This window comes from Brucella sp. TWI432 (assembly GCF_039674445.1).
Lineage (GTDB): Bacteria > Pseudomonadota > Alphaproteobacteria > Rhizobiales > Rhizobiaceae > Brucella > Brucella chromiisoli.
In genome coordinates, this window is sequence record NZ_JBDJNL010000001.1 from 684,162 (window position 1) to 740,009 (window position 55,848).

Consider the following 55,848-nt stretch of genomic DNA (forward strand, 5'->3'; position numbering starts at 1 on the left):
GACGCTTGAAACAATCCTGACGGAAGCGTTTGAGAACGACATCATTCAGGATGCCGCCATTGCCGAGAGCGTTGCGCAGGCACAAATGTTCTGGAAAATGCGCGAAGAAATGTCCTGGGCGCAGAAGCCGGAAGGTGGCTCGATCAAGCACGACATTTCGGTTCCTGTCGCGAAAATCCCGGAATTCATTCATGAGGCCAATGCAGCAACGCTCGAAATGATTCCCGGCTCGCGCATCGTTTGCTTTGGACACATCGGCGACGGCAATCTGCACTATAATGTGTCGCAGCCGGTTGGTGCAGACAAGCAGGCTTTCCTTGATCGCTGGCACGACCTTAATCACCGCATTCATACAATTGTTGCTTCTTATACGGGATCGATCTCGGCGGAGCATGGTATCGGCGTGTTGAAGCGCGAAGAACTTGCCTTCTTCAAGCAGGACGTAGCGCTTGAACTGATGCGCCATATTAAGAAATCATTTGACCCGAATGGCATCATGAATCCGGGTAAAGTGCTGTAATTTCAGCAAATATGACGAAATCGAGGCGGGCAGGAAACTGTCCGCCTTTTCATTTATGTAAACGAAAATTAGCAAGCATTACCGAGTTCTTACACCTGGTTGTAAAGCAGTAACCAAATGAAAAAGCAGGGAAAAGTTAACCTAACGCGTTAAGCGCCCCGGTAATATTCATCGCCTATTCTCCAAATCAACAAGAGCGAACATCGCTCATAAAGAGAAGCCGGAATAACTGGCTCTCAAAAAAACAGAGAGATAAGGCAGAGGCGTCGAAAATGATGAGCAGCGGACTTAAGAAGCCGGAATGGGCAGGTCAGGAACTTCGGTTGGATCCGTTTCACTTGCCACAGGTCGTGACTTACCCGGCAGAAGATTGTGACGCAGACGTAACCTTCACCATCAGCGAGCGGGGCGCGGTTGTCCGCCAGGTTTTGCCATCAAGCGGTTTGCCAATGTCGCTTGCACTTCCGATTAACGCTTTCGTCGGCGTGACGGCGCGTGCGGTTGAAGATGAGTTCGGCGAAATCACCGTCACGCTGGAACTGATGCATGAAGATCCGCAGCTCTCCGTGCCGCTGCTGGTTGCACATGATCTGACCGATGTTGCAGCTGATTGGCGCGCATGGGCCGGAACCTTCAATCTGCCAATGATGCTGGTTGAAGAGGATGGCATTGCGCGCCCGCTTTATGAAAGCACTGGCCCTGTTCGCACGTCTGAGCCACAGGCCCGCCGTCAGGGGCAGGAGCCACGCCGCCGTCGTCCGCGTTTTCTGGCACGTCGCAAGACAGGTTCGCTGGGTGTTCGCATGGTGATTGAAGGCCGTGAGATTATCGCTCGAAATTAAGAAAATATCACATTCGCGTGTGAACACGGTCTTGTCGAATTTCTATACTATCTAAAGAATAACGCTTCACTCGGCGGCCGTCTGGAAAGATGAAGGACCTTTTCAGACATTTAAAGCTCCGAAGCTGAGGCAACCAACTTGGCTGACCTCCAACAAAGCCACCCGGATGGTAACTCCATCCGGGTTTTTTTATCGCATTATTTTTTGCGGCTGAGGAAAGCCATCACGGCTTCGCGTGCTTCGTTCGAAGTCAGTCGCTCGGCAAAATGCTTTGCTTCCCGCGCGATCCTCTCTGAAACGGGTTCTGCGGGAAGCCGCATTAGCCTGCGGGCGATCTGCATTGCCTGCGGAGGCTTGGCAGCAATTTCGTCTGCCGCTTTCAGAGCTTCGGTTTCCAGCTCGCTGCTTTCGACAATCTTATAAACGATGCCGGCTTCAAGAGCGGCCTGCGCATCAAAGCCGTGGCCTAATGCCAGAAGCGCAAATGCCTTTTGATGCCCCATAAGCGGCGGTGCCAGCAGGCTGGATGCTGCCTCCGGCACAAGTCCCAGATCAACGAAAGGCGTGCGGAACAATGCGTGGCTGGTTGCAAATGTCAGATCGCAATGAAGGTGGATTGTCGTGCCAATGCCGATGGCCAAGCCATCGACGCCGGAGACAATCGGCTTCTTTGCGCTTGAGAGCGCGCCAAGGAAATCGAGAATTTCTTGGCCAAGACTGCCACCCGATGCAGCTGCCATGAAATCCTGCATGTCATTGCCTGACGAGAATGCGCCCGGCACACCGAGAAACACGTGAACGCGCACGCTTTCATCGGCATCGCCGTCAATCAGTGCTTTGGCCATGGTGGCATACATGGCGCGCGTAATGGCGTTTTTCTTATCGGCCCTGTTAAGCCGGATAATCTGCACTGCGCCTTTGCGCTCGATCAGAATATGCTCACTCATGCTCAGTGCTCCAGCGCAGATTTCGCCGCAGTAAGGCTGCTTGAACCCGTTATCACGGTGTCTTTCAGAGATGATACTTCCGCCAGCATGTTTTCAGCAAAGAAGCGGCAAAGAACGGCATGGCTGCTTTCATCGCTGGTAAGGGCCGCACGTGCCAGATAGGCGCCGCCGGCGGTCAGTGATAAAAGACGCTGATAAGGTGTGGCGCCAGCAAGTGCCTCTTCAGTGCGGCCCTCGCTTGCAGCCTTTTGCAGCCAATCGGTTGCTTCGCGCGCTTGCGCGATGGCAGCAGAAAGGCGCGAACCTGTTTCGCCCAGCTCTCGACGGTTCGAGATCGTGGCTTTGTTGGCATCGTCCTGCAACTCGGCGAAGAATCCTTTGATATGCTCGCCGTTGCCCAAAGGCAGCTTGCGCAGCACGAGATCAATGGCTTGAATGCCGTTGGTGCCTTCATAGATCGGCGTAATGCGCGCATCGCGCAGCAATTGCGCGGCACCTGTTTCCTCAATAAAGCCCATGCCGCCATGGATCTGAATACCAAGTGATGCGACATCCACGCCTGCATCGGTGGCAAAGCTTTTGGCCATCGGTGTGAGAAGTCCAGCGCGATCCGACCAGAATTGCGCTTCTTCCCCTTCCGTTGCATGGCTCATATCAATAGCATGGGCACACGAATAGGTAATTGCGCGTGCAACCTGTGTCAGTGCTTTCATGGTGAGCAGCATACGCTGCACGTCAGGATGCTCGATGATCGGGCTCATACCAGACTTCGGATCGGCACCAAGGGCGCGCCCCTGTTTGCGGTCTTTGGCATAATGAAGGGCTTGCTGATAGGCCGCTTCTGCAACGCCCACGCCCTGAATTCCAACCAGCAAACGGGCATTGTTCATCATGGTGAACATACAGGCGAGGCCGCGATTTTCTTCGCCGATCAGATAACCGACAGCACCCGTTTCCTCGCCTTTCACAAATCCATCGCCATAGATCATGGTACAGGTGGGGGAAGCGTGAATGCCCATCTTGTGTTCAAGGCCCGAGCAGAAAAGATCATTGCGGCGGCCCAGCGAGCCATCCGCATTGACGAGAAATTTCGGCACAAGAAATAATGAAATCCCCTTGGTTCCGGCGGGAGCATCGGGCAGGCGCGCCAGCACGAGATGCACGATATTATCCGTCAGGTCATGTTCGCCATAGGTGATGAAGATCTTCTGTCCAAAGATGCGGTATGAGCCATCGTCACGGCGTTCAGCACGTGCGCGCAATGCCCCGAGGTCGGAGCCTGCTTGCGGCTCGGTCAGATTCATCGTGCCCATCCATTCGCCGGTGATGAGCTTTTCAAGATAAATGTCTTTCAGCTCTTTCGAGGCGTGCTTTTCTAGCGCTTCAACCGCACCCATGGTGAGCGTGGGCGCGATGGCAAAAGCCAGCGAGCCGGAATTCCACATTTCGCTGACTGCCACCGACATCATGGTCGGCAAGCCCTGACCACCATATTCAGGCGTGCCGGTGAGCGAGTTCCAGCCGCCTGCAATCCAATCGGCATAAAGCTCTTTCCAGCCCGGCGCGGTGGTAACAACGCCATCCTTAACGCGCGCACCGTGCTTGTCGCCTGTGATGCGGAGTGGCTCAACGCGTTCAGCAGCAAACTTTCCTGCCTCTTCGAGAATAGCTTCGGCCAAATCGGCGGAAAACTCTGGAAAATGATTACCTTCTAACGCTTTTTCCAGTCCTGCGACCTTCATCAGCATATGGAAAATTTCAGAAACAGGCGCGCGATACATCTTTCCTCCTAAATCGCATCCCGAAAGTGTGAACCGGTTTTCGGACAAGATGCGCGTCAAAAATAAACAATCAGAGCATGATCGAACGCGTTCCTGCTCTGAACCTTTTCCTCAAAAGGCTCCGAATTACCCGTTCAATTGGTGCAATCCGTTCAGCCCGTCGGCTGTCAATGACTAAGAGCTACCGGCTTATTACGTAAACGTCAATATTTACACAACGAAGTTTTTGGCTGTTTGGTCCTGGCTTTACGTTTTACCAGGCTGCGCGCTGAGCCACCGCAAGCACGTCGCCATATGATTGAAGTTTGGACCAGTCTTTCGATAACGCCGCATCTTCTTCTGCGCTCGTTCCAGATAGTGCTTAAACTGTCCGATTGCATTTTCACCGCGCATCAAGGCTAGAATTGATCGCGATCGAAATTGTTCACCAAAATTGTCGCGACTTAACGGTTGAAACAAAAAAAAGGCCGGGAATTACCCGACCTTCGAAGTGCCTCAACAATCAGTGCCAGTACATCCGTGGTCAAAGATTGGAGACAAATTTTAAAGCGCTACCACGCAAACAGAGTTTCGAAAAACTCCGTTCGAATGATTATTAGAGCGCCTGCAGGTTTTCTGCTGCATTCTTGCCCGAACGACGGTCTGCGACCACGTCGAAGCTGACCTTCTGGCCTTCGTTCAGCGAATGCATGCCCGAACGCTCAACAGCCGAAATGTGTACAAACACATCAACGCCGCCGTCATCAGGCTGAATGAAGCCGAAGCCCTTAGTTGAATTGAAGAATTTTACTGTTCCGTTTGCCATATTGAATTCCTTTCAAATCGCACGGTTGAAGTATGATGAGCATAAGCCCATCGCCGAATTTCACGAGTTTGAAAGAAGTACCGGGGGGCGAAATCGCGCCGCAACATTCGAAAACAAAATCGATGTCACATATATATGCGGCATTAAAAGCTTTTACAAGGTGCTTTTCTCAATTTAATAAAAATACTATCGGAACTATAAATTGTTGCGATCAGAATATTGTTGAACAAAATATTGCCGGTTTATTGTTTGATGTCTTATTTATGAAAGACTAAAGCGATGATGCAGGGCGAAAATCAAAACAATCTTGAATCTAACAAACGTCTCTCCGGCTTTTTTCAGAATATGGGAATGTTCGCCGATGCTGATATAAGTCGCTTCTCCCACATTTTCAAACAGCAATCTGGAAGTTGCGACTGATCGGGCTCGCTAAAGCATTTCCTGTTTTCATTGAAACATGGGAAATGCTCTATCTGTTTGTTTTCACGCATGATCGCGCGCTAATCCGCTTCGCACTTATGCTAAAAATGCGCTGGTTATCGACCTGCAACGGCGCTTATATCTTATGAAAGCAGACATATAGCCTGAATTACTTGCCTGAGCGCTCCCGTTCCACAGCCCGCCAGCCGATGTCGGAGCGGTAAAATCCTTGCGGCCAGTCGATCTGTTTTACAGCGTCATAAGCTTTACTTTGCGCCTTCGCAACGGTTTCAGCAATTGCCGTAATGTTGAGTACACGGCCGCCATTGGCGATAATTTGGCCGTCTTTTGCTGCCGTGCCAGCGTGGAAAACCTTGAGGCCTTCAACATCGGTGAGTGTTTCAAGGCCACGGATTCGGCTGCCTTTTTGCGGCGAGGCTGGATAGCCTTCCGCGGCCATAACGATGGTCAGCGCCGGATCATTTTTCCAGTCGAGCGTGACTTTATCGAGCTTGCCATCGACGGCTGCATTGATGATGTCCAGAAGATCGCTTTCAAGGCGCATCATCAGCACCTGACATTCAGGGTCGCCGAAACGGGTATTGTATTCGATAAGCTTTGGGCCATCCTTACCAATCATCAGCCCCGCAAAAAGGATGCCCGAGAACGGCGCACCAATTTCAGCCATGCCGCGCATCGTGGGTTCAATCAATTCCCGCATGGTGCGTTCGACAATTTCCGGCGTCATAACCGGGGCAGGTGCATAAGCCCCCATGCCGCCGGTATTGACGCCCGTATCACCATCGCCGACGCGCTTGTGATCCTGCGCGGAACCAAGCGGCAATGCAGTTTTACCGTCGCAAATGCAGAAGAAACTTGCTTCTTCTCCATCGAGGAATTCTTCGACCACCACTTCGGCACCTGCTGCGCCAAATGCACCCTCAAAGCACATATCGACCGCATCCAGCGCCTCCTCAAGCGTCATGGCGACAATGACGCCTTTTCCGGCGGCAAGTCCATCGGCCTTGACCACGATAGGGGCGCCCATTTCACGGATATAGGCTTTGGCTTTCGGCGCATTGTTGAAGCGGCCATAAGCGCCGGTCGGAATATCAAAGCGCGCGCAGAGATCCTTGGTAAAGCCTTTGGAACCTTCAAGCTGCGCTGCATCTTTTGACGGACCAAAGACGCGGATATTTTCAGCGCGAAGATCGTCGGCAAGACCTGCAACAAGCGGTGCTTCCGGGCCAACGACAACCAGATCAATGGCCTTATCCTTGGCAAAAGCAATGACTGCCTTGTGATCAGTCACGTCGAGTGTCACGCATTCTGCAAATTCGGCGATGCCGGGATTGCCGGGCGCACAATAGAGCTTTGTCAGCTTTTTGGAAGCCGCCAGTTTCCATGCCAATGCGTGCTCGCGGCCACCGGAACCGATCAACAGAACTTTCATGCCTTGCTCCCTGCGCGTGAGATAAGTAAGTGTTTATTGATACGGGTCTGTATTGCCCATCGCGCGCGCGGGCAAGGGCAGTGCCGCAATTTTTGAGTAAAAAGCGGACAGAGCCGTGGCAGTTTCTAGAAAGCAGGCAATCATGCAGCAGTCAAAACCCACCAGCGGACCGAGTTCGGATGTCCAGTCGCGCGAAAACCGCGGGCGTGTCAAAGATGCGCCATCGGGCCATTGGGTTTATCGCGTGCTTCCGTCTTCGCTTTGGCCTTATGCGCAGCTTGCACGCTGGGACCGCCCGATTGGCTGGCAGCTTCTGCTTTGGCCATGCTGGTGGTCGGCGGCACTCGTGGCCGGTGCAGGTGCACTGCCGGGCGATGGTGCATGGTCGATGATGCCTTCTTTCTGGTATTTGCTGCTCTTTCTGATTGGCGCGATTGCCATGCGCGGTGCAGGTTGCACCTATAATGATCTGGTCGATCAGGATATTGATGAAAAGGTTGATCGCACGCGATCACGTCCATTGCCATCAGGCCAGGTGACGCGTAGTCAAGCCAAGATATTTCTCATCCTCCAGGCCTTGCTGGGCCTCGTTGTCGTATTGCAATTCAACTGGTTCACGATTGGCCTTGGCCTTGGCTCGCTTCTGATTGTTGCCGCTTATCCATTCATGAAACGCTTCACAAACTGGCCGCAGCTCGTGCTGGGGCTGGCATTTTCGTGGGGCGCTCTGATGGGGTGGGCTGCGGTACAAGGCTCGCTCGCACTGCCGCCAGTGTTGCTTTACATTGGCGCAATCCTGTGGACGATCGGTTACGACACGATCTATGCGCATCAGGATAAGGAAGACGATGCACTGGTGGGCGTTGGCTCTACTGCGCGCCTGTTTGGCAAACATACAAAGACGGCACTTATGGTGCTCTATGGTGGCGCAATCGGTTTTTTTGCAGCAGCTTTTGCGGTCGCTCAGGTTCCGATGCCGGCACTCGCGGGTCTACTTGCCGCGGGCGCACATTTATATCGGCAGATCACGGTTCTTGATATTGATAATCCGGATCAGTGTCTGAAACTGTTCCGGTCGAATAATTTTGTCGGACTGCTGATTTTCCTCGGCCTTGTGCTTGGGAGCCTGTGGGTGGCGGTGAAGCCGCTGGTTTAAAACGAAAAAGGCCACCGCTTCGGTGGCCTTTTTCGTGAGATATTTACGGATAAAGCCTGTCTTTGTTCCAGTCATCCCCCGGTGCAGATCGTGTAAACAAAACGCGGTCATGCAGGCGGAATGGCCGGTCATGCCAGAATTCGATGGACTGCGGACGAATACGAAAGCCGGACCAATGTTTCGGACGCGGGATCTCGCCAATGGCAAAACGCGCTGTGTATTCGGCAACTGCCTTTTCGAGCGCGAAGCGACTTTCGAGCGGACGTGACTGCTTTGATGCCCATGCGCCGATACGGCTGCCACGCGGCCGTGATGCATAATAGGCATCGGCTTCCGCGTCACTGACCTTTTCAACGGGGCCGCGCACCCGCACCTGACGGCGCAACGACTTCCAGTGAAAGCACATCGCGGCTTTTTCAGCAGAGAGAATTTCCTGCCCCTTGGCGCTTTCGTAATTGGTGTAGAAGACAAACCCTTGCTCATCGAAATCCTTGAGCAGAACCATGCGCACATTTGGCAGGCCGTCCGGGTCTACGGTGGCGAGTGCAACGGCGTTGGGGTCGTTCAGTTCGGTTTTGGTGGCGTCATTGAGCCACGCGCCAAAAAGCCGGAACGGTTCGGAGCTGAGGGTGAAATCGTCGCTTGTGTCTGTCATTTTCCGGCCATTTCAGGTGTTTTTAAAATCTCGGAAGCGAACTTCTTCCATAATGCGCATTTTGTCCATGGCTTTGAACCGTTAAAGATATTCTTGGTAAGATTTTGGGCGTTGTCCTTCGATATCGATTTGTTTACCTTGATCGCAAACCGCTTGTTAACTCAACATCCCCCATATTCATCACATCTTTAGGATGTATTTAAGGGAAGACCTTTGGCCGCTCGATCCGTCCGCCGAAAACTACGTGACGATTCTGCTTTTTCTGGCATGGGAATCATTCGCCATGCGGCTCTCGCTATGGTTGTTTTGTCTTTGGCAGGCTGTGCAATGGGTGGCTTCAGCATCGAAAAAGCCGTTCCCGATTCTTCAACGATCACGGGGTCTATAAAAACACCGCACAAGGATGAAACGGATACTGGCAAACTCTCCGACCAGTCGACAATCAAGGGGATTGTTTCGGCCCTTAATTTTTCACAATGGGGCAAAAAGCCTGTGCCTTGGGTAAATCACGATACCGGCAGTCAGGGCATGATTACGACGGTTGGCGAAACCAAGGTGAATGACACGTTGTGTCGTCAGTTTGAAACCTCTCGCGAGGCTTTCGATGGAGTCTCTATTTATCGCGGAGAGACCTGTATGGAGCGCGGGGGTCAGTGGACCCTGACATCTTTTGCACCATTATAAGCTTTTTGAGAATCGGTACGCTATAGCTCTGGAACTTTTCCGACTTCGTGCGCATATTAAGTGCAACGAGTCTAACGGCTGAATATTCAGTCACTTTTCCTGAATGAGGATTATATATGCGCGATCCCTATAGCGTGTTGGGCGTCGCCAAAACGGCGAAGCCCGAAGAAATAAAATCGGCCTTCCGCAAGCTGGCCAAGAAATACCATCCTGATCAGAATCAGGATGACCCGAAGGCGCAGGAGCGCTTTGCGGAAATTAATCAGGCTTATGAAATTGTCGGCGACAAGGACAAGCGCGGCCAGTTTGACCGTGGTGAAATTGATGCGGAAGGCAAGCAGGCCTTTCAGGGCTTTAGCGGTCAGGGCGGATTTGGTGCGGGCGGCGATCCGTTCGCCGGTTTCCGCCAGCGCGGTGGTGCTGGCAATTTTGATTTCCGTGGTGCCGGCGGTGGAGCGCAGGGTGGTTTCGGCGGTGCAGAAGATATCTTGAACGATCTGTTCGGCGGTGGTTTTGGTGCCGGTCGCGGTGGTGCGCGCCAGCGCGGGCCAGTTAAGGGCAGTGATCTTTCGGCATCCATCCAGATTTCGCTGTCGCAGGCTGTGGGTGCGGAAAAGGTCGAGGCTGTCTTCCCCAATGGCAAACACCTCAAGATCAAGCTGCCGCAATATGTCGAAGACGGACAGACTATCCGGCTCAAAGGGCAAGGTGAGCCCATCATGGGCGGCACCCCCGGTGACGCTCTGGTAACGATTCACTTCAAGCCCAGTTCGCGCTTCAGGCTTGAAGGCCGTGATGTGCATGTAGACCTGCCGGTGGATCTTGCGGATGCCGCCCTTGGTGGCAAGGCGGAAGTGGAAACGCTAAGCGGTCGTATTGCCGTTAAAGTGCCTGCATGGTCGAGTTCCGATAAGGTTCTGCGTCTCAAAGGCAAAGGCCTGCCGTTAAAAGCTGGCGGTCATGGCGATCTTTACGTTCACGTCCGCATCATGCTGCCGGAAGGCGGCGATGCTGCGCTGGAAGAGTTTCTCAAGAAACGTAAGGGCGACTAAAGAACTGTGCCCTCGCTCAACTGTAACCGGATCGCTGCACTGGGCGGCGATCCGCCGCTTGCATTTTATAATACCCGGCTTTTTATGCGCAATTGCTTGAAGCCTGTGCAATGCTGTGCGATAGGGCATCTAGTTGATTATATTCTATGAGGACCCTTAATGACCGCAAAGTCAGGTTTGTTGCAGGGCAAGCGCGGATTGATTCTGGGCGTAGCCAACAACCGTTCCATCGCCTGGGGGATTGCCAAGGCTGCTCGTGAAGCTGGTGCTGAACTCGCATTCACCTATCAGGGTGATGCGCTGAAGAAGCGCGTCGAGCCGCTGGCCGAAGAACTGGACGCTTTTATTGCGGGTCATTGCGATGTCGCTGACGGTGCAAGCATTGATGCTGTTTTTGAAGCGCTGGAACAGAAGTGGGGCAAGATCGATTTCGTTGTTCACGCGATTGGTTTCTCCGATAAGGATGAACTGACTGGTCGTTACGTCGACACGTCAGAGGCCAATTTCCAGAACACCATGTTGATTTCGGTTTATTCGCTGACTGCGATTTCGCGGCGTGCGGAAAAGCTGATGGCCGATGGCGGTTCGATTTTGACACTGACCTATTATGGCGCAGAAAAAGTTATGCCGAACTACAACGTCATGGGCGTTGCAAAGGCAGCTCTTGAAGCAAGTGTCAAATATCTGGCTGTTGATCTTGGACCGCAGAACATTCGCGTCAACGCGATTTCGGCAGGCCCGATCAAGACGCTGGCTGCATCCGGCATTGGTGACTTCCGCTACATTCTCAAGTGGAATGAATATAACGCGCCGCTGCGCCGCACGGTTACGATTGATGAAGTGGGCGATGTTGGCCTCTACTTCCTCTCCGATCTGTCACGTTCGGTTACGGGTGAAGTTCATCACGCCGACAGCGGCTATCATGTGATTGGCATGAAGGCGGTCGATGCGCCGGACATCTCGGTCGTCAAGGACTGAGGCTGAAAATACAAAATCCCGAAAAGTCGACCGACTTTTCGGGATTTTCTTTGTCTTGCCGGTCGCGGTAAGGTTATGCAGAATAAGCTTATGGGTAATTGAGGTAAGGCTTTGGCTCGGGAGATCATCTACTTTTCGCGGCACGGTGAAACCGACTGGAATGTCTCGCAGCGCATTCAGGGGCAGCTTGATATCGACATCAATGCCCATGGTCGCACGCAGGTCGATCGGAACGGCGATATGCTGAAATCACTGATCGGTGATGGCGCTGGTTATGATTTCGTTGCAAGCCCATTGCGCCGAACCCGCGAGACCATGGAGCGCATTCGTTCGCGCATGGACCTCGACCCTTATGATTTCCGGACCGATCCGCAGCTTATGGAAGTCAATTTCGGAGACTGGCAGGGCTTCATGATAGAAGACATTGCCAAAGAGCGCGAAGATCTCGTGCAGGCACGCGCGCGCGACAAGTGGAATTTTATCCCGCCCGGTGAAGCCGCTGAAAGCTATATGCGGCTGTCGCAGCGCATTGGTCGCTGGGTTGAAGCGGTTGAATGGCCAACCGTCTGCGTGACGCATGGCGGTTGCATGCGCACACTGTTTTATCTTTATGGCGATATGGATGGTCACGCCGCTGCCAATCTCTCAATTCCGCAGGACAAAATCCTGAAGTTTGAAAGTGGTAAGCTGGCGTGGATATAAAGACTGGCCTTTTCAGGCCAGTCCGGTACGTGATTCGCTGGATTTTTCTTTTCGCTGAATACCCGCCTGTGCCAATGTGCGGTCAAGCAATTGTTCGTAGATCGGTTTCCCGCCAATCCACTGCGCGATCAGATTGGCCGTAAGACAGGTCGCAATCAACGGCATGGTCATGCCATAAGCGCCGGTCAGTTCAAGGGTCAGTGCAACGCCGACGACAGGCGCGCGCACCGATGCAGTGAACAGACCGCCCATGGCGGCGATGGCAAAGGCCAGCGGCACTGTGCCGCCCTGCGGAATTACAAGATCGATCACACCGGCGAATGCCAGCCCGACACAGGTGGCAAGGGTGAGCATAGGCGCAAAAATTCCGCCCGGCACACCGCTTGAATAGCTGCCAACCATGGTAAAATAGCGAATAAACGCCAATGCCAGCAAAAGCATCAGCCCGGTCTTCTGATGCGCAAGCTCCATGATGATGTGTTCACCGCCTGTTACCGAATAGGGCAGGAGAACAAACAATGCCCCCACACTCAGCCCGATGAGCGCCGGATAAAGATAGGGTACGCGTTTGTGCATTGCGGCTGCAAACTCCACAGCCCACATGATGCCGCCATTCAGCGCCACGCCGACAACGGCCAAGATGCAGCCAAGCGCGACGAAAGCCGGCAGCAACTCCAGCGATGCCTGAACATCCGGCATTGACATGTCTGGTGCCGTGCCGCCGATGATCTGTGTCATGACGGTTGCAAGCAAAGCGGCTGCGATGATGCCCATATAGGTGCGGAATGTGTAGGGAAACTGCTTGTGTGTTTCCTCGACAATGAAAAGGATAGCGGCCAGCGGCGCATTGAAAGCGCAGGCAAGACCGGCTGCGGCACCGGCCGCCAGAATGCCACGTTTTTCTGTTTCACTGACTTTGAAAAAGTCGGTAATCGCCGCACCAAGCGAAGCACCGATATGGATGGTTGGTCCTTCGCGACCAAGCACCAGCCCGGATGAAATCGAGGTAACACCCATCAGAAATTTGACCGGCAAAACGCGCCGCCAGCGCACGTCACGCAGCCCCTCCATCGCGCCTTCTATTTCCTGCACGCCGCTGCCACCTGCTTCAGGTGCGAAACGCCGTGTTATGAAGGCAGCAAAAACCGTGCAGCACATGGTTATCAATGCGGCAATGATCACGAGTGGAGCGCCACTGAAATACACACCGACTTTCTGTGGCCATGTCATCAATGTGTCGATGATCAGATGAAAGTAAGATCCGACGGTGCCAGTGAGTATGCCGGTGATGGCAGCAAAGAAAACATATCGCGCTTGCGCGGATCGATTGCCTGGCCTGTCGAGTGACTTTATCGGATCATCCATCAAAACCCGCTCCGTAACGCAATATTCGGGCCGATCAGAATGATTTTTCCCACGCTGCCCCTGTTTGTCGAAACAACCAGACTCGCCTTTGAATGTCTAGCTTGCGGCGACGAGCCTTGCGATCAATTTGCCATTTGGCATGAGTGTGTTATATTTTTGCCATAAGGAGATTGCGCGATGGAGCTTCACCCAATCAGCATAACGCCTGCGAGTGGGTTTACGGCGACAATAACCGACGAAGAAGCGAGCGCATTGGCCCGCACAACGGTCAATTTGTTCAAGGCTTGGAAGCTCTCGGATAGCGAAGCCTGCACGCTTTTGGGCGATATGTCGCCGCGCACTTGGGCGCGCTGGAAAGAAGGCAGCATAGGTCGCATCGACCGGGATTTGCGGATGCGTATGGCGCATTTGATGGGTATTCATAAGGGCTTGCGCTATCTGTTCCGCGATACTGCGCGCGGTTATGCATGGATCAGAAAATCCAACGCCGCTTTCGGTGGTTTATCGGCGCTTGACTTGATGCTGCGCGGTGAAATTTCTGATTTGGCAACCCTTCGCGAGTGGCTGAATGCGGAGCGTGGCGCATGGTAAGCGGACTGGCTCGGAGACGCCATGTTCATTGGCCGCAAACTTTTCGCATCATCCGCTCCATTCATCCGCCCATTGATTTGTTTGAAGATATCGCTGACCCCCGTGACTGGGAGGCACTTGCCTCCGTTGAGGCAAAAACCAATCCGCGTATTCGTTTTGAGATAGGCGATCTCGGTAAAGTTCCGGCTGACCGGCGCGTTTCGGGTCAGGGTGCAACCTATGTGATGGCACCCTTTGTGCATTGCTCGGCAGACCGTCCGGGGCGTTTTAGTGATGGCAGCTACGGAATTTATTATGCTGCTGATCGTGAAGAGGTGGCGGTCGCTGAGACCATTCATCATCATGAAGAATTCATGCGTGCCACCAATGAAGAACCCGGATGGACATCGGATTTTCGGGTGCTGATTGGCAGTGTCGAGCGGGAACTGGACGATGTGAGCAACGTGCCGGGCGTGCTCGATCCTGTTGATTATACGGCTTCACATGTCGAGGGGAGGGAACTGCGCGCACTTGGAAGTCATGGGCTTTTATGGCCAAGCGTGCGGATGCGTGGTGGCCAATGTATCGGCATTTTCTGGCCGAATGTTATAACAATTCCGGTTCAGGGGCGGCATTACAGCTATCACTGGGATGGAACCCGTGTCGATTTTGTTCGCCAATACGACACGGGAAAAGTGCTTGCCGTAAACTGACGTTTACGGGGCTTCCTGAATATCTGTGATGAAGCGCGTATCGTCCGCTTCATCGTAGAGGATGATAACCTTCATACCTTTGGAAATAACGGAATAATCGAACTCGCCGGGCAATTTATAGATTTTGCCGTCATCAAGCGTGATTGTTTCCTGATCCTTGTTGATGCCGGTGATCTTGCCCTCAACGTCATCCGCCATGGCGACGGTTGAAAAGACCGAGGCAATGATGAAGATCAGTCCCACTAGGTAATGCATGGGTGTCATCCTCCTTAACTGTGTGCCTGCCAGCCGGTGACTGATTCGACACGATTTGCGTTTGCGCGATGGGGAGTTCGCAATGTGTTTCCTGAGGGCAATTTAGCCCATGGAATGTGTCAAAAAGAATGCCTTATAGAGATGATCCGAAGGAAATTTTGCGATCTCGACAGAGGTATTGCGAGCTATAATTTGACGGTGACGGAAAAGGCCAATAAAACCGCCCCATATCTTGCCGGAAAAGGCGCTCCGTAGTCAGGCTCAGCTCATGTCTCATAACAGTTTCGGTCATCTGTTTCGCGTAACAACCTGGGGCGAGAGCCATGGTATCGCACTGGGTTGCGTGGTGGATGGTTGCCCTCCCGGCATTACCTTTACCGAAGCCGAAATTCAGTCCTATCTCGACAAGCGCAAGCCCGGACAGTCAAAATATACGACCCAGCGCCGCGAGCCCGATCAGGTGCGCGTGCTGTCGGGCGTGCTTTTGGGCGATGACGGCGTCACCATGACCACGACCGGTACGCCGATTTCGATGATGATCGAAAACACCGATCAGCGTTCCAAGGATTATGGCGATATTGCTAAACAGTATCGTCCGGGCCACGCCGATTATGCCTATGACGTGAAATATGGCATTCGCGATTATCGCGGTGGTGGCCGTTCTTCGGCACGAGAAACCGCAGCTCGCGTTGCAGCCGGTGCCATTGCGCGCAAAGTCGTTCCGGGCTTGCAGGTGCGTGGTGCTCTGGTCTCAATGGGTGTCCATGACATTGACCGCTCCCGCTGGGACTGGAACGAAGTCGATAACAACCCATTCTTCACGCCTGATGCGGGCTCCGTTGACGTATTCGCAGACTATCTGGATGGCATCCGTAAGAACGGCTCTTCGATCGGCGCGATCATCGAAATCGTCGCAGAAGGCGTTCCAGCGGGTATCGGCGCGCCGATTTACGGCAAACTCGATCAGGATATTGCGAGCTATCTCATGTCGATCAATGCTGTGAAAGGCGTTGAAATTGGCAATGGTTTTGAGGCGGCACGTCTCACCGGCGAAGACAATGCCGACGAAATGCGTATTGGCAATGATGGGCAGCCGGTTTTCCTGTCCAACCATGCCGGTGGTGTGCTGGGTGGCATCGCAACGGGTGCGCCTGTCGTTTCGCGCTTCGCAGTCAAGCCAACATCGTCGATTCTCACACCGCGCAAGTCCATTGATGCTGAGGGCAAGGAAGTGGACGTTATGACCAAGGGCCGTCATGATCCGTGCGTGGGTATTCGTGCTGTGCCGATTGGCGAAGCGATGGTCGCCTGTGCGATTGCCGATCATTATCTGCGACATCGTGGACAGACAGGACGCGTATAACATATTGAAAGTTCAGTTTCAGAAACTGAGGGCCGGTTTTCGACTGAAGCTGTGGTACAACCATTGAGGCTGAAATGAGCTATAATCAGAAACAGGTCGTTGATGCGCTGCGCGCTTTCGAGCGTGGTGAAATCGTTGTGGTCATGGATGATGACGGACGTGAGAACGAGGGCGATCTGATCGTCGCTGCCGTTCACTGTACGCCGGAAAAAATGGCGTTCATCGTGCGCTATACGTCGGGGATCGTCTGCACGCCCATGACGCGCGATGAAGCAAAGCGCCTCAATCTGGCACCAATGGTTGCAGAAAACGAATCCGCCCACACGACCGCTTTCACAGTCACAGTCGATTATCGTCACGGCACCACCACCGGCATTTCTGCCGAAGATCGCACGCTCACTGTGCGCAATCTGGCAAATCCGAATGCCGGTGCTTCCGACTTCGTGCGTCCCGGCCATATTTTCCCGCTGATTGCGCGCGAGGGCGGTGTGTTGATGCGCTCCGGTCATACCGAAGCAGCTGTTGATCTCTGCAAGCTTGCAAACCTGCCCCCAATTGGCGTGATCTGCGAGCTGATCAATGATAATGGCACGGTCATGCGCGGCCCTGACGTGAAGGCTTTTGCCGAACAGCATAATCTGCATCGCGTGACGGTTGCGGACCTTATCGCCTATCGCCAGCGCAAAGAAACGTTGGTGAAGCGTATTGGCGATGCAGCGATCAAAACCTGTGCTGGTCCGGCGCATGCTTATACTTATGAGCTGCCATGGGAGCCGATGCAGCATGTCGCGGTTGTGTTTGGTGATATTCGTGATGGCGAAGACGTGCCGGTGCGTCTGCACCGCGAAGACGTGCTCAATGACGTGTTTGGCAGCAGCGGTAACAATCTTGATGAGATCATGAAGCGCATGGGCAAGGAAGGCCGCGGCGTTCTGGTCTACCTGCGCGAAGGTTCGGTCGGTGTGCGTGCCGATCACCGCGATGCGCGTGCGCGTGAAGCTTTGCTCGGTGAGCACGAGGCGCATGCCGAAGCGGTAGCGCGCGAAGAAGAGTGGCGTCAGATTGGTCTCGGCGCGCAGATTCTCAAGGATCTCGGCATTACATCCATTGTGCTGCTGGCATCGCGTGAGCGTCACTATGTCGGTCTCGAAGGTTTTGGTATCAACATCGCACGAACAGAGATTATCTGACACAGATATGTCGATGAAAGATGCTACAGGGGCGCTATGACAACTCGGCTTTACTGGCATCCGATCTATCTTGAGCATCTTGTGCCGCCCGGACATCCCGAGCGGCCAGACCGTATTCGTGCACTGATGAGCGAGCTGGAGGGCGAAGAATTTTATCGCCTCGATTGTGTGGAAGCGCCAAAAGCACATGAAGATGCCATTCTGCTCGCGCATCCCGAAAGCTATCTGCAAGCCATAAAGTCGCAAATTCCTGAGCCGCTCATTGATGGTGAAGCGGCGCCGCCGATCCATCGTATTGAAGGCGATACCTATGCAAGTCCTCAAAGCTGGGATGCCGCTTTAACTGCAATTGGTGCGGCCACCGCTGCTGTCGATGACGTATTCTTAGGCGACGCCGATAACGTGTTTGTCGCCTCGCGCCCGCCGGGCCATCATGCGGAAACAGCCACCGCGATGGGCTTTTGCCTGTTCAACAATGTGGCAATTGCGGCGCGCCATGCACAGCGCAGACATGGCGCGGAACGGATCGCGATTGTTGACTGGGACGTACATCACGGCAACGGCACGCAGGACATTTTCAAAGACGATCCAAGCGTTTTGTTCTGCTCCACGCATCAATTTCCGCTTTTTCCCGGCACAGGCCGGAAAGATGAAGTGGGTGTGGGCAACATCGTGAATGCGCCACTTTCGCCCAATACCGGTAGTCGCGAGTTTCGCGAGGCATTTAATAGTCGTGTATTGCCCGCTTTGGACAACTTCCGGCCAGATTTGATCCTTATTTCAGCTGGCTTCGACGCGCATTTCCGCGATCCCCTTGCCGAGATCAATCTTGATGAGGCGGATTTCGATTGGGCGACGGGCAAGCTCATGGAACGTGCAGAAAAGTTCTGCAATCACCGACTGGTGAGTGTGCTTGAAGGTGGATATGATCTTGAGGGCTTGTCGCAGTCCGCGTCTTCTCATATTACGCGGCTGTTGAAAGGATAAACCATGGTAATCGAACCGTCCAACACCGACATTGCAGTTATGAGCTTTGAGGATGCCTTGAAGCAGCTAGAGAAGATCGTCGATGCTCTGGAGCGGGGCGATGTGCCGCTGGAAGAGTCTATCCGCATCTACGAGCGCGGTGAGGCGCTGAAAAAGCATTGCGACACGCTGCTCAAATCTGCGGAAGACAAGGTTGAGAAAATTCGCATTGGCCGCGATGGCGAGCCAGCAGGCACCGAGCCGCTCGACGCGGAATAAGATCAACTGCACTTTATCAAAAAAATAGCGGCTCGTTTGAGCCGCTATCTGTTTGTGTCACTACGATCTGACTGGAGGTCTCACGATTGCAGTGACCCCTGTTTTCAAGCCAGTTGGCTTAGAACGAACGCTGGAAGCGAACCATACCCTGAACGGCATCTTTGCCCTTCAGAACGGAGTGATTGTCGTTCCACTTGGTGTACGAGATTTCAGGCGTTACAGTGAAGCCCGGCACGAGCGTGTAGGCGACATTCATAGTACCCGCAAAACGACCAGCTTCTTCGTAAGCCGCCTGAATGTTGAAGGCTGCTTTCTTGTTGATCTTGTACTTTGCGCCACCCCAGACAGCCCAATCGCCGCCCCAAGTGCCGTAGAAGCTGTCGATCTGACGAACGCCTGCAATATAGTGGTCGTCGTTCGACTTGTAAGCGCCCTGTGTCCAGATAGAGAACTGGTCAGTGACGTTGACGTCGAGGCGAACCTTGCCCATCCACTTTTCATTGAGCGCGTCGTAAGCTGCAACACCAGCGATTGAACCCCAATCCTGAGCGAGCTTCAGACCACCAACAACATGTGGCGTGTAGTCGTCGATGGTGACGGAACCATTGGAATCGCCATTGCCGCCCTGTTCAAGCGCAACGATGGCCGAAAAGCCGTTGCCGCCCTTGAAAGTGTAACTGATTGCGTTGGTGCGCGTGCCGCCTGCCAGAATAACGTCGTCGTTGATGACATCGCCAAGATAGCCGGTGAAGGTTACGAATGCCGATTCATCCAGACCCACACGGAGGCCGCCGAGCTGGATGTAGCCGTAACGCAGAGTGCCGGTTGAACCTGCATCAGCGCCATTCTGGTACTGGAAGCGCGTTTCAGCATAGGTCTTCAGTGTTCCCAGTTCGGTTTCCGAAGCGGTCGAGAAGCGGAGCGAGAAACGGCTCAGAATGTCGTAGGTGTCGCGGTCACGACCTGCAATATTCTTGGCATATACGTTGTCGCCGCCCTTGATGTCCATACGCACATAGCCATGGATGCGAAGGCATGTTTCTGTGCCCGGAATGTAGAAGTAGCCCGCGCCGTAAGCGTCGCAAACGCGAACATATTCTACAGCTTCTGGCTCTGGTGCAACAATCGCATCAGCAGCCTGGGCAACGGAAGCGAAAGAAAATACTGCAGCCGAAGCGCAGAGAAAATGCTTAACCCTCATAAGAGTCTCCGTAAGTGAGGTGTGACGGAGCTGCTTATAGAGAGCGTTAAAAAACAAACAATATCAATTAGATGTCAGATCAATGAAGTTTTAATGACGAAGCAACACCTCAATAGAAAAATATAATTTCTAGGGATATTTTTTAGCTGTTGTATTTGAGTAACAGCTTTATTGACAGCATTTCAGGACGTCTATTTTAAGCGGATCAGATCGGTGCTCTAATTCTTTGTTTTAACGTGCATCTTTGTCCGAAAACCGTTTCACACTTTTCGGGATGCGCTCGAACGTATTTTCGCTTTTTCTAAAAAAATAGTTTCTTGAGGTGATGCGCATAAGGGGCCAGAACACCACTGAGCAGATACGGGCCAAGCCCCCAGACGAGTGTCCAGCCCGCAGCGCCTACAACATTTGCGGCAATAAAATGCAGTGGCTTCATCTTCATTGAACCTGCAACAACGCCATTAAGCTGTCTTAGCAGCACAACGAAACGGGCGGTCGCGACCACATAGATGCCCTTAGTGTCGAAAAGTTTCTCGAATTGATCAAGCCTCTCAGGCGTTAGCTTCACCAGATATCCATAGCGCAATATCAATGCACGCCCCCCATAGCGGCCGATCAGATAGCCGGTGCAATCTCCTAAAACTGCACCAATGAAGACGGCCAGCAAAACATGTTCGATATCCAGCGTGCCATGCAACGCCAGAAGCGAGCAGGCTATCAGGGCACTTTCGCCGGGAAGCGGTGCGCCAAAAGATTCAAAATAGACAATCACGAAGATGGCGAAAGCACCATAGGCGGCAATGTAATGATCGATGAACCCCATAAGGTGCAGGTGCTTTCGTGGATAACGTCATAAAAAGGCTCCGGCACAAACCGGAGCCTTTGCACTATAGCGTGTTTTTTAGCCGATGGAACGCTTGCCGGTAATCTTATGGTAGGCCAACAAAACGATGACAGAGCCGATAATGGCAATGATCAGGCTCATTGGATCGAAGGCACCTGTGACGCCGCGGCCAAACAGAAATGAAGAAATGACACCGCCAACGATGGCCCCGACAATGCCTAATGCAATGTCGAAGAACATACCCTGACCGCTTTTGTTGACGATTTTACTGCCGATGAAGCCGGCAATCAGTCCAAGAATAATCCAGCTTATAACAGACATCTAATATCTCCGATTGCGAAAATAATAATATGCATCAAGAATTTAGAAAATTTTCACAATAGTTTCGATTTGACAAGGTATAATCCTTGTCAAAAGCAAAAACTTATTTCACCTTAACTTAATCGCACGTGATAAAGTCACGGCGTCCAACAGGGAGTATCGCGTGATGGGAAGCTATAATGACAATTCCAACAACTCGCCGATCCCCGGCGGCAGCCTTGCCAAGCCGGTTCTGATTGCATTGGGTGCATTGCTTGTCGGCAAAATGCTCAAAGGACACAGTGATGAGCCGGAGCAGCCTGCACCTATCCCGGATCAGTCGGCGCAGCAGGCAGATCATGGCGGCGGCTTGCTCGGCGGTATTCTGGGTGGGCTCGGTGGTCTGCTTGGCGGGACGCTTGCCAGTGGCGGAGCAGCCTCGGCACCCGCAGCGCCCGGCCCATTGGGTGGCGGCTTAGGTGGTCTGCTTGATCAGCTCAAACAGGCAGGTCTTGGTGACAAGGTGGATTCCTGGGTCGGGCAGGGCAGCAATCATCAGATTGAGCCGGGACAGCTTGGCGATGCGCTTGGCCAGAAGACTTTGAGCGAAATTGCAGCCCATGCCGGTATTGATCAGCAGGAGTTGCTTAATCAGCTCTCTCAGGTGCTGCCGGGATTGGTCGATAAGCTCACTACAAATGGGCAAGTGCCAGACACGAACGAATTGTCGCGCCTGTTGCACAATCGCTGATATAGCCCTATCTTTTTTAAGGTCACGCACCGGCAAACGGCTTGCCGGTGCGCTTTTATTGGTGGCAGCCTGATGAGTTTCTTCCCCTGTCCTGATCCGGTGCTTGGAGACAAGACAACCGTGGATGCAATCGAAACGCTGGTCATCCCACGCACAAGCGATATTGGCGGGCTGGAAGTTCGCCGTGCTTTGCCGACTGTGCGCAGGCGTCTGGTTGGGCCATTTATTTTCTTTGATCGTATGGGACCGGCTGTTTTAAAGGACGGTGACGCGCTGGATGTGCGCCCGCATCCGCATATTGGTCTTTCAACAGTCACGTATCTTTTCGACGGCCATATCCGCCATCGTGATAGCCTTGGCACGGAAATGGTGATCCGTCCGGGTGATGTGAATTTGATGACCGCTGGTCGCGGCATCGTGCATTCTGAGCGCTCGCCGGAAGAAGAGCGGGATGGACCGCTGTTGATCTCCGGTGTGCAGACATGGCTGGCATTGCCGGAGCAATTTGAAGAGTGTGACCCGCATTTTTATCATACCAATTCGCCTGAATTGCCGCTGATGGAAGACCCCGAGTTTAACGGGCGCCTCATCATTGGTTCAATGCACGGCGTTTCATCCCCCGTTATCCAGCATGCTGAAACATTGTATGCAGATATTGACGTGTTGCCCGGCGGACGCTTTCACATTCCGCCAACAACCGAAGAACGCGCGATCTATACGCTGCGCGGCAATGTTGGCATTGGGGGCGAGGTGTTCCCGCCTGATCGGCTGCTGGCGTTTCGTCCGGGCGATGATATTGTTGTACAGGCTGGCCCTGAAGGCGCGCATTTTATGTTGTTCGGTGGTGCAACGCTTGGTTCAAAACGCTATGTCTGGTGGAATTTTGTCTCGTCCTCGAGAGAACGCATTGAGCAGGCCAAGGAAGAATGGCGTAGCGGTCGCTTTGATATTGTGCCAGGCGATGAAGAAGAGTTCATACCTTTGCCGGAATGATGGAGCATTTCCAGCAAAAGTGTGAAGCGGTTTTGCGTTGCATAATGCGATAAAAACAAAAAGCTATCGTATAGGACAACATGTCTCGCCGGGCCCCGGTAAGCTTGATCTGTGCTGACTGCTGCTATACCGACAAATAAAAATCGAACCAGAACAGGTTGTTTTCATGTCCCGACCCATCACCCCATTGCTCGATAAGGCGCCGACCCCGGAAGCCCTTCGCGCATTGCCGGAACAGGATTTGCCAAAGCTTGCGGAAGAATTGCGCGCCGAGCTGGTCGATGCTGTTTCGACCACCGGCGGGCATCTTGGGGCGGGGCTTGGTGTGGTGGAACTCACCATCGCGCTGCATCACGTTTTTGACACGCCGCATGATCGTATCATCTGGGATGTGGGGCATCAGGCCTATCCGCACAAAATTCTGACAGGACGTCGCGACCGCATCCGAACCCTCAGACAGGAAGGCGGCCTCTCTGGTTTTACAAAGCGAACCGAGAGCGAATATGACCCCTTTGGCGCAGCCCATTCCTCGACCTCCATTTCGGCGGGTCTTGGTATGGCTGTGGCAAGCGATCTTTCGGGCGAAAAGCGCAATGTGATTGCAGTGATCGGCGATGGCTCCATGTCGGCTGGCATGGCCTATGAAGCGATGAACAATGCCGGTGCGCTTGATGCGCGCCTGATCGTGATCCTCAACGACAATGATATGTCGATTGCACCACCAACGGGTGCTATGAGCGCTTATCTGGCGCGTCTTGTTTCCGGCAAGACCTATCGCAGCGTGCGTGATGCTGCCAAACAGGTTGCCAAGAAACTGCCGAAGTTTTTGCAGGACAAGGCACGCAAATCGGAAGAATTTACGCGCGCTTTTTTCACTGGTGGCACGCTGTTTGAAGAGTTGGGCTTTTATTATGTCGGCCCGATTGACGGTCACAACCTAGACCATCTGCTGCCCGTTCTCAAAAATGTGCGTGACACGCAGGAAGGCCCGGTGCTGATCCATGTGGTAACGCAGAAGGGTAAGGGCTATGCGCCCGCTGAGGCCGCTGCCGACAAATATCACGGCGTCAACAAGTTTGACGTGATCACTGGCAAGCAGGCAAAGCCGCCAGCAAATGCACCAAGCTATACCAAGATTTTCGCCACCAGCCTGATTGAAGAAGCCCGCCATGACGACAAGATCGTTGCAGTGACGGCTGCGATGCCAACCGGCACCGGCCTTGATCTTTTTGGTGAAGCTTTTCCGAAACGCATTTTCGATGTCGGCATTGCCGAGCAACATGCGGTGACCTTTGCCGCAGGCCTTGCAACGGAAGGCTATAAGCCGTTCTGTGCGATCTACTCGACTTTCCTTCAGCGGGGCTATGATCAGGTCGTGCACGACGTGTCGATCCAGAATCTGCCTGTGCGTTTTCCCATCGACCGTGCCGGTCTGGTGGGGGCCGATGGCCCAACGCATGCCGGTTCGTTCGATACCGGTTTCCTCGCGGCCCTTCCGGGCTTTGTGGTTATGGCTGCATCCGACGAAACCGAACTACGCCATATGGTGCGCACGGCTGCGGACTATGATGGAGGCCCGATTTCCTTCCGCTATCCGCGTGGCGATGGTGTCGGCGTGGAACTGCCGGAACGTGGTTCGGTGCTTGAAATCGGTAAGGGCCGTATCGTGCGCGAAGGTACCAAAGTGGCACTTCTCTCCTTCGGTACGCGTTTGCAGGAATGCCTGAGCGCCGCCGATGAACTGGCCGCGGCTGGTCTTTCGACAACGGTTGCCGATGCACGTTTTGCCAAGCCGCTTGATCAGGATCTCATTCGTCGCCTCGCACGTGAGCATGAAGTGCTGGTGACGATTGAAGAAGGTGCTGCCGGTGGCTTTGCTGCCCATGTGCTGCAATTCCTTGCGACCGATGGTCTTCTGGATCGCGGTCTCAAGGTGCGTGTGCTGACCCTGCCAGACACTTATCAGGATCATGCCAAGCCGGAAGTCATGTATGCCAATGCCGGTCTTGACCGTGCCGGTATTGTCCATAGCGTCTTTGCAGCTTTGGGCCGCGAAGAAGTGACAGCATCCTTCCGTGCCTGATTTCACGCAAGATAAAAGTGTGCGGCTCGATCAGTTGCTGGTCGAGCTTGCCTTGTTTGCAACGCGTTCGCGTGCGCGCGATGCAATTTTGCGCGGCACAGTGAAGGTTGACGGCAAGCCCGTCACCAAGCCGGGGCAGACGGTTGCGCGCACTGTCAAAATCATTGTCGATGATCCGGCAAGCAGCTATGTTTCGCGCGGTGCGTTGAAGCTTATAGCAGCCCTTGATTATTTTGGCCTTGATGTGAAGGGGCGCACCGCGCTTGATATAGGCGCATCAACTGGCGGCTTCACGCAGGTTTTGCTGGAGCGCGGCGCGACCCATGTGCTTGCCATAGATGTCGGTCATGATCAGTTGCATGAAAGCCTGCGCAATGACCCACGTGTGACAAACAGCGAGGGGGTTAATGCCCGCGCGCTTGAGATTTCCCATCTTGATGGACGCGACGTCGATTGTGTGGTGTCGGACGTCAGTTTCATTTCATTGAAACTCGCATTGCCTCCGGCATTGGCGCAGGCACAAAAAGATGCTATCTGCGCGCTTCTCGTAAAGCCGCAGTTTGAAGCCGGGCGTGAGGCTATCGGCAAAGGCGGCATTCTGCGTGATCCGAAAGACGGCGAACGCATTGCGGAAGAATTGAAATCATGGCTTGAAACGCAGCCCGGCTGGCGTGCTCTTGGCCTCTGTCCGTCGCCTATTGAAGGTGGCGATGGCAATCGTGAATATCTCTTGGCAGGAAAGAAAGACCAATGACGACCCAGGTAACAATCCGCTCGATGGGTGCGGGCGGCGATGGCGTTGCCAATCTTTCAGATGGCCAGCTTTTTGTCCCTTTCACGCTGCCGGGCGAAGTGGCCAATGTTGCGCGTGACAAAAACCGCGCCACGGTAATCGCGCTGCTTGAAACGTCTGCTGAACGCCAAGACCCTGCCTGCCAGCATTTTGAAGATTGCGGTGGCTGCGCTTTGCAACACTGGCAGGACGAGCCTTACCGCGCATGGAAGCGCGAACTTGTGGTCTCAGCCTTGAAGGGCCGTGGCCTTGATGTGCAAGTGGATGCGCTGGTTACTTGCAAGTCGCAATCGCGCCGCCGAGCGACTTTCGCTGCACGCAAGACGGAAAAAGGCGTGCTGCTCGGTTTTAACCGTCACCAGAGCCACGAAATCATCGATATTGTCGAATGCGCGGTTACCGTGCCGGAAATTATTGCGCGGCTCGACGATCTGCGCGAAGTGGGCGCACTGATTGCTCCGGGCTCAAAGCCGTTCAAACTGGCCGCGACTGTTACGGCCTCCGGGCTTGATCTTGCAGCAAGTGGCTGTGGCACGCTCAGCGACGAGCAGCGCCGTGCGCTCACCGCCCTTATGATGAAAAAGGACTTTGCACGCCTTTCGCATGAAGGCGAAATCATCGTCGAGCCCAAAAAGCCGGTCATTCATTTTGGCAAAGTGCCGGTTCCGGTGCCGCCGGGTTGCTTCTTGCAGGCAACGGTTGATGCCGAAGAGGCGATGGTGTCGCTGGTGCAGGCACATCTTGGCAAAGCGAAACGCGTGGCAGATCTCTTCTGCGGTGTTGGTACATTTGCGCTGCGCATTGCTGAAAAGAGTGCCGTGCACGCCGTTGAAAACGATGCGCCAGCACTCGCGGCGCTTGATCGCGGCGTGCGCCACGTGCAGGGCTTAAAGCCGGTAACGGTGGAACGTCGCGACCTGTTCCGCCGCCCGCTGATGCCGAAGGAATTGCTGCCTTACAATGCGGTGGTTTTCGATCCACCACGCGCGGGTGCAGAAGAACAGGCGCTTGAGCTGGCAAAGTCGAAGGTGGAAAAGGTTATCGCGATTTCGTGCAACCCTGTAACACTTGCGCGCGATCTCGCCATTCTGGTGAAAGGCGGTTATCGCATCACGCGTGTCACGCCGATTGACCAGTTTCTATGGTCGCCCCATGTTGAAGCGGTGGCGACACTGGTGAAGAAATAAACACTGCCGCGGCCTCACATTCGGAGTCACGGTGTCTATAATTGTTACTGACTGGTCGTTGTTTTTCCGGATCAGCTGATCTCGCAATATTGCGGTAAAATTCGACATTGCTAAAAGATAAGGGCCTGAATGAGTGATATTCGCCATTCAGGTTTTTCATTTCATGGCCGTGCATGGGACGTTTCTGTGCGTCGCATTGCCATGTTCATATCGCGTTTTGTGCAGATTTTTGCCGACAGGCTGCAAGACGTATCACCGGCGCGGTTCTTTCCTCCCCTTTGTGAACAGCGCCCTGCGATAGACGATTATAAAATGACTGAACACACTTCATTGCCGGATCTGAGCGGCGTTTTTCCTGCTCGTGAAATTAAAATAAAAAAGCACGGGCTAGCGCACCGCTTGCTGTACCCGTTTCTTAGTATCGTCTTCGCCTTTGCGAGTATTGGCGTTGCTTTTGCATGGTTTCCTGGCCTCTACAAAGATCACCTGATTATGAACGATCCGGTCATTTTAGAGGACGCCAACATTATGGATGGTCAGTGCCGGTCAAAAAAAATGACTGTTAACTGCAAAGCTGGCATTGTCTATGACTATGAAGGCGAACGTCGCGTCAAAAAAGTTGAATTCTCATTTGTGAGCTTTTCGAGTGGTGATTACGAAACGGATGTTGTGATGCAGCGTTCCGATCCGGAAAATGTCACGCTGACACTCGCCATTGACGAATTCTGGAACCGTCTGGCTTTTGATCTTGGCCTGTTTGCGATCATGCTCGCGATGGCCATTCTGTTTCTGGTTCGCTTCATCCGTATCACGGGCAGCGCATCGGCGATGAAATCGGCTGCTGCATTGCGCTTTGCCTGGGCGAAAATTACTGCCAGCAAGAAGCACTTGGGCGCAACGAATATCACTTATAATCCGCTTGATCCGGTGCATAAGAAAAAGAACATCGTTTCGCGGTTCTCGAAAAAAGAAGCACCGTTTATGCGTTATGTGGAAGCCGAAGATGAGACCTATGGCATTGTTGCCATACATCCACAGGCATCCCTGCCGGTTCTGCTGGATGAGAAGTTTGAGCGTCTTGAACTGAGTAGCGATGAGCGTGAATCTGCATTAAAGGCAGTGAATGCATAGGTTGCACGCTGATAAAAAGGGCGGATTGCTCCGCCCTTTTTCATTATGCGTCTCATGCAGAGCCGCGATTACATCTTTTCGATGATCTTTGGATCGCCTTCATGTGCACGGCCATTGGCAGCCAGGATTGCAGGCACGATGTCCTCAGCCTGATCAATCACCAGCGGTTTCACCTGATGGGCTGTGTGCAGAAAGCCCTCATTCGTCATATGTTCAAGCAAAGTGAGCATCGGCTGCCAGAAATTGTTGATATTGGCAAAAACCATCGGCTTGCGATGCTTGCCAAGCTGCGCCCATGTCATCATTTCCACGATTTCTTCAACCGTGCCGATGCCGCCGGGGAGGGTGACAAACGCGTCTGACTTCTGAAACATCAGATGCTTGCGCTCGTGCATATCGCCAACAACGATCAGCTCGGTCAGCTCCTGTGCCTTTTCAAGGCTCGCTTCCTTGTCGAGCAGGAAGGTCGGAATAATGCCGGTGACTTCGCCGCCAGCCTTCATCACGCCTTCAGCAACCGCGCCCATAATGCCGCGCGTTCCGCCGCCATAAACAAGGCGTATGCCGTGGTCCGCAAGCGAGCGCCCAAGCGTCAGGCCCGCTTCACGATAGATGGGATTCAGGCCCGTTGAAGAGCCGCAATAAACACAAATGGATCGAATCTGAGACATGATTTCTTGTGCGCCTTTGGCGTTTGAGCGTCAAGCTGTGGCTGGACTTTTAACACGATAGCTATACTTCTGGAGAGGTGAAATTTTGACAGGGAGTCGGATGGCATGAAGAAATGGGTTTTGTTGGCGGGGTTTTCGCTCGCGACATCGGGGGCTATGGCTGGAGAGATTACCATCCCTTTGTCTGATGATGTTGAAGTAACGGAAAACTCCGTTCTTTATAAATGCGGCGATCAAAGCATTTCGGCCACCTATTATAATGCAGGTGAAAACTCTCTTGTGCAGCTCGAAATGGAAGATAATTCAGTTATTGCTGCCAATGTTCTCGCAGGTTCGGGTGCCAAATATGCGGGCGGGGTTTATATCTGGTGGACCAAAGGCGAAACTGCCGATCTCTATAACCTTATGGATGATCCTGATCAGGAAAAACCAATAAGCTGTACAGAAGAATAATATCTGCGGTGGAAAGCGTAGTTCGGCTCCACTTCTTGTGAGGCGTTAAAAAAAGCGGTAAACCCTTTAGTTAACTTACTCATATGGGTTTCATGCCGAAATGCAAAATTATAGATATGGAATTATCGGTATTCTTCTCGTCCTTATTCTAGGCGGGGGCGCGTATTATTGGAACTCGCTGAAAGAGCAAGGCGCTGTACCGGATTCGGATATTGCCGCAAAGGCGCCCGAAACCGGCAGCGCGCAAAAACCTGCGGAAGAGCAGGCCCCTGTTGCTACAGCCGAACCTGAGAAACCGGCGGCAGTTCAGCCACAACAGCCTTCCGGGCCAACAGCGCAAGTTGCAACGCCGGAAACGCCCAACGAGGCAAAAGTACCGGTTTTTGACATCCTGCGTGTCGAATCTGACGGTTCCGTTGTGATTGCAGGACAGGCGGCCGCCAATGCCGATGTTGAAATCCTTTCTGGCTCCAGAGTTGTTGGAACGGCAAAGGCCGGGCCAAATGGCGATTTTGCGATCGTTCTCGATCAGCCGCTCAAACCCGGTGATTATCAGCTTGTGCTGCGCGCTGGCGGATCAGGTGGCACCGTTGCAACCTCTGCACAGACGGCGATCGTTTCTGTACCTGATAACAGCAATGGTCAGGTTCTGGCCCTTGTCGAAGAACCGGGGCAGGCAAGCCGTTTGATCACGAAGCCGGAAGCGCCTGTCGAGCAAAGCGCGTCATCGACGGATGCAGGTGCAGCGCCCTCACAGTCGGTGCCGCAGGCGAAAGCTGACCCCGATGCGCCGCTTGGCATTGAAGCCGTCGAAATTGAAGGCAACAAGGTGTTTGTTGCAGGCAGCGCCAAAGGCTCGCCAGAGGGCAGCCGCGTTGTCGTGAATGCCAATGAGATTCTTCTGGGCTCCAGCTCGATTTCGCCAGAGGGCCGCTTTCTGGTTGAAAGCCAGAAGCCGCTTGCCGTGGGTGATTACATTATCCGCGCCGATCTGCTCAATGCGAACGGGCGGGTGATCGCGACGGCCCGCGTGCCGTTCCGCCGTGAGGCTGGCCAGAATGTTTCGGCTGTTGCACCGGGAACGAGCGGTCAGAATGATGCTGCGCAAGATGCGGCCGGTGGCGCGCCTTTACAAAAGGTGGAAGGCTCGGTGATCATCCGTAAGGGGGATAACCTTTGGACCATTTCCAAACGCACTTACGGCTATGGCACGCGTTATACCACGATTTATCTCGCCAATCGCGACCAGATCCGTAATCCCGACCTGATTTTACCGGGACAGGTTTTTGTCATGCCGCAGCAGCCGCTTGCTGATGATGAAGTGAAGCGCCGCCTGAAGAATTCTTCCGACTGACCAAGAACGGCAAAATCTGTTTTTAAATGCAGCACCCTTTAGAAAAGGGTGCTGCATTACGTTGCTTTTTTGAGTATAATCGTACATCGTCGATCTACGATGAAGATTTCCCTAGAAACGATGACCGCTGTTTTTCCGGGCGTGGATGACGATCTTGCAGCGCGCATTTATGCAGCGCTCGGTCATCCGGTGCGCATTCACATTCTGCGACAGCTTATTCTTGAGGATGCCTGCTGCTGCAAGGACATTGTCGGTCGGCTTGACCTTGCGCAGTCCACCGTGTCGCAGCATCTCAAAGTTCTCGTACAGGCTGGTCTTGTTAACTACCGGCCTGACCGCCAGACCTCCCGCTACAGCGTCAACTGGCAGCAACTGACCCTTATTCGTTCGCACCTTGCAGCTTTTCGAAATGGCTGCTGCGAAAAAACCGTCTGATTTGAAAGATACACCATGAGTTCCCCTAAAACGGTTTCCGCCGATTCCGGCGAAACGCTCAAGACATTGCGAAATCTCTGGCCCTATATGTGGCCAAACGAGCGGCCGGATCTGCGTATGCGCGTGGTTTGGGCAACGTTCTTTCTGGTGATTTCCAAGATCGTACTGATCCTCGTTCCCTATTTTTTCAAATGGGTGACGAATGCGCTGAACGGTCAGCTTGATGCACCGGACTATATTCCAGTTGTCCTCATTGGCGCGGTTATGCTGGTTCTGGCCTATAATGCAGCCAAGATCATACAGGCGGGTCTCAATCAGCTACGCGATGCGCTGTTTGCCAGTGTCGGGCAATATGCTGTGCGCCAGCTTGCCTATAAGACCTTTGTGCATATGCACCAGCTTTCGTTGCGCTTCCACTTGGAGCGGCGCACGGGCGGACTTTCGCGCGTTATTGAGCGCGGCACCAAGGGTATTGAAACGATTGTTCGTTTCACAATCCTCAACACGCTGCCGACTATTCTCGAATTTGCACTGACAGCGGTGATTTTCGCCTACGCCTACGGCTTTTCCTATCTGCTGGTCGTGGCCCTGACTGTGGTTGCCTATACGTGGTTCACGATTAAGGCGAGTGACTGGCGCATCAATATTCGCCGCGAAATGAATAATTCCGATACCGATGCCAACACAAAGGCCATCGATTCGCTGCTCAACTTCGAAACCGTTAAATATTTTGGCAATGAGACCATGGAAGCCAAGCGCTTCGATGCGTCCATGGCGCGTTATGAAGATGCGGCGACAAAGACCTGGACGTCACTTGGCTGGCTGAACTTTGGTCAGGCTGTGATCTTTGGTGTTGGTATGGCGATTGTTATGGTCATGTCGGCACGCGAGGTGCAGGCTGGCACGCAGTCGCTGGGTGACTTTGTCTTCATCAATGCCATGCTGATGCAGCTTTCCATTCCGCTCAATTTCATCGGCTTTATCTATCGCGAGATCCGTCAGGGCCTCACTGATATCGAGCAGATGTTCGACCTTCTCGATGTTCAGCAGGAAGTGCAGGATAAGCCAACTGCTGCGCCACTCCACGTCGATAAGGGTGCAATCCGGTTCAACGATGTGCATTTTGCCTATGATGCCAACCGCCCGATCCTGAAAGGCGTGAGCTTTGAAGTGCCTGCGGGCAAAACGGTGGCGATTGTTGGCCCATCGGGCGCTGGCAAATCCACCATCTCGCGTCTTTTGTTCCGTTTCTATGACGTGCAGTCGGGTTCTGTCACGATTGATGGGCAGGATGTGCGCGACGTGACACAGGAAAGCCTTCGTAAAGTGATCGGCATGGTCCCGCAGGACACTGTGCTGTTCAACGATACGATTGCTTATAACATCCGTTATGGCCGCACTGATGCAACCGACAGCGAAGTGGAAAAGGCGGCTGAAATGGCGCAGATTTCCCAGTTCATCAAACATCTGCCGGAAGGTTATCAGGCGATGGTCGGCGAGCGCGGGCTGAAGCTTTCGGGCGGTGAAAAGCAACGCGTAGCCATTGCCCGCACGATCCTGAAAGCGCCGCCGATCCTGATCCTTGATGAGGCGACATCGGCGCTGGATACTGCGACCGAACAGGAAATTCAGTCGGCACTTGATATTGTCAGCCGGGGCCGCACGACGCTGGTGATCGCACACCGCCTTTCCACTGTGATCAGTGCCGACGAAATCATCGTGCTCAAAGATGGCCTGATTGCCGAACGCGGCACGCATCGCGATCTGCTGATGCAGGATGGTCTCTATGCATCAATGTGGAGCCGCCAGCGCGAAGCGGATGAAGCAGAAGAACGCCTGCGTCAGGTTCGTGAAAGCGATGATATGGGCGTTGTCACACGCGGCGCGCCTGCTGCTGAGTGAGTTGCATTTCGCTTTGCAGAGATCGAAATTTAAGGCATTGTCAGTCCCGGCGGGGGCTGACAATGCAAAAGATTTTTTGGAAAAAGACACTCTGGTGGATATGGAGGGTCTATGAGTTTTTCTGCGTTACGATTGTAACTATCCTCAGCTTGCGCATTTTGTTTTTGCTTTCTGTCTATTTGACCGACAGTTTTATCTTGCCCAATGGCATGATTGTGAAACGTGAATTTTACGGTTCAATACGACAGAGTCAGAGTAACCTCTATGCATCTGACGGTAAAACGCGTCTTGCAACTCGAATTTCAAGCATGTGCTTTAATGACCGCTATATTAAGGTTCGTAGCTCTGGTGGTCTCAAATTGATCGATGGGGAAACGAACAGACTTATTCCGCTTTCTGACCATGAAGCCCGGAGGAAGGTTGATCCCTCGGGACCATTGAACGATGACTGCAATGGTTATTACAAAGACTGGGTGTCTCCAAATTTTCTATATGTGACGAACAGAGATCGCCGTGTGCCACATTGTGATCGACGCAATTTCGATAATCCCAATTTGAAAAATCTTGCATGGTTTGAAAAGCGCCGTTGTCGTTCACGCTGATGAAATGCAACTTTCCAGCCTGATAAAAACAAATTTTTGAATAAGTTATCCCCTTAGGATCTATCGCCTTTAACCTCTCAGGAATTGTAATTTGAGAGGGCTCATGAATACATATTTATCGAAGATCGATAAGAGCAGACAGCGGTTGAATGAATTAAGCCGTCGGGAAGCTTTCAGTCACTGCATCAAACATGGCAGTGTTCCTCGTGTTTGGAACGAAATTATGGATGCTTCACACACCGAAGAAAAGTTCTTCGGTATCTGACGCGTTATCATCAAGCAGTGTCACACAAAGCGAATGTTGGTGCTGAGGAGCAGAGCACCACACATTATATTTGGCGTACAAAGCGTGATGGCCGCGTGCGAAGCGAACATGCGGCCAATGACGGCAAATTATTCTCATGGAATGAACGGCCTGTGACTGGCCATCCCGGTGAAGAGTATAATTGCGATGTATCGCTGAGCCATATGTCGAAGGGGCAACAGAGTATGCAACGCATAATTTTTCATCGAGTCTTGCAGCATCTTATGGTCGCTGGAGTAATTCGGATTTCGTGAAGCATTATTATTATGGGAATGGCCGCCCGGTAACTTTGTTGGAAATAGGCCATTTGCGAGAGATTGCGGAACATTATGCTTATCACGATGGAAAAGAAGGTGCATTTCGTCGGTTGTCGGGACAGATTGCAAGCAAAGCTCGAGAAGACGGGATGGGGGCACTCTGGTATAATTTTTGAATGAAATTATGACTTTAAACCTATTCAATTCTCACATGGAGCAGCCGGCGTATATGGTTATTTTAACGGGGACGTTGAAACGCAAGGTGCCATGTTGCTAATTAGTGGCGAAAGTCAATTCTACTTTACAGATAGGTTCAAGGATCCTTTGGACACCCCAAACTGGTTCGAAGAGGACCTGGAGGTGGGTGGGACGCCATACGAAATTATGGGTGAGTGGACAGCAAATTTCGTTGCACACGTTTTTACAGTCGAGTCGAGAAGCCAGTATTTGCACAAGGAGGGCAAATGATCAGATTTTCGCTGTGGCTGGTGTGGAGCGTGTATAAAATCGCCTGTGTTTTTGTGATCTCGGCTGTGATCCTCTTTGCGCTCTTTATCATTTTCGCGCGCTATACGAATTACTGGCCATAAGGCGTGATAGGATCATGCGGCCTGACAGCCGTGAATAATTTTCGAAATCAATTTGGATTTTGGGCAGGATGAGGTAAAAACGGCCAAACTTAAAGGAAAAGCGATGAGCCTGTCTGATACAATTCGAAACACTTTCGTGCCGATCCATCGTGAAGGCTACCCGTTTATCGCGGCGTTTTTCGTGGTTTCGCTCATTCTGGGCTGGCTGTGGAATCCGTTGTTCTGGATCGGCCTCGTTCTCACCATCTGGTGTATCTATTTCTACCGCGATCCTGAACGTGTAACGCCGATTGCCGATGATCTTGTGATTAGTCCGGCTGATGGCAAGGTTTCTTTTGTCGGCCCGGCTGTGCCACCCGCAGAACTGGAACTCGGTGCAGAGCCGCTGATGCGTATTTCGGTTTTTATGAATGTGTTTTCCGTTCACATCAACCGTGCACCAGTGCGTGGTAAGATCGAGAAGATTTTCCAACGTCCGGGCAAGTTCCTCAATGCTGAACTCGACAAGGCCAGCACCGATAATGAGCGTAATTCCGTTCTTATCGACAGCGCAAACGGTAAAGTCGGCGTTGTGCAGATCGCAGGTCTGGTTGCACGCCGCATCGTTTGCTGGTCGCGTGAAAGCGATAATCTTAGCGTGGGCGAACGTTTTGGCCTGATCCGCTTCGGCTCACGTGTTGACGTCTATCTGCCAGCCGGTGCATCTGTTCGTGTGGCTATTGGCCAGACGGCTGTGGCGGGTGAAACCGTTCTTGCGGAATTTGGCAGTGAACGCGCAGAACCTGTGGTGCGGATCGCCTGAGCTGATGGAAACACCATTCCCACCCTTTGAGCCAAATGGCCGCGTGGATTCTTCGCGCGGCCCCAAACTTTCGCAGATCCCGCTGCGTATTGTTGTTCCGAATGTCATCACGGTTCTTGCCATCTGCGCAGGTTTGACGGGTATTCGTCTGGCGTTTGAACACCGCTTTGAACTTGCCGTGATGATGGTGCTGATTGCGGCATTCCTCGATGGTGTGGATGGCCGCGTTGCACGCATGATGAAAGGCTCGTCTAAGTTCGGTGAGCAGATGGATTCGCTCGCTGATATTGTGAATTTCGGCGTTGCCCCGGCACTTGTTCTCTATGTTTATGTGCTTGATCAGGCGCGCTCTTTCGGCTGGATCGCAGCACTTCTTTATGCGATTGCCTGCTGCCTGCGTCTGGCCCGCTTCAATGTGATGCTGGAGGACCCGAACCGTCCGCCATGGCAGAGCAATTACTTCATCGGTGTGCCTGCGCCTGCGGGTGCTATGCTGGTGTTGCTGCCTGTTTATCTCGGCTTTCTCGGGCTTACGCCAAGCAAGGGGCTGGCTTTTGCCGTTGCGATTTTCACTGTGGCGATTGCCTTCCTGCTGGTCAGCCGATTGCCGGTCTATAATGGCAAATCGGCGGGAAGCCTCATTCGCCGCGATTTCGTTATGCCGTTGATCTTGCTCGTGGTTATCTATGTGGCCTTTCTTATGAGTTTCACATGGCACACGCTGACACTGACGGCATTGGCCTATCTGGCTTTCCTGCCATTCAGCCTCGTTGCGTGGAACAAACGCGAAGCTGCCGACCGCCGTACAGTGCTAGAAAATGAGCCGTCAGCGGAAAGCTGACGGCAAGCTTTGTGCAATGAAATGAACGCGCTCCTGAACCGATGATCTCGGCAGGAGCGCGATTTCATATCCAAGTTTCCTATAGGTGTTTTCCATCGCTTCGAAGGTTTGGGTGGCTTCGGCAAAACTCTGTTTTCGTTCGTTATCTTGTGCGAAAATTTCTTCCCATGGTGGGGCCAAAAACACCGTTCTGTTATATCGAATCATCAGCGCTGCCCGGTGCATGTGTTGCGGAATTGGCAATCCGCAAAGGGTGAGATAGCCAAGAACATCCGGTATACCCCGGTCAAAGAATACTGGCCCTTTTTTCTCGCGCGCGCGATCGTAAGAGCGCATTTCCCATGAAAGCATCAGCTCTGCAAAAAGCACACGGTCAGCCCAAGGCAACGCTTTTCCTCCAATCCTAACCTGATGCTGAATAACCGCGCGGCCAGCTTCGACACTACGGGAAAAACCCTTTTGTTCGAGCGCGTCGATGAGCGTGCTTTTGCCCGAACCTGGGCCGCCGCTTATGATGATAAATTGCTGATACGCGTGTGTCATCGATCCTCCAGTAACGTTGGGAAAACAGGCGGTCGCATGATTGGTTGAGAAAGTTCGCTCTAAAAACAGGGCCGAAAGATGCGGCTGGAGCGGAAAAGAAAAAAAAGAATAATTCCGGCCTTGGTTTTGTGCAAGGCCGGAAACGGTAAATCAGGAAGGCATATGATAATCGAGGAAGCGGTCCTGACGCACATCATAAAGCTTGCCGCTCACATCAAGCTTCGGATCGGCAAGCTTGACGATTTTCTCGGCCACTGATTGCGGGGTCGGCAGCGTTTCGGGATCTTCTCCCGGCATAGCCTTGGCGCGCATGGCGGTACGGGTTGCACCCGGATTGACCGAATTGATGTTCAGCTTCATCTGCTTGGTTTCTTCGGCCCAACTGCGCCCCATCACCTCGACAGCGGCTTTTGAAGCGGCATAAGGCGCCCAGAAAGCACGGCAGGAATGGGCAACACCTGACGAAAGCAGAATCGCGCGTCCTGCATCCGATGCGCGCAGCAGCGGGTCTGTTGTGCGGATCAGGCGCCATACGCTTGTGACATTTACATTCATAACCTGATCGAAAACTTTGGATTCTATATGGCCGATGGGGGAAATCGTGCCGAGAATACCTGCATTGGCGACCAGAATGTCGAGTTTGCCCCAACGCTCATGAATGGAGCCGCCAAGACGATCAATGGCTTCCATATCAGTAATGTCGAGTGGCACCAGCGTTGTGCTGCCGCCGACCTTGCGAATATCATCGTCGAGTTCTTCAAGCCCGCCAACCGTGCGCGCAACCGCAATCACATGTGCGCCACGCTTTGCAAGTTCAAGCGAAAGAAAATAGCCAATACCGCGCGACGCGCCCGTTACCAAAGCCAGTCGGCCAGTAAGGTCGATACTCATTTTACCCCCAGTTTAATGCTAACATATGAAACAGGCGGCCCTTTTAGCCGCCTGCGTGAAGACAATTGATCAGCCGTTTGAGGCGAGCAGTGACAGCGTGTGAACGTTGTCTTCGCCTTCCTGATCAAGGAGACGGGTCGGATATTCACCCGTGAAATAGTGATCTGTAAAGGCAGGGGCCTTTGGATCACGTGCTTCACCACCAACTGCTTTGTACAGTCCGTCAATCGACAGAAACGCCAGCGAATCCGCACCGATATAACGGCACATCGCCTCCAGACTGTCATACTGGTTCGCCAGCAGCTTTTCGCGGTCGGGCGTATCAATCCCGTAGAAATCCGGGTGGAAAATCATCGGGCTTGCGACGCGAATATGAACTTCCTTGGCACCGGCATCGCGGATCATCTGCACGATCTTGACGGAGGTTGTGCCGCGCACGATGGAATCATCCACCAGCACAACGCGCTTGCCTTCAATCATCGCGCGATTGGCCGAATGCTTGAGCTTCACACCAAGGGCACGGATACTCTGTGTTGGTTCGATGAATGTGCGGCCGACATAATGATTGCGAATAATACCATATTCAAACGGAATACCACTGGCCTGCGCAAAGCCAAGCGCCGCAGGCGTTCCTCCATCTGGTACAGGCACCACAACATCGGCTTCGATTGGCGCTTCCTTGGCCAGATTCATGCCCATGTTCTTGCGCGCAACATAAACGCTGCGACCGCCGACAACTGAGTCCGGGCGCGCGAAATAGACATATTCAAATAGGCAGAGGCGTTCTGGTTGCGGGTTTTCCGGCTTGATACAATCGGTGGTGATGGAGCCATCTTTCTGAATTTCACAGATGATGACTTCGCCATTTTCAACGTCGCGGATATATTTCGCGCCGATAATATCAAGCGCACAGGTTTCCGAGCAGAAGATCGGCTTGCCATCGAGTTCACCCATCACCAGCGGGCGGATACCAATAGAATCACGCGCTGCAATCAACTTGGTGCGGGTCAATGCCAGCATCGCATAACCACCCTCAACCTGACGGATCGCATCGACAAAGCGATCACTCGACGAGGCTTGACGTGAGCGTGCAATCATGTGCAGCACGACTTCGGTGTCCGATGTTGCCTGAAAGATAGCGCCTGAAGCAATCAGCTGCTTGCGCAGAGTAATGCCATTGGTGAAATTGCCGTTATGGGCAATCGCGATGCCGCCAACTTCCAGCTCTGCGAAAAGCGGCTGCACATTGCGCAGGATCGTTTCGCCGGTCGTGGAATAACGCACATGGCCAATGGCGCGGTCGCCGGGCAGGCGGTTGAGCGTCGAAGCATCCGTGAAGTGGTCGCCCACCAGACCCATATGCCGTTCCGAATGGAAGCGGCGGTTGTGATAGGAAACGATACCGGCAGCTTCCTGTCCGCGATGCTGCAAAGCATGCAGACCAAGAGCCGTTAGCGCTGCGGCGTCCTCATGGCCAAGAATGCCAAATACACCGCACTCTTCATGCAACGTATCATCGTCCAGCATAAAGGAGTTTTCGTCATGCGATTGTTGGAACATTGTCCGCAAGGCCTTTCGATTGCGGTTACTAAAAGCAACACTTACAGGAAAGAGCGCTATTTTAAAAGCGGTCCCTTACATGCTGTGCGTTTCAGCCGCTGATATAATGTAAGACTTTGACTAAAAACAGATGAAACCGACAGCTTTATGCTGCCGGTTTCAAAAAATGGTGTTCAGGATCAGTTTGCAGCCGGTGTGTCGTCCGGTACCGGCTGTTCGGCAGGGGCGCCTGCGGGAGCCTGCGTTTCCTGACCCGGCTTGAACTGCTTGATAGCCGATTCAGGATCTGCCGGAAGCAAATCAATCAGTTGTTGGCCAAAGGAATCGAGCATTGGCTTGGATTTCGCATTATTGACCCATGCTGGCTGGTTTGTCGGAACCAGCCAGTTGAAGAACAGCATTGCAACAACAACGAGCAATACGCCGCGCGCAGCACCGAACAAAAAGCCTAAGGTGCGGTCGAGCGCACCGATGCGGCTGTCGATGATGAAATCGGCAATCTTCATGGTGATCAGCGAGACAACAATCAGAACAACAAGGAAAACTGCGCCAGCGGCTGCAATCTTCGCGATTGTTTCGTTGTTAATGTAAGGCTGCAGGTAAGGCAGCACCGGCTGATAAAAGAGATATGCGGCTGCGGCGGCTGCGGCCCATGAAACCAGCGACAGGACTTCGCGAGAAAAACCGCGTACCATCGCCAGAACGGCGGAAACCAGCGTTATCCCGAGTAAAATTCCATCAAGCAAGGTAATCGGCATTCTGGCCTGTCCTTAATTTATACGCACCGGCTTTGCCGCGTGCGGGGCAGTCAAATTTGCAATAGTTTAACAGCGGAAAGTTGACGAAATCTTCCCATGCTAAAGCTCATTAATTTCAACGATCTACAGCGTGATAGCCTCAGATCAAGTTTTTTTACCCGGTCCCGATGCGGCAATGCGCACCACAAGGTCCGAAAGTGCTGTTGTTTCCATAAGGCCGAAGTTGCGATCTTTCCAGAGTTCGCTGCTTCCACCAGGAACAACGGCTTGTCTGAAGCCAAGCTTTTCGGCTTCTTTCAGTCTCTGTACTGCATGTGAAACCGCACGAACAGCACCTGAAAGGCTGATTTCGCCGAAATGAACACAATCTGCAGGGAGCGCAATGCCTGCAATTGATGAAACAAGCGCTGCAGCCACCGCAATATCGGCTGCCGGTTCGCTGATACGATAGCCGCCTGCCACATTGAGATAAACATCATGCTGACCAAAGCGCACGCCGCAATGTGATTCGAGTACAGCCAGAATCATTGCAAGACGGCTTCCGTCCCAGCCCACAACGGCGCGCCGCGGTGTGCCGAGCGAGGAGGGGGAAACGAGCGCTTGTATTTCGACCAGCACCGGGCGCGTGCCTTCCATGCCTGCAAAAACCGCAGCACCCGGCGATTTTTCGTTGCGCTCGCCAAGAAACAGTTCAGACGGATTGGTCACTTCACGCAAACCACCGTCTGACATTTCAAAGACGCCGATTTCGTCGGTCGGCCCGAAACGGTTTTTGACGGTCCGCAAAATGCGATACTGATGCCCACCTTCGCCTTCAAAATAAAGAACACCATCGACCATATGTTCAACCACGCGCGGACCGGCAATCTGCCCTTCCTTGGTGACGTGGCCGACGAGAACAACGGCAGCACCTGTCTGCTTGGCATAGCGGATCATGGCTTGTGCGGAGGAACGCACTTGTGTCACCGTACCGGGCGCGGAATCTGCCATATCGGTCCAGAGTGTCTGGATCGAATCGATGATCACGAGGTCGGGCCGCTTGCCATCGGAAACAGTTGCAAGAATGTCTTCGACATTGGTTTCGGCAGCCAGTTCAACCGAAGAACTGGCAACGCCCAATCGTTGCGCACGCAGACGAATCTGCGCAACCGCTTCTTCGCCTGACACATAGACGATGCGGTGCCCGCGATTGGCAAGGGCTGCTGCTGCCTGAGTCAGGAGCGTGGATTTACCAATACCGGGATCACCGCCAATCAGGATGGCAGATCCGCGCACAAAGCCACCGCCGGTGACGCGATCAAGCTCGCTGATACCGGAAATGATGCGCGGGGCATCTTCAATTTCACCCGATAGCGAGGTGAGGGCAACCGCACGGCCTTTGCGCTTTGAAAGCATGGAGCCGGGGCCGGAACCAATGCCGCTATTGGTGCCTTCTTCGACGAGCGTATTCCACTCGCCGCAAGAGTCGCACTTGCCCGCCCAGCGCGTATGAACCGCGCCACAATTCTGGCAGATGAACTGAACGCGTGCCTTGGCCATCAGGCACGCTCTTTTTTGATGAGAATACTATTCATATTGTTCCGGGATATAAGACCCCTCGGCCAGATCTGCAAATCGCGTAAACTCAGCCTGGAAGGCAAGCTTGACCGTGCCCGTTGGTCCGTGACGCTGCTTTGCGACGATAACGTCGGCAGTGCCGCGCACTTTTTCAAAATGTTGTTTCCACTCTTCATATTTCGGGTCAAACTCATCGCGGGGTTCGAGGTTTTTGACGTAATATTCTTCGCGGAACACGAAAAGCACCACGTCCGCATCCTGCTCGATCGAACCCGATTCACGAAGATCGGAGAGCTGTGGGCGTTTGTCGTCGCGGCTTTCCACCTGACGCGAAAGCTGTGAGAGCGCAATGATCGGAACATTGAGTTCCTTGCCAAGCGCTTTGAGGCCGGTGGTGATTTCGGTAATTTCCTGCACGCGGTTTTGCGCGGAAGCCTTGGATGAGCCAGTCATCAGCTGCACATAGTCGATCACCAGAACATCAAGGCCACGCTGGCGCTTGAGACGTCGCGCGCGGGCTGCAAGCTGCGCAATCGAAATACCACCGGTCTGATCGATATAAAGCGGAATCTTCTGCATGTGCTGCGAACAGGCGACCAGCTTTTCAAAATCTGATTCGGTAATATCGCCGCGGCGGATTTTCGAGGAGGAAACTTCCGTTTGCTCGGAAATAATACGCGTTGCAAGCTGTTCCGCAGACATTTCGAGCGAGAAGAAACCGACAACGCCGCCGTTCTTGGCCTTCATTGTGCCATCGGCCTGCTGTTCGGCCTCATAGGCATTGGCGATGTTGAACGCGATATTGGTTGCAAGCGAGGTCTTCCCCATACCCGGACGACCCGCCAGAATGATCAAGTCGGAAGGCTGCAAACCGCCCATCTTGTTATCAAGTGTGTGAATGCCTGTAGACACCCCCGATAGATGACCATCGCGCATGAAAGCGGCATTGGCCATATCGACGGCGGTGGTGACCGCATCTTTAAAGGCCTGAAAACCGCCGTCATAACGACCGGTTTCTGCCAGTTCGAACAACCGGCGTTCGGCATCTTCGATCTGCTCTTGCGGCGCATTATCGACCGGCGCATCATAAGCAACGTTCACCATGTCTTCGCCAATGCCAATCAAAGCGCGGCGCGTCGCAAGATCATAGATCGCGCGGCCATAGTCTTCGGCATTGATGATGGTGACGGCTTCGGTCGCAAGGCGCGCCACATATTGGAATACGGTCAGATCACCGATCTTGCCTTCATTTGGCAGGAAGGTCTTCATCGTGACCGGATTGGCCATTTTGCCAACGCGAATGAGATCGGTCGAAATCTCATAGATGCGACGATGCAAAGGCTCAAAAAAATGGGTCGGCTTCAGAAAGTCGGAAACACGGTAAAACGCATCATTGTTGATCAGAATAGCACCCAACAGTGCCTGTTCTGCTTCAATGTTGTGAGGAGCTTCCCGATAAAGCGCGTCTTTTTGATCGCGCGCATCGTCAAGTTTGCGTACCGCCGCTTCCGCCATGTTCGTCTATCCTGTCTCTGATCTTCCCAGCTAGGCCTGAAGTGAAGCCAAACGCAACGCAGCCTCAAGGTGATTCCTGCTGGAAGTGACAAGCTATACCATGATTCACAGGCTTCCACAGTTCGCTGTTCAATCTTTTGCACTGAGGCTTGACGAGCGTTGTGATCCATAATGGCGGCTGCTACGAAACAAAAAAACAAACCTCAGAGGGATTCTTTGCATGCGTTATCGTCTTTTATCTGCCTGGCTGTCAGCCATCGCTTTTTTTTCACTTTTGTCGCTTCCTGTGGCCGCAGCGGAGCCGATCAAGGTTAAGGTTTTTATCGCGGCAATGTTCGAGATTGGGAAAAACAGCGGTGATCGCGCTGGCGAATTTCAAAACTGGTATGAACGCTATTGGAAAGATGCAAAGCCCATCGAGGTAAAAGGCGCTTTCAAGCCGGTCTATTGCAATGACGATGGTGTGTGTGGGGCGGTCCTTGGCATGGGAAAAGTCAACTCGTCTGCCAGCATGCAGGCGATTCTGCTCGATCCGGCCTTTGATTTCTCAAAAAGCTATTACGTTTTGTCTGGGGTTGCAGGCACTCCGCCTTCGCGTGGGACGATTGGGGATGTGAGTTGGGCGACATGGCTTGTTGATTATGATCTTGGGCACCGTTGGGCGCCGGAAGAGGGCAAATCGGGTGAACCGGTGTTTATGCCACGCAAAGGCTATGAAGATTATCGCGTTTTCAAGCTCAATCCCGATCTGGTCGCCGCTGCCATGCGTCTTGGCAAAGACGTGAAGCTCGAAGATTCCAAAGAAGCTCAAGCTTACCGCATGCGTTACCCCAATAAAGCCGCACAGTCAGCGCCATCTTTGAAGGAAGGTACCCATATGACGGGTGATACGTTCTTCCACGGTCCGGGCCTGTCTGATGAAGCACAGTATATTGCTAAGCTTTACGGTGCGGATGACTATCTGATCACTGAAATGGAAGCAGCGGCGATTGCGCTTGTTATCAAGCGTCAGTTCGGAACAGACCGCATTCTCAGTTTGCGCGGCGCGGTCAATTTTGATCAGGGCAATCCGAACGAAACAACACTCCAGCACCTTGATCCGGCACCCGGTGAAACCGCAGGTGGTTTCGCTGAAACAGTCAGGAACATCTATCTTGTCGGTGCGCCGGTCGTCGATGACATCACAACCAACTGGGACAAGTGGGAAGCCGGTGTTCCGCAAGAAAAGTAAGGTGAGGTGGTCTGTGTGAGCGATTCACGCAGACCATTTTTCCAGCTTGTCTTTTTATGCTTTCACGCGCTTTTTTGGCATTTGTGTTTCGCTGTTGGCGCCTTTGGGCGCGCTATCGAGCCTTTTTAAGCGCTTTTCCTCTGCCTCAATGTAATTGCGTGTGAGCGGAACAGCTTCCTGCTTGTGCGCAATTTGAATGTGGAACACCATCATATTCTGCCAACGGAACGCACTTTCAGAAGCAGCAAGATAAAACTCCCACATACGGCAGAAGCGCTCGTCATACAGCGCCTTGGCTTCCTCGCGGCGAGCCATAAAAGCATAGCGCCATTCTTTGAGCGTTTCCGCATAATGAAGCCGTAGGATCTCAATGTCAGTCACATAAAGTCCCGCCCTTTCGATATGCGGGAGGACTTCTGAAAGGGCAGGGATATAGCCACCGGGGAAAATATATTTGCGGATGAATGGATTGGTTGCACCGGGACCGTCTGCGCGGCCTATAGCGTGGAGCAGAAAAACACCATCCGGTTTCAACAGCCGCGCGGCATGCTGGAAATATTCCGCAAAGTGACCAACACCCACGTGTTCAAACATGCCAACTGACACCAGCCGGTCAAACTGATCATCAATGTTGCGATAGTCGGTAAGCTGAAACTTTGCGCGGTCCGTGAGATCTTCCTCGGCGGCGCGTCTATTGGCAATAGCGTGCTGTTCTTCTGAAAGCGTGACACCGGTCACATTGGCTTTGAGATAACGGGCGAGATAAAGCCCCATACCACCCCAGCCACAACCAATATCCAATATCTTATCGCCTTCATTGGCGAGAAGTTTCGCTGCAATATGGCGTTTCTTCGCGAGTTGGGCTTCAGCCAGTGTCGCATTGGGCGTTTCGAAATAGGCGCAGGAATATTGCTTGTCCGGATCAAGAAAGAGATCGTAAAGCGCGCCTGAAAGATCATAATGGCTTTTGATATTGCTGGATGAGCGCGCAATGGTATTCATTTGCTGGAAGCGGCGCAACAGCACCCGAATTTTGCCGACGGCTTTCATCCATGGCTCGGTCGCAGCCGTAGGCCCTGTGTTTTCGAAGACGATCTTGAGCAGATTATAGATGTCGCCATTAATAAAATCGATTTCGCCATCCATGAAACATTCGGCTAGTTTTAACTCAGGATCAAACGCCACCGCGCGTTCGGCACGACGCGTATTAAAACGCATGTGAACCGGTTCCCCGGTCTTGTCCCCATATTGAAAAACATTCCCATCAGAATCGGTGACCGACAGATCACCCACTTTGATCATATGCACTAAAACTGTTCGCAGCATTGCATGCATAGGCCCCATCTCCCTCCTCAGAGCGCCTTGCGTCCACAGGACGCGCAAGAGACGCTCTAATCTTCAGGTTCGCATCGTGTTTTCCAAAATCGATTCCGATTTTGGGTCGATGCATGATTGGAGCAAGTGCAAACATTCGTACGGTTGCATGGCAGAGCGGCGTGTTCCCTGAATTATGCGCCGCGCTGTCATCAGATTTCAGGCAATTCCCCTTCGGTCAATTGGCCTCTGGCTTATAGCCTGAGCAAGCACGAACGTTTCCGTCAGCACCCTCTCCAATCACAATCTAATATGAAGAATAGGCAAATTTTCTGATCTGAAAAGAGAAAATGCCCGACGGAGACCGCCGGGCATGATCATATAAAGTTTACCATTGTGGGAATGCCTGCAATAAAAGCAGGCACGCACAACTCAATTGATGGCTAAATTAAGCCTGATCTTCTGCTTCTTCGTCTTCGTCGAAGAATTCTTCAGCAAGAGGAGCTTCTTCGATGCCGTAGATGGCTTCGATCGAAGTCAGGTCTTCACCCTTTGCCTGACGTTCAGCTTCTTCAGTTGAACGAGCGATGTTTACGGAAACCGTAACTTCGACTTCAGGATGCAGCGAGATGACGATTTCATGCACGCCAATGGCCTTGATTGGATGCTTCAGTTCAACCTGGTTGCGGTGCAGGTTGAAGCCATTTGCAGTGATGATGTCAGCGATGTCACGGGTCGAAACCGAGCCGTAGAGCTGACCGGTTTCACCAGCCGAACGAACAACGATGAAGGATTCGCCATCAAGCTTGGTTGCAACGGCTTCAGCTTCTGTCTTGCGCTCAAGGTTCTGAGCTTCGAGCTGTGCGCGCTGGCCTTCGAACTTCTTGAGGTTGGCTTCGTTGGCACGAAGAGCCTTGCCCTGTGGCAGAAGGAAGTTACGGGCAAAGCCGTCCTTAACCTTGACAGTGTCGCCCATCTGACCGAGGCGAGCGATGCGTTCCAGAAGAATAACGTCCATTTGAGTTTCCTTTCGAGATTTAAATTTGGATTTATTGGTTGTCTGTGTTCGGAATTTTCGAAATTGGTGCGCCGCGCGATGTATCGAAAAGGCCGAAAACCATGAAGACGACAAGCAGGAATGCGAAGAGTATGATCGCGACATAGATGAGCCAGAGCGCGACCGGGCGCCATGCCTTGCCACGCGTGCGCTGATGGAAGGTCGCAAGACCTGCAATCATGAAACCGAAGCTCAGTGCACCCGCAACCACCGTCGCAATGAGACCGGCAGGGCCCGGCAAGAATGCAACAGCAAGTGCGACCGCAAAAACCAAAAGCGCTGGGCGTGGCATCCGCATGGTTGCGGGCCAGTCATCACGCGGACGGCGCAGCCGGCCCGAAAGGGCGGTCAGCCGCAGAGCCAGATAAAGATTGCCGACGAGAATAGCCAGGCATGCTGCAGGCTGAACTGCTGGCAGTGCTACCATCAAAAGCGCACTGACATTCTGGCGCATCTCGTCGCTTGGCGTGAATTGTGGGTCAGCGGCTGCGAGGCTGTCGATCAAGGTGTTGGCGAATTCTCGTGCCAAATCTGGTCCGAAGCCAAGAATAAAACCGATGATGATGAAGCTTGCAGCAACCATCAGCGCGAGACGGAAAACGATGTCCGACAGCGGATACCAGACCATCAAATCCTTCGGGCCGCCGAGTTCGGAGGCAGGGCGGGCAAGGCCTGAAAGATAAGCAGCGATCGCCGCTGGCGCATAGCTTGTCAGAGCCATAAGCAGCGCTGCTAAAGGTGCTGCAACGACACCAACAGCAAGGGTGGCGCAAGCAGCAGCGATAATCCCCGCGCTCGAACCCCAGCCCAGTGCAGCAACAAAAATCGGTAGCGGTGTCAGGAAATAGAGAACCACCGCCATACCCGACTGGGCGATGACGCCAGACGACATCAGTGCCGAGGCAAGCCCCGCCAATATGCCGACTCCAATGATGGTTCCATTGAACTTCATAAATTCGCTGTCCTGCTCCGGCTTTCCCGGTTTTGCAGTTAGAGGCGGCGTTTCCACGCGATAGCCCCAACTTGGGATTTTCGTACTCCGGTTACGCCCATCGTATCCGGGAAGAATCGGGAGGCGAAGAATCGCCTCCCCAAAAGTCTTACTTCACTCAGACCTTACTTAACAACGTATGGAAGCAGGCCGAGGAAACGAGCGCGCTTGATCGCCTTGGCGAGTTCACGCTGCTTCTTCTGGCTGACAGCCGTAATACGCGAAGGAACGATTTTGCCGCGTTCCGAAATATAACGCTGCAGGAGCTTGATGTCCTTGTAGTCGATCTTCGGTGCATTTGGACCTGTAAAAGGGCAGGTCTTGCGACGACGATGGAAGGGACGACGGGTTGGGATCTGATTGATATCAACCATGATTATGCTCCTTCGCCAGCTTCGTTGTCACGTGGACGACGTGGGCCACGATCACCGCGATCACCACGGTCGAAACCGCCTTCACGTGGACGGCGTGGGCCGCGGTCATCACCATCGCGGTCACGACGTTCGTCGCGGCGCGAAAGCATAGCCGACTGGCCTTCTTCGTGTTCTTCAACGCGGATGGTCATGAAACGAAGAACGTCTTCGTTGATACGCATCTGGCGTTCCATTTCAGCAACGGCTGCTGCCGGTGCATCAATGTTTACGAGCGTGTAATACGCCTTGCGATTCTTCTTGATGCGGTAGGTGAGGGGACGAAGACCCCAGTTTTCAACCTTACCGACCTTGCCGCCATTAGCTTCGAGGACACCCTTGTACTGTTCGACGAGAGCGTCGACCTGCTGCTGGGAAATGTCCTGGCGGGCAAGAAGCACATGTTCATAAAGAGCCATTGGCTTTGCCTTTCTTCTGTTTCATTTCGCTGACACTAACGGCTAAGCCTCTGCGACTTCTCTTTTGCCGGAAAACCGGAGAAGAAAGGACGCTTGGGTAAAGACAATCGAGAGCGGAGACACGGGAGGCAGAAGCGCTTACGACTTCCACGGACAATTCAACAAAGTGTTGAAGAACTGCACGCTCCTCCGTTCAGCCCCCAGCTAATGCCAGCAACGAACGGGCGCTCAATACGTGCTTTTCCCCTGCTTTGCAAGCGTTGGGGATCGTAAAAAACCACAAATACTTGACTTTTCGCCCTGTGATGGGGCACATCGCGCAAAATTGTTGTATTAAAGTGAGGCATTCATGGCGGTAGCATTCACCTTTCCGGGGCAGGGTAGCCAGGCAGTTGGCATGGGCAAAGCTTTGGCCGAGCAGTTCGCTGAAGCGCGCGCTGTTTTCGAGGAGGTGGACGCGGCTCTGGGTGAAAAGCTTTCCGCCACGATGTTCGAAGGCCCGGAAGATGTGCTCACTCTGACCGCCAATGCGCAGCCGGCCTTGATGGCGGTTTCCATTGCGACGCTGCGCGTCATGGAAGCGCAGGGCTTTTCGTTGAAAGACAAGGTTGCCTATGTTGCCGGCCATTCGCTTGGCGAATATTCAGCCCTTTGTGCTGCCGGTACTTTTTCGCTCGCCGATACCGCGCGTCTGTTGCGCATTCGTGGCAATGCGATGCAAAAGGCTGTTCCGGTTGGTGAAGGCGCAATGGCCGCCATTATCGGTCTTGAGCACAGCGATGTTGAATCCATCTGCGCGGAAGCCAAAGCTTCTGGCCCGGTCCAGATCGCAAATGACAATGGCGGCGGTCAGCTTGTGATTTCAGGCGCCAAGGCTGCTGTAGAACTTGCAGCTTCGCTTGCCTCCGAAAAAGGTGCCAAGCGTGCAATCATGCTGCCTGTCTCTGCACCGTTCCATTCGACACTGATGGCTCCTGCTGCCGACGCCATGCGCGAAGCGCTGGCACAAGTTGAAAAGCACAATCCGGTTGTACCGCTCATTGCCAATGTGCGCGCGGCACCTGTGACGGATGCCAATGAGATTGCCGATTTGCTGGTTGAACAGGTCACAGGCCAGGTGCGCTGGCGCGAAACTGTCGAATGGTTTGCAGGCAATGGCGTCACGACGCTTTATGAAGTAGGTTCAGGCAAAGTCCTGACGGGTCTTGCGCGCCGCATTTCCAAAGATGTGAGCGGCGTAACCGTTGGTTCGGCTGAAGAAATAGCTGCGGCGCTTGCTGCATTGAATAGCTAAAGGATCTGAGATGTTTGATCTGACTGGCCGCAAGGCTCTTGTAACCGGTGCGACCGGAGGCTTAGGTGAAGCGATTGCCCGTGCACTTCATGCACAGGGCGCAATCGTCGGCCTGCATGGCACACGCGAAGAAAAGCTCAAAGAACTGGCTGCCGATCTCGGCGAGCGCACTTTCATTTTTCCTGCCAACCTTTCCGACCGCGAAGCCGTCAAGGCACTTGGTCAGAAGGCTGAGGAAGAAATGGGCGGCGTCGACATTCTCGTCAACAATGCCGGCATCACCCGTGATGGCCTTTTTGTGCGTATGAGCGACGAAGACTGGGATGCGGTGCTCAATGTCAATCTGACGTCTGTGTTCAATTTGACGCGCGAATTGACCCATCCGATGATGCGCCGCCGCAATGGCCGTATCATCAATATTACGTCGATTGTCGGTGTGACTGGCAATCCGGGTCAGGCAAATTATTGCGCATCCAAGGCTGGTCTGATCGGCTTTTCGAAGTCGCTGGCGCAGGAAATCGCAAGCCGTAATGTCACGGTGAACTGCATTGCTCCGGGCTTCATCGAATCGGCAATGACCGACAAGCTGAACGAGAAGCAGAAGGAAGCAATCATGGGCAGTATCCCCATGAAGCGTATGGGCGTTGGTGGTGATATTGCTGCTGCGGTTGTTTATCTGGCAAGCGACGAAGCCGCATACGTGACTGGTCAGACGCTGCATATCAATGGCGGCATGGCTATGATTTGATGGTCTTTTACAGGCTGTTCAATCAATATTTTACGGTATAAAAAGTCTTAAAGTCGGATGGTGAAAACCAAAATGCGCTTTGCCTCGCTCAAGAAGCATGGTAATGCGCCCGACGAGAGTTCCGGTGTTTCGATAGAGAGATGCCGTAATCCTGTTCCGCAAGGAATATCCACAGGATGTCTGTCAAAGGAAGTGTACTCTAAACTTGGCAGGCATCTTATAACTTGATTACAATCATGCATGCCGCTAACCAAGGCAGAGCAAGTAAACAAACAGGTCGAGGTTCCGACATGAGCGATACCGCAGAGCGCGTCAAGAAAATCGTTGTTGAGCATCTGGGTGTAGATGCCGACAAGGTCACCGAAGGTGCAAGCTTCATCGATGATCTTGGTGCAGACAGCCTCGACACCGTCGAGCTGGTCATGGCTTTCGAAGAAGAATTCGGCGTTGAAATTCCTGATGACGCAGCAGAAACGATCCTCACGGTCGGCGACGCTGTAAAGTTCATCGATAAGGCTTCTGCCTAATCTGAGCTTAAGGGCTGGGATTCTTCCGAATCCCGGCCCTGCTTGTCTTCTGGTCAGGCGTTTAAGCCCTGTGCCCGGAAAAAGCGAAGGACGATTGCTGGAAATGGCCCGATGCGGTCGTTTCATATGCAGTTCGATATTTAAGTGAGCATCGTCCGTATGAGGCATTTTCGCCTGCGGGATGGCTCCGATGAAATTTATCAAATTTAAGGGGTGGATATGAGGCGTGTCGTCATCACCGGTCTTGGTTTGGTGTCGCCGCTGGCAAGCGGTGTCGAAGAGACCTGGAAACGTCTTGTTGCCGGTGAAAGCGGTGCTCGCCGCATCACAGAGTTTGAAGTTGATGATCTGGCCTGCCAGATCGCCTGCCGTATTCCGGTTGGCGATGGCACCAATGGCACCTTCAATCCCGACCTCCATATGGAACAAAAGGAACAGCGCAAGGTTGATCCGTTCATCGTTTATGCGGTCGGCGCTGCCGATCAGGCATTGGACGATGCAAACTGGCATCCGGAAAGCGACGAAGATCAGATTCGCACCGGCGTTCTGATTGGTTCCGGTATTGGTGGTATTGAGGGCATTGTTGAAGCTGGCTATACGCTGCGCGACAAAGGCCCCCGCCGTATTTCGCCTTTCTTCATTCCCGGTCGTCTGATCAATCTGGCTTCCGGCCATGTTTCCATCAAACACGGACTGCGCGGCCCCAACCATTCCGTGGTAACGGCGTGCGCAACCGGAACTCATGCTATTGGCGACGCAGCGCGTCTGATCGCTTTTGGCGATGCAGATGTGATGGTTGCCGGTGGTACGGAATCGCCGGTTAGCCGCATTTCGCTGGCAGGTTTTGCCGCATGCAAGGCGCTGTCCACCAAGCGCAATGACGATCCGACCGCAGCTTCGCGTCCTTATGACAGTGACCGCGATGGTTTCGTCATGGGTGAGGGTGCAGGCGTTGTGGTTCTCGAAGAGCTGGACCATGCTCTTGCACGCGGTGCAAAGATTTACGCCGAAGTGGTTGGCTATGGCCTTTCGGGTGACGCTTATCACATCACGGCTCCTACCGAGAGCGGCGAAGGTGCAGAGCGCTGCATGGTTGCGGCACTGAAGCGCGCAGACATTGCTCCTGATCAGGTTGATTACATCAATGCACATGGCACGTCGACCATGGCCGATACAATCGAACTGGGTGCCGTTGAACGCGTCGTCGGTGATGCGGCTTCGAAGATTTCCATGTCTTCGACAAAATCCGCAATCGGCCATCTGCTTGGTGCTGCTGGCGCTGCAGAAGCGATCTTCTCAACGCTGGCAATTCGCGACAACATTGCGCCACCAACGCTTAATCTGGACAATCCGGCGGTCGAAACCAAAATTGATCTGGTTCCGCACAAAGCGCGCGAACGCAAAATCGATGTGGCTTTGTCGAATTCGTTCGGCTTTGGTGGCACAAACGCTTCGTTGGTTCTGCGCCGTTACTCTTGAGTAGACCACTAAGAAATGACGATTTATTCAAAAACGCGGGGATTTCTCCGCGTTTTTGCCAAAATATAACCCGATGCGATGTTTAAACCTGCTAATTGCGTTAGTGTGATCTGACAGAATTTGTTTGATTTGTGTGCCGTTTCATATGAGGTTCAGGACGAGGTGATGGAGTGAGTTCAGAAGAAAAGCCCGGAGCCGGTCCTGCTGAGCAGCAGCCACAGGCTACCGCAACACCTGAACAGGCCGCGGCATCCAAGCCTTTCGTGCCAAAGTCGGCTTCAGAGGCTCTCCGCCCGGAACCGGGTACGCCGCCGCCGCGTAAGCGGTCGCGTCATGCGCGTAGCCAGATCGTCGTCTTCATGAATTTCATGTTGTCGCTGCTGGTGCTGCTTCTGCTTGGCGCCTCGGCGTTGTTCTATTTTGGCAAGCTTCAGTTTGACGCTGCTGGTCCTCTGACCGCGGAAACCACCTTCCTCGTGAAGCGTGGTGCCGGTGTGTCGGAAGTTTCCAACAGCCTCGAAAACCGCGAAATCGTCAGTGATGCCCGTATTTTCCGTTATGGTATGCGCGCTTACGGTCATGAAAATGATCTGAAAGCTGGCGAATATGCCATCCCAGCCGGTGCGACGATGCGCGATGTGATGAATATTCTCATCAGTGGCAAGTCGATCATGTATCCGCTGACAATCCCGGAAGGTCTGACGGTCAAGCAGGTCTTCGATCGTATTTCGGCAGATCCAATATTGGTTGGCGACATGCCAAAAGAAATGCCGCCGGAAGGCGGGCTTTTTACCGATACGCTTAATTTCACACGCGGTACAACGCGCGAAGAAATCATCAACCGCATGATTGCATCGCAGCAGAAGCTGATTGATGAAACGTGGGAGAAGCGTCGCCCTGATCTGCCGATCAAGGACAAGAATGAGTTCGTGACGCTTGCTTCGATTGTTGAAAAAGAAACGGGCATTGCTTCGGAGCGCCCGCATGTGGCTTCGGTCTTTGTCAATCGTTTGAACAAGGGCATGCGCATCCAGTCCGATCCGACGATCATCTATGGATTGTTTGGCGGTGCAGGTAAGCCATCCGATCGCCCGATCTTCAAGTCGGACCTCGAAAAGCCAACGCCATATAATACTTATATTATCAATGGACTTCCGCCGACACCCATTGCCAATCCGGGTCGTGCAGCGCTTGAAGCTGTGGCCAATCCGCTGGATACGGAAGACCTCTATTTCGTGGCGGATGGGACAGGCGGTCATGTCTTTTCCAAGACCTTGGCCGAACATAACGCCAATGTGCGCAAATGGCGTGCGGTTGAACAGGAAAAGAACCAGCTACAGCAGCAAAACACCGCCCAGTAATGGGCGGTTTTATTTCGCATTGAGGGAAAGAGCATATGGCGCTTCAGAGTATGACGGGGTTTGCGCGCCACGCGATGCAATATGGCGCAGCGGATAATGAAGCGCGCATCGTTTGGGAAGTTCGCTCGGTCAATGGCAAGGGACTGGATCTGCGGCTGCGTCTGCCACAGGGGCTGGAAAGCGCTGAACACGCCGTGCGCTCGCTTCTGGCGCGCTATTTTTCACGCGGTAACTTTCAGGCCAGTCTCGCGGTTGAGCGCGCAGAAGCGCAGGCAGGCTTCACCATCAATAAAGCGATGCTTGATGAGGTGCTGAAACTTGGTGCGGAACTACAGGCCCGCCATGGACTTCAGCCTGCAAGCGTTGATGGCATTCTGTCACTGCGCGGTATTATCGATCAGGCACAGTTCAGCGATGACGAAAATGCCCGTGCAGGCCTTGAGGCCGCGGTCGTCGCGGCTTTTGAGGGGGCGCTGAAAGCGATTGCCGAAGCGCGCACGCATGAGGGACAGTCGCTTTTCACTATTTTATCCGGGCATGTCGATACGATTGAACGACTGACGCAGGAAGCACGCAATGATCCTTCCCGCAGCATAGAAGCCATTCGTACAAAGCTGAACAATCAAGTGGCTTTGCTGATGGAAACCGGACGCGATTTTGATGACGCGCGGCTTTATCAGGAAGCGGCTTTTCTGGCGACAAAGGCAGATATTCAGGAAGAGCTGGACCGGCTTGAAACCCATGTGGCGTCTGCGCGCAAGCTACTTGCTGACGGTGGCCCAATCGGGCGCAAGCTTGACTTTCTTTCACAGGAATTTAATCGCGAAGCCAATACGCTTTGCTCAAAATCGAATGCAGCGTCGATCACGGCAATCGGCCTTGAGCTGAAAGCGGTTGTCGATCAGTTTCGCGAACAGGTACAGAATCTGGAGTAACGGAAAATGGCCATCTCTTCGGTCGAATATGGCATTGCACGCAGAGGCTTGATGGTGGTGATTTCGTCGCCATCGGGCGCGGGAAAATCCACAATCGCGCGGCAGCTGCTCAGTGATCCGGATATGAAACTGTCGCTATCGATCTCCGTCACCACACGTGAGCGTCGTCAGAGCGAAATCAACGGCGTCCATTATCATTTCATCACCAAGCGTGAATTTGAACGGCTGCGTGATAATGACGAGTTGATCGAATGGGCGGAAGTGCACGGCAATTTCTACGGAACATTGCGCCAGACCGCTGAGGAAGCGCTTGCGGACGGCCAGGACATGCTGTTTGACATCGACTGGCAGGGGGCCGAGCAATTGCAGGCCAAAATGCCTGCCGATGTGGTGTCGATCTTCATTCTGCCGCCCACGATGCGCGAATTGCAGAACCGTCTTAACCGCCGGGCGGAAGATGCCGCTGATGTGATCGAAACCCGTTTGCAGAATGCGCGTTTTGAAATCCAGAAATGGGTGAAATACGACTATATCGTCATCAATGAAGACCTTGAGCGCTCCTATTCCGGCATCAAAGGGATTATCGTTGCCGAGCGTCTGCGCCGCGATCGCCGTCCGGGCCTTTTTGATTTTGTCGAAGGGCTTTTGGAGGAAAACCCGGAAATCTGAAAGCAGGCAGAGAGCGGACACCGGAAGGCATACGGGTGAATGCTATTCGGGCTCGCACGACCAATACGCTCAATCGCGCACAGGGCGGCAATCCTGATCGACCTATAGGATTGCCGCCATAACACCTATGGGACGGGCGGAACGACATTGCAAAAACCGCTCTGTGGCTCGCATCCGACAATCAGGATTGGTGAGCAGAACGGTGATCACGGTTACCGATGGGCTGAGTGCTTGATCGCAATAAAAATTGCACGGAATGATAATTTCAATCAAGCAGAATGAGGATCGCATCCACCACGGCCAGCGTGAAAAGCAGGGCGATCATGCTCGCCGCCGCAATCACCATCATGCGCTTCTGGCGTGAGCGCTTCTCAGGCTGTTTCCCGCTCCAGTCATATG

At 53.2% G+C, this 55,848-nt stretch carries 59 protein-coding genes (2 of these 59 running past the window's edge); 36 read left to right on the forward strand and 23 right to left on the reverse strand.

Translation table 11 applies throughout. The annotated features are described in order from the left end of the window. Both ABE527_RS03370 and ABE527_RS03375 read left to right on the forward strand, forming a co-directional pair. A protein-coding gene (locus ABE527_RS03370) for an FAD-binding oxidoreductase (RefSeq protein WP_499696131.1) crosses the window boundary here: on the forward strand, positions 1 to 520 show its 3' end. 893 nt of this gene lie to the left of the window's left edge; 520 of the gene's 1,413 nt are visible here — the last part of the coding sequence; its start codon lies beyond the left edge, outside the window; it ends in the stop codon at positions 518 to 520. Positions 521 to 792: 272 nt separating this feature from the next. Next, on the forward strand, positions 793 to 1,362 hold the full coding sequence (locus tag ABE527_RS03375) for a DUF6101 family protein (RefSeq protein WP_499696132.1): 570 nt from the start codon (positions 793 to 795) through the stop codon (positions 1,360 to 1,362). Positions 1,363 to 1,559: 197 nt separating this feature from the next. On the opposite strand, the gene ABE527_RS03380 is transcribed toward ABE527_RS03375, so the two are convergent. The 4 genes from ABE527_RS03380 to purD form a co-directional block, all read right to left on the reverse strand. Next, positions 1,560 to 2,309: a crotonase/enoyl-CoA hydratase family protein gene (locus ABE527_RS03380; protein ID WP_265983053.1), complete on the reverse strand. Its 750-nt coding sequence runs from the start codon at positions 2,307 to 2,309 to the stop codon at positions 1,560 to 1,562. 2 nt (positions 2,310 to 2,311) lie between these two features. After that, positions 2,312 to 4,090, reverse strand: coding sequence for an acyl-CoA dehydrogenase family protein (locus ABE527_RS03385; RefSeq protein ID WP_499696133.1), 1,779 nt, complete (start codon positions 4,088 to 4,090; stop codon positions 2,312 to 2,314). Positions 4,091 to 4,685: 595 nt separating this feature from the next. Then, a complete protein-coding gene (locus ABE527_RS03390; protein WP_024896137.1) occupies positions 4,686 to 4,895 on the reverse strand; it encodes a cold-shock protein in 210 nt (69 codons plus the stop codon). 589 nt (positions 4,896 to 5,484) lie between these two features. Next, positions 5,485 to 6,768, reverse strand: a complete 1,284-nt coding sequence (purD, locus tag ABE527_RS03395; protein WP_499696134.1) for a phosphoribosylamine--glycine ligase — start codon at positions 6,766 to 6,768, stop codon at positions 5,485 to 5,487. A gap of 142 nt (positions 6,769 to 6,910) precedes the next feature. Here purD and ubiA point away from each other — a divergent pair, with 142 nt between their 5' ends. Continuing rightward, entirely contained in the window at positions 6,911 to 7,924 is a 1,014-nt protein-coding gene (gene ubiA, locus ABE527_RS03400) for a 4-hydroxybenzoate octaprenyltransferase (protein ID WP_499696322.1), read from the forward strand. Positions 7,925 to 7,967: 43 nt separating this feature from the next. Here the strand turns inward: ubiA and pdxH are convergent, their stop codons facing one another. Then, a complete protein-coding gene (pdxH, locus tag ABE527_RS03405; protein WP_265983056.1) occupies positions 7,968 to 8,579 on the reverse strand; it encodes a pyridoxamine 5'-phosphate oxidase in 612 nt (203 codons plus the stop codon). A 213-nt stretch (positions 8,580 to 8,792) separates the two neighbouring features. Between pdxH and ABE527_RS03410 the strand changes: the two genes are divergently transcribed. The 4 genes from ABE527_RS03410 to ABE527_RS03425 all read left to right on the forward strand — a co-directional run bounded on the left by ABE527_RS03410 (position 8,793) and on the right by ABE527_RS03425 (position 11,995). Next, positions 8,793 to 9,263, forward strand: a complete 471-nt coding sequence (locus ABE527_RS03410) for an RT0821/Lpp0805 family surface protein (protein ID WP_396996526.1) — start codon at positions 8,793 to 8,795, stop codon at positions 9,261 to 9,263. 116 nt (positions 9,264 to 9,379) lie between these two features. Next, positions 9,380 to 10,315 carry a DnaJ C-terminal domain-containing protein gene (locus ABE527_RS03415; protein WP_265983057.1) on the forward strand — a complete coding sequence of 312 codons (936 nt, stop codon included), beginning with the start codon at positions 9,380 to 9,382 and terminating at the stop codon, positions 10,313 to 10,315. A 159-nt stretch (positions 10,316 to 10,474) separates the two neighbouring features. Beyond that, positions 10,475 to 11,293, forward strand: a complete 819-nt coding sequence (fabI, locus tag ABE527_RS03420) for an enoyl-ACP reductase FabI (RefSeq protein ID WP_265983058.1) — start codon at positions 10,475 to 10,477, stop codon at positions 11,291 to 11,293. 111 nt (positions 11,294 to 11,404) lie between these two features. Continuing rightward, positions 11,405 to 11,995: a histidine phosphatase family protein gene (locus ABE527_RS03425; protein WP_499696135.1), complete on the forward strand. Its 591-nt coding sequence runs from the start codon at positions 11,405 to 11,407 to the stop codon at positions 11,993 to 11,995. A 12-nt stretch (positions 11,996 to 12,007) separates the two neighbouring features. On the opposite strand, the gene clcA is transcribed toward ABE527_RS03425, so the two are convergent. Beyond that, positions 12,008 to 13,360, reverse strand: coding sequence for a H(+)/Cl(-) exchange transporter ClcA (gene clcA / locus ABE527_RS03430; protein ID WP_499693478.1), 1,353 nt, complete (start codon positions 13,358 to 13,360; stop codon positions 12,008 to 12,010). Positions 13,361 to 13,537: 177 nt separating this feature from the next. Between clcA and ABE527_RS03435 the strand changes: the two genes are divergently transcribed. Both ABE527_RS03435 and ABE527_RS03440 read left to right on the forward strand, forming a co-directional pair. Further along, a complete protein-coding gene (locus tag ABE527_RS03435; RefSeq protein ID WP_265983061.1) occupies positions 13,538 to 13,951 on the forward strand; it encodes an MbcA/ParS/Xre antitoxin family protein in 414 nt (137 codons plus the stop codon). Further along, positions 13,945 to 14,643, forward strand: coding sequence for an RES family NAD+ phosphorylase (locus ABE527_RS03440; RefSeq protein ID WP_499696136.1), 699 nt, complete (start codon positions 13,945 to 13,947; stop codon positions 14,641 to 14,643). Before ABE527_RS03435 ends, ABE527_RS03440 begins: the two co-directional genes overlap by 7 nt. A 3-nt stretch (positions 14,644 to 14,646) precedes the next feature. Here ABE527_RS03440 and ABE527_RS03445 read toward each other — a convergent pair whose 3' ends face one another. Further along, positions 14,647 to 14,898 carry a DUF1344 domain-containing protein gene (locus tag ABE527_RS03445; protein ID WP_265983063.1) on the reverse strand — a complete coding sequence of 84 codons (252 nt, stop codon included), beginning with the start codon at positions 14,896 to 14,898 and terminating at the stop codon, positions 14,647 to 14,649. A 268-nt stretch (positions 14,899 to 15,166) separates the two neighbouring features. Between ABE527_RS03445 and aroC the strand changes: the two genes are divergently transcribed. The 4 genes from aroC (at position 15,167) to ABE527_RS03465 (ending at position 18,696) form a co-directional block, all read left to right on the forward strand. Further along, positions 15,167 to 16,261: a chorismate synthase gene (aroC, locus tag ABE527_RS03450; protein ID WP_265983064.1), complete on the forward strand. Its 1,095-nt coding sequence runs from the start codon at positions 15,167 to 15,169 to the stop codon at positions 16,259 to 16,261. 74 nt (positions 16,262 to 16,335) lie between these two features. Further along, a complete protein-coding gene (gene ribB, locus ABE527_RS03455) occupies positions 16,336 to 17,451 on the forward strand; it encodes a 3,4-dihydroxy-2-butanone-4-phosphate synthase (RefSeq protein WP_499696137.1) in 1,116 nt (371 codons plus the stop codon). Between the two features lie 36 nt (positions 17,452 to 17,487). Continuing rightward, positions 17,488 to 18,438: a histone deacetylase family protein gene (locus ABE527_RS03460; RefSeq protein WP_499696138.1), complete on the forward strand. Its 951-nt coding sequence runs from the start codon at positions 17,488 to 17,490 to the stop codon at positions 18,436 to 18,438. A gap of 3 nt (positions 18,439 to 18,441) precedes the next feature. Next, positions 18,442 to 18,696, forward strand: coding sequence for an exodeoxyribonuclease VII small subunit (locus tag ABE527_RS03465; protein ID WP_499696139.1), 255 nt, complete (start codon positions 18,442 to 18,444; stop codon positions 18,694 to 18,696). Positions 18,697 to 18,814: 118 nt separating this feature from the next. Here the strand turns inward: ABE527_RS03465 and ABE527_RS03470 are convergent, their stop codons facing one another. From ABE527_RS03470 to ABE527_RS03480, 3 genes are all read right to left on the reverse strand, one after another. Further along, a complete protein-coding gene (locus ABE527_RS03470; protein ID WP_396996519.1) occupies positions 18,815 to 19,897 on the reverse strand; it encodes a porin in 1,083 nt (360 codons plus the stop codon). A gap of 301 nt (positions 19,898 to 20,198) precedes the next feature. Then, on the reverse strand, positions 20,199 to 20,720 hold the full coding sequence (locus ABE527_RS03475; RefSeq protein ID WP_396996517.1) for a DedA family protein: 522 nt from the start codon (positions 20,718 to 20,720) through the stop codon (positions 20,199 to 20,201). Positions 20,721 to 20,798: 78 nt separating this feature from the next. Then, complete coding sequence (locus ABE527_RS03480) at positions 20,799 to 21,062, reverse strand: GlsB/YeaQ/YmgE family stress response membrane protein (RefSeq protein ID WP_265983070.1); 264 nt, start codon at positions 21,060 to 21,062, stop codon at positions 20,799 to 20,801. A 166-nt stretch (positions 21,063 to 21,228) separates the two neighbouring features. On the opposite strand from ABE527_RS03480, the gene ABE527_RS03485 reads away from it, so the two are divergent. The 6 genes from ABE527_RS03485 to ABE527_RS03510 all read left to right on the forward strand — a co-directional run bounded on the left by ABE527_RS03485 (position 21,229) and on the right by ABE527_RS03510 (position 27,979). Further along, complete coding sequence (locus tag ABE527_RS03485; protein ID WP_499696140.1) at positions 21,229 to 21,792, forward strand: YidB family protein; 564 nt, start codon at positions 21,229 to 21,231, stop codon at positions 21,790 to 21,792. A 72-nt stretch (positions 21,793 to 21,864) separates the two neighbouring features. Beyond that, positions 21,865 to 22,785: a pirin family protein gene (locus tag ABE527_RS03490; RefSeq protein WP_499696141.1), complete on the forward strand. Its 921-nt coding sequence runs from the start codon at positions 21,865 to 21,867 to the stop codon at positions 22,783 to 22,785. A gap of 166 nt (positions 22,786 to 22,951) precedes the next feature. Further along, on the forward strand, positions 22,952 to 24,868 hold the full coding sequence (gene dxs, locus ABE527_RS03495; protein WP_499696142.1) for a 1-deoxy-D-xylulose-5-phosphate synthase: 1,917 nt from the start codon (positions 22,952 to 22,954) through the stop codon (positions 24,866 to 24,868). Beyond that, complete coding sequence (locus ABE527_RS03500; protein ID WP_265983074.1) at positions 24,861 to 25,622, forward strand: TlyA family RNA methyltransferase; 762 nt, start codon at positions 24,861 to 24,863, stop codon at positions 25,620 to 25,622. The genes dxs and ABE527_RS03500 overlap by 8 nt, the downstream gene beginning before the upstream one ends. After that, positions 25,619 to 26,848, forward strand: a complete 1,230-nt coding sequence (locus ABE527_RS03505; RefSeq protein ID WP_499696143.1) for a class I SAM-dependent RNA methyltransferase — start codon at positions 25,619 to 25,621, stop codon at positions 26,846 to 26,848. Before ABE527_RS03500 ends, ABE527_RS03505 begins: the two co-directional genes overlap by 4 nt. A gap of 129 nt (positions 26,849 to 26,977) precedes the next feature. Then, the gene (locus tag ABE527_RS03510) at positions 26,978 to 27,979 is read left to right on the forward strand and encodes a hypothetical protein (RefSeq protein ID WP_499696144.1); all 1,002 of its coding nucleotides are present in this window, start codon (positions 26,978 to 26,980) and stop codon (positions 27,977 to 27,979) included. Positions 27,980 to 28,047: 68 nt separating this feature from the next. Here the strand turns inward: ABE527_RS03510 and ABE527_RS03515 are convergent, their stop codons facing one another. Next, on the reverse strand, positions 28,048 to 28,650 hold the full coding sequence (locus ABE527_RS03515; protein ID WP_499696145.1) for an LOG family protein: 603 nt from the start codon (positions 28,648 to 28,650) through the stop codon (positions 28,048 to 28,050). A gap of 105 nt (positions 28,651 to 28,755) precedes the next feature. On the opposite strand from ABE527_RS03515, the gene ABE527_RS03520 reads away from it, so the two are divergent. From ABE527_RS03520 to pssA, 9 genes are all read left to right on the forward strand, one after another. Then, positions 28,756 to 29,103 carry an MliC family protein gene (locus tag ABE527_RS03520; RefSeq protein WP_499696146.1) on the forward strand — a complete coding sequence of 116 codons (348 nt, stop codon included), beginning with the start codon at positions 28,756 to 28,758 and terminating at the stop codon, positions 29,101 to 29,103. Positions 29,104 to 29,203: 100 nt separating this feature from the next. After that, the gene (locus ABE527_RS03525; protein ID WP_499696147.1) at positions 29,204 to 30,457 is read left to right on the forward strand and encodes a LysM peptidoglycan-binding domain-containing protein; all 1,254 of its coding nucleotides are present in this window, start codon (positions 29,204 to 29,206) and stop codon (positions 30,455 to 30,457) included. Positions 30,458 to 30,556: 99 nt separating this feature from the next. Then, positions 30,557 to 30,892, forward strand: a complete 336-nt coding sequence (locus ABE527_RS03530; RefSeq protein WP_499696148.1) for an ArsR/SmtB family transcription factor — start codon at positions 30,557 to 30,559, stop codon at positions 30,890 to 30,892. Between the two features lie 15 nt (positions 30,893 to 30,907). Then, complete coding sequence (locus ABE527_RS03535) at positions 30,908 to 32,794, forward strand: ABCB family ABC transporter ATP-binding protein/permease (RefSeq protein WP_499696149.1); 1,887 nt, start codon at positions 30,908 to 30,910, stop codon at positions 32,792 to 32,794. A 62-nt stretch (positions 32,795 to 32,856) separates the two neighbouring features. Next, the gene (locus ABE527_RS03540; RefSeq protein ID WP_499696150.1) at positions 32,857 to 33,396 is read left to right on the forward strand and encodes a hypothetical protein; all 540 of its coding nucleotides are present in this window, start codon (positions 32,857 to 32,859) and stop codon (positions 33,394 to 33,396) included. Between the two features lie 210 nt (positions 33,397 to 33,606). Then, the gene (locus ABE527_RS03545) at positions 33,607 to 33,954 is read left to right on the forward strand and encodes a phage minor head protein (RefSeq protein ID WP_499696151.1); all 348 of its coding nucleotides are present in this window, start codon (positions 33,607 to 33,609) and stop codon (positions 33,952 to 33,954) included. A 467-nt stretch (positions 33,955 to 34,421) separates the two neighbouring features. After that, complete coding sequence (locus ABE527_RS03550) at positions 34,422 to 34,547, forward strand: hypothetical protein (protein ID WP_265983084.1); 126 nt, start codon at positions 34,422 to 34,424, stop codon at positions 34,545 to 34,547. Between the two features lie 52 nt (positions 34,548 to 34,599). Further along, the gene (locus tag ABE527_RS03555; RefSeq protein ID WP_499696152.1) at positions 34,600 to 35,349 is read left to right on the forward strand and encodes a phosphatidylserine decarboxylase; all 750 of its coding nucleotides are present in this window, start codon (positions 34,600 to 34,602) and stop codon (positions 35,347 to 35,349) included. Positions 35,350 to 35,353: 4 nt separating this feature from the next. Next, complete coding sequence (gene pssA, locus ABE527_RS03560; protein WP_265983848.1) at positions 35,354 to 36,190, forward strand: CDP-diacylglycerol--serine O-phosphatidyltransferase; 837 nt, start codon at positions 35,354 to 35,356, stop codon at positions 36,188 to 36,190. Here pssA and ABE527_RS03565 read toward each other — a convergent pair. The 6 genes from ABE527_RS03565 to ABE527_RS03590 all read right to left on the reverse strand — a co-directional run bounded on the left by ABE527_RS03565 (position 36,176) and on the right by ABE527_RS03590 (position 43,014). Continuing rightward, a complete protein-coding gene (locus ABE527_RS03565) occupies positions 36,176 to 36,733 on the reverse strand; it encodes an AAA family ATPase (protein WP_499696153.1) in 558 nt (185 codons plus the stop codon). The genes pssA and ABE527_RS03565 overlap by 15 nt on opposite strands. Before the next feature lie 150 nt (positions 36,734 to 36,883). After that, on the reverse strand, positions 36,884 to 37,624 hold the full coding sequence (locus tag ABE527_RS03570; protein WP_499696154.1) for an SDR family NAD(P)-dependent oxidoreductase: 741 nt from the start codon (positions 37,622 to 37,624) through the stop codon (positions 36,884 to 36,886). A 69-nt stretch (positions 37,625 to 37,693) separates the two neighbouring features. After that, the gene (purF, locus tag ABE527_RS03575) at positions 37,694 to 39,151 is read right to left on the reverse strand and encodes an amidophosphoribosyltransferase (protein ID WP_323054536.1); all 1,458 of its coding nucleotides are present in this window, start codon (positions 39,149 to 39,151) and stop codon (positions 37,694 to 37,696) included. A 212-nt stretch (positions 39,152 to 39,363) separates the two neighbouring features. Next, complete coding sequence (locus tag ABE527_RS03580) at positions 39,364 to 39,942, reverse strand: CvpA family protein (RefSeq protein ID WP_265983089.1); 579 nt, start codon at positions 39,940 to 39,942, stop codon at positions 39,364 to 39,366. 144 nt (positions 39,943 to 40,086) lie between these two features. After that, positions 40,087 to 41,481, reverse strand: coding sequence for a DNA repair protein RadA (radA, locus tag ABE527_RS03585; protein ID WP_499693491.1), 1,395 nt, complete (start codon positions 41,479 to 41,481; stop codon positions 40,087 to 40,089). 27 nt (positions 41,482 to 41,508) lie between these two features. After that, positions 41,509 to 43,014, reverse strand: a complete 1,506-nt coding sequence (locus ABE527_RS03590) for a replicative DNA helicase (RefSeq protein ID WP_265983091.1) — start codon at positions 43,012 to 43,014, stop codon at positions 41,509 to 41,511. 220 nt (positions 43,015 to 43,234) lie between these two features. On the opposite strand from ABE527_RS03590, the gene ABE527_RS03595 reads away from it, so the two are divergent. Then, positions 43,235 to 44,245 carry a purine-nucleoside phosphorylase gene (locus ABE527_RS03595; protein ID WP_499696155.1) on the forward strand — a complete coding sequence of 337 codons (1,011 nt, stop codon included), beginning with the start codon at positions 43,235 to 43,237 and terminating at the stop codon, positions 44,243 to 44,245. 54 nt (positions 44,246 to 44,299) lie between these two features. On the opposite strand, the gene ABE527_RS03600 is transcribed toward ABE527_RS03595, so the two are convergent. The 5 genes from ABE527_RS03600 to rpsF form a co-directional block, all read right to left on the reverse strand. Then, positions 44,300 to 45,580: a cyclopropane fatty acid synthase gene (locus ABE527_RS03600; RefSeq protein WP_499696156.1), complete on the reverse strand. Its 1,281-nt coding sequence runs from the start codon at positions 45,578 to 45,580 to the stop codon at positions 44,300 to 44,302. Between the two features lie 427 nt (positions 45,581 to 46,007). Then, a complete protein-coding gene (gene rplI / locus ABE527_RS03605; RefSeq protein WP_265983094.1) occupies positions 46,008 to 46,577 on the reverse strand; it encodes a 50S ribosomal protein L9 in 570 nt (189 codons plus the stop codon). Between the two features lie 31 nt (positions 46,578 to 46,608). Then, positions 46,609 to 47,568, reverse strand: a complete 960-nt coding sequence (locus ABE527_RS03610; RefSeq protein ID WP_499696323.1) for a DUF2232 domain-containing protein — start codon at positions 47,566 to 47,568, stop codon at positions 46,609 to 46,611. Positions 47,569 to 47,732: 164 nt separating this feature from the next. Next, a complete protein-coding gene (rpsR, locus tag ABE527_RS03615) occupies positions 47,733 to 47,981 on the reverse strand; it encodes a 30S ribosomal protein S18 (RefSeq protein ID WP_022712184.1) in 249 nt (82 codons plus the stop codon). 2 nt (positions 47,982 to 47,983) lie between these two features. Beyond that, entirely contained in the window at positions 47,984 to 48,436 is a 453-nt protein-coding gene (gene rpsF / locus ABE527_RS03620; RefSeq protein WP_265983095.1) for a 30S ribosomal protein S6, read from the reverse strand. Positions 48,437 to 48,785: 349 nt separating this feature from the next. On the opposite strand from rpsF, the gene fabD reads away from it, so the two are divergent. From fabD to gmk, 7 genes are all read left to right on the forward strand, one after another. Further along, complete coding sequence (gene fabD / locus ABE527_RS03625) at positions 48,786 to 49,730, forward strand: ACP S-malonyltransferase (protein ID WP_499696157.1); 945 nt, start codon at positions 48,786 to 48,788, stop codon at positions 49,728 to 49,730. 10 nt (positions 49,731 to 49,740) lie between these two features. Continuing rightward, complete coding sequence (fabG, locus tag ABE527_RS03630; protein WP_499696158.1) at positions 49,741 to 50,478, forward strand: 3-oxoacyl-[acyl-carrier-protein] reductase; 738 nt, start codon at positions 49,741 to 49,743, stop codon at positions 50,476 to 50,478. Positions 50,479 to 50,768: 290 nt separating this feature from the next. Beyond that, the gene (locus ABE527_RS03635; protein WP_002963616.1) at positions 50,769 to 51,005 is read left to right on the forward strand and encodes an acyl carrier protein; all 237 of its coding nucleotides are present in this window, start codon (positions 50,769 to 50,771) and stop codon (positions 51,003 to 51,005) included. 219 nt (positions 51,006 to 51,224) lie between these two features. Continuing rightward, the gene (fabF, locus tag ABE527_RS03640; RefSeq protein WP_265983098.1) at positions 51,225 to 52,484 is read left to right on the forward strand and encodes a beta-ketoacyl-ACP synthase II; all 1,260 of its coding nucleotides are present in this window, start codon (positions 51,225 to 51,227) and stop codon (positions 52,482 to 52,484) included. Positions 52,485 to 52,654: 170 nt separating this feature from the next. Then, positions 52,655 to 53,845 (forward strand): endolytic transglycosylase MltG, encoded by a 1,191-nt coding sequence (gene mltG / locus ABE527_RS03645; protein ID WP_265983099.1) that lies wholly within the window; start codon positions 52,655 to 52,657, stop codon positions 53,843 to 53,845. Between the two features lie 35 nt (positions 53,846 to 53,880). After that, complete coding sequence (locus ABE527_RS03650; RefSeq protein WP_499696159.1) at positions 53,881 to 54,780, forward strand: YicC/YloC family endoribonuclease; 900 nt, start codon at positions 53,881 to 53,883, stop codon at positions 54,778 to 54,780. A 6-nt stretch (positions 54,781 to 54,786) separates the two neighbouring features. After that, entirely contained in the window at positions 54,787 to 55,449 is a 663-nt protein-coding gene (gmk, locus tag ABE527_RS03655; protein WP_265983101.1) for a guanylate kinase, read from the forward strand. A 265-nt stretch (positions 55,450 to 55,714) separates the two neighbouring features. Here the strand turns inward: gmk and ABE527_RS03660 are convergent, their stop codons facing one another. Continuing rightward, a protein-coding gene (locus ABE527_RS03660) for a hypothetical protein (RefSeq protein WP_499693496.1) crosses the window boundary here: on the reverse strand, positions 55,715 to 55,848 show its 3' portion. 13 nt of this gene lie beyond the right edge of the window; only the last 134 of its 147 coding nucleotides appear in the window; the start codon falls outside the window, past its right edge — the gene reads right to left on this strand; the stop codon is at positions 55,715 to 55,717.

What these genes read in the sequence shown, in the direction of transcription:
- clcA (WP_499693478.1), bottom strand. Translation starts at nt 13,360, where the DNA reads ATGGATGATCCGATAAAGTCACTCGACAGGCCAGGCAATCGATCCGCG.
- ABE527_RS03580 (WP_265983089.1), bottom strand. Translation starts at nt 39,942, where the DNA reads ATGCCGATTACCTTGCTTGATGGAATTTTACTCGGGATAACGCTGGTT.
- ABE527_RS03595 (WP_499696155.1), top strand. Translation starts at nt 43,235, where the DNA reads ATGCGTTATCGTCTTTTATCTGCCTGGCTGTCAGCCATCGCTTTTTTT.
- ABE527_RS03440 (WP_499696136.1), top strand. Translation starts at nt 13,945, where the DNA reads ATGGTAAGCGGACTGGCTCGGAGACGCCATGTTCATTGGCCGCAAACT.
- ABE527_RS03490 (WP_499696141.1), top strand. Translation starts at nt 21,865, where the DNA reads ATGAGTTTCTTCCCCTGTCCTGATCCGGTGCTTGGAGACAAGACAACC.
- rpsF (WP_265983095.1), bottom strand. Translation starts at nt 48,436, where the DNA reads ATGGCTCTTTATGAACATGTGCTTCTTGCCCGCCAGGACATTTCCCAG.
- ABE527_RS03535 (WP_499696149.1), top strand. Translation starts at nt 30,908, where the DNA reads ATGAGTTCCCCTAAAACGGTTTCCGCCGATTCCGGCGAAACGCTCAAG.
- ABE527_RS03530 (WP_499696148.1), top strand. Translation starts at nt 30,557, where the DNA reads ATGAAGATTTCCCTAGAAACGATGACCGCTGTTTTTCCGGGCGTGGAT.
- dxs (WP_499696142.1), top strand. Translation starts at nt 22,952, where the DNA reads ATGTCCCGACCCATCACCCCATTGCTCGATAAGGCGCCGACCCCGGAA.
- fabF (WP_265983098.1), top strand. Translation starts at nt 51,225, where the DNA reads ATGAGGCGTGTCGTCATCACCGGTCTTGGTTTGGTGTCGCCGCTGGCA.
- purD (WP_499696134.1), bottom strand. Translation starts at nt 6,768, where the DNA reads ATGAAAGTTCTGTTGATCGGTTCCGGTGGCCGCGAGCACGCATTGGCA.
- fabG (WP_499696158.1), top strand. Translation starts at nt 49,741, where the DNA reads ATGTTTGATCTGACTGGCCGCAAGGCTCTTGTAACCGGTGCGACCGGA.
- ubiA (WP_499696322.1), top strand. Translation starts at nt 6,911, where the DNA reads ATGCAGCAGTCAAAACCCACCAGCGGACCGAGTTCGGATGTCCAGTCG.
- ABE527_RS03445 (WP_265983063.1), bottom strand. Translation starts at nt 14,898, where the DNA reads ATGCATTACCTAGTGGGACTGATCTTCATCATTGCCTCGGTCTTTTCA.
- aroC (WP_265983064.1), top strand. Translation starts at nt 15,167, where the DNA reads ATGTCTCATAACAGTTTCGGTCATCTGTTTCGCGTAACAACCTGGGGC.
- ABE527_RS03460 (WP_499696138.1), top strand. Translation starts at nt 17,488, where the DNA reads ATGACAACTCGGCTTTACTGGCATCCGATCTATCTTGAGCATCTTGTG.
- fabI (WP_265983058.1), top strand. Translation starts at nt 10,475, where the DNA reads ATGACCGCAAAGTCAGGTTTGTTGCAGGGCAAGCGCGGATTGATTCTG.
- ABE527_RS03390 (WP_024896137.1), bottom strand. Translation starts at nt 4,895, where the DNA reads ATGGCAAACGGAACAGTAAAATTCTTCAATTCAACTAAGGGCTTCGGC.
- ABE527_RS03435 (WP_265983061.1), top strand. Translation starts at nt 13,538, where the DNA reads ATGGAGCTTCACCCAATCAGCATAACGCCTGCGAGTGGGTTTACGGCG.
- ABE527_RS03505 (WP_499696143.1), top strand. Translation starts at nt 25,619, where the DNA reads ATGACGACCCAGGTAACAATCCGCTCGATGGGTGCGGGCGGCGATGGC.
- ABE527_RS03635 (WP_002963616.1), top strand. Translation starts at nt 50,769, where the DNA reads ATGAGCGATACCGCAGAGCGCGTCAAGAAAATCGTTGTTGAGCATCTG.
- pssA (WP_265983848.1), top strand. Translation starts at nt 35,354, where the DNA reads ATGGAAACACCATTCCCACCCTTTGAGCCAAATGGCCGCGTGGATTCT.
- ABE527_RS03465 (WP_499696139.1), top strand. Translation starts at nt 18,442, where the DNA reads ATGGTAATCGAACCGTCCAACACCGACATTGCAGTTATGAGCTTTGAG.
- ABE527_RS03385 (WP_499696133.1), bottom strand. Translation starts at nt 4,090, where the DNA reads ATGTATCGCGCGCCTGTTTCTGAAATTTTCCATATGCTGATGAAGGTC.
- ABE527_RS03540 (WP_499696150.1), top strand. Translation starts at nt 32,857, where the DNA reads ATGCAAAAGATTTTTTGGAAAAAGACACTCTGGTGGATATGGAGGGTC.
- ABE527_RS03375 (WP_499696132.1), top strand. Translation starts at nt 793, where the DNA reads ATGATGAGCAGCGGACTTAAGAAGCCGGAATGGGCAGGTCAGGAACTT.
- ABE527_RS03380 (WP_265983053.1), bottom strand. Translation starts at nt 2,309, where the DNA reads ATGAGTGAGCATATTCTGATCGAGCGCAAAGGCGCAGTGCAGATTATC.
- ABE527_RS03525 (WP_499696147.1), top strand. Translation starts at nt 29,204, where the DNA reads ATGCAAAATTATAGATATGGAATTATCGGTATTCTTCTCGTCCTTATT.
- ABE527_RS03650 (WP_499696159.1), top strand. Translation starts at nt 53,881, where the DNA reads ATGGCGCTTCAGAGTATGACGGGGTTTGCGCGCCACGCGATGCAATAT.
- ABE527_RS03515 (WP_499696145.1), bottom strand. Translation starts at nt 28,650, where the DNA reads ATGTCTCAGATTCGATCCATTTGTGTTTATTGCGGCTCTTCAACGGGC.
- ABE527_RS03415 (WP_265983057.1), top strand. Translation starts at nt 9,380, where the DNA reads ATGCGCGATCCCTATAGCGTGTTGGGCGTCGCCAAAACGGCGAAGCCC.
- ABE527_RS03570 (WP_499696154.1), bottom strand. Translation starts at nt 37,624, where the DNA reads ATGAGTATCGACCTTACTGGCCGACTGGCTTTGGTAACGGGCGCGTCG.
- ABE527_RS03470 (WP_396996519.1), bottom strand. Translation starts at nt 19,897, where the DNA reads ATGAGGGTTAAGCATTTTCTCTGCGCTTCGGCTGCAGTATTTTCTTTC.
- rpsR (WP_022712184.1), bottom strand. Translation starts at nt 47,981, where the DNA reads ATGGTTGATATCAATCAGATCCCAACCCGTCGTCCCTTCCATCGTCGT.
- fabD (WP_499696157.1), top strand. Translation starts at nt 48,786, where the DNA reads ATGGCGGTAGCATTCACCTTTCCGGGGCAGGGTAGCCAGGCAGTTGGC.
- rplI (WP_265983094.1), bottom strand. Translation starts at nt 46,577, where the DNA reads ATGGACGTTATTCTTCTGGAACGCATCGCTCGCCTCGGTCAGATGGGC.
- ABE527_RS03480 (WP_265983070.1), bottom strand. Translation starts at nt 21,062, where the DNA reads ATGTCTGTTATAAGCTGGATTATTCTTGGACTGATTGCCGGCTTCATC.
- radA (WP_499693491.1), bottom strand. Translation starts at nt 41,481, where the DNA reads ATGGCCAAGGCACGCGTTCAGTTCATCTGCCAGAATTGTGGCGCGGTT.
- purF (WP_323054536.1), bottom strand. Translation starts at nt 39,151, where the DNA reads ATGCTGGACGATGATACGTTGCATGAAGAGTGCGGTGTATTTGGCATT.
- ABE527_RS03475 (WP_396996517.1), bottom strand. Translation starts at nt 20,720, where the DNA reads ATGGGGTTCATCGATCATTACATTGCCGCCTATGGTGCTTTCGCCATC.
- ABE527_RS03610 (WP_499696323.1), bottom strand. Translation starts at nt 47,568, where the DNA reads ATGAAGTTCAATGGAACCATCATTGGAGTCGGCATATTGGCGGGGCTT.
- gmk (WP_265983101.1), top strand. Translation starts at nt 54,787, where the DNA reads ATGGCCATCTCTTCGGTCGAATATGGCATTGCACGCAGAGGCTTGATG.
- ribB (WP_499696137.1), top strand. Translation starts at nt 16,336, where the DNA reads ATGAGCTATAATCAGAAACAGGTCGTTGATGCGCTGCGCGCTTTCGAG.
- ABE527_RS03485 (WP_499696140.1), top strand. Translation starts at nt 21,229, where the DNA reads ATGGGAAGCTATAATGACAATTCCAACAACTCGCCGATCCCCGGCGGC.
- ABE527_RS03550 (WP_265983084.1), top strand. Translation starts at nt 34,422, where the DNA reads ATGATCAGATTTTCGCTGTGGCTGGTGTGGAGCGTGTATAAAATCGCC.
- ABE527_RS03520 (WP_499696146.1), top strand. Translation starts at nt 28,756, where the DNA reads ATGAAGAAATGGGTTTTGTTGGCGGGGTTTTCGCTCGCGACATCGGGG.
- ABE527_RS03510 (WP_499696144.1), top strand. Translation starts at nt 26,978, where the DNA reads ATGAGTGATATTCGCCATTCAGGTTTTTCATTTCATGGCCGTGCATGG.
- pdxH (WP_265983056.1), bottom strand. Translation starts at nt 8,579, where the DNA reads ATGACAGACACAAGCGACGATTTCACCCTCAGCTCCGAACCGTTCCGG.
- ABE527_RS03565 (WP_499696153.1), bottom strand. Translation starts at nt 36,733, where the DNA reads ATGACACACGCGTATCAGCAATTTATCATCATAAGCGGCGGCCCAGGT.
- ABE527_RS03600 (WP_499696156.1), bottom strand. Translation starts at nt 45,580, where the DNA reads ATGCATGCAATGCTGCGAACAGTTTTAGTGCATATGATCAAAGTGGGT.
- ABE527_RS03590 (WP_265983091.1), bottom strand. Translation starts at nt 43,014, where the DNA reads ATGGCGGAAGCGGCGGTACGCAAACTTGACGATGCGCGCGATCAAAAA.